The sequence below is a fragment of the Streptomyces sp. NPDC018964 genome (assembly GCF_044390325.1).
GTDB lineage: Bacteria > Actinomycetota > Actinomycetes > Streptomycetales > Streptomycetaceae > Streptomyces.
On the sequence record NZ_JBIRYZ010000001.1, the window covers coordinates 100,225 to 157,074 of the forward strand.

Below are 56,850 nucleotides of genomic sequence, written 5' to 3' on the forward strand. Positions count from 1 at the left end.
ACTGGTGGGGGGGTGGGGGGGGGGGGGGGTGGGGTGGGGGGGGGGGGGGGGGGGGGGGCACCCCGGGGGGGGGGGGGGGGCGCCCCCCCCCGGGGGGGGGGGGGGGTCCGGCCGGCCGGACCCCCGCCGAAAATCAGCTCGTGGGGAAGTCGTCCGGGGTGCTGATCCGGCTCTTGAGCAGCGCGCCGGACTCGGTCAGCACGCCGCTGCCGCTGTAGTCGGTGCCGGAGCAGGTGCCGGGCCGGAACGCCGCGCTGCCCTCGTCGGCGTCGGAGTAGGTCCAGTTCGCGTAGCTGATCTTCAGCTGGTCGAGCAGGTCCAGCCAGGCGATGCTGCTCGCCCGGTCCACCGCTCCGCCGCCGGTGGCGCTCACCGTGCCGAACTCGGAGACGAACAGCGGCAGTCGGGAGGCCGCCCGGCTCACCGTGGCACGGTAGGTGTCCTTGTGGCTCGCGGCGTAGAAGTGGAACGCGTACATGATGTTGGTGGCGTCGACGGGGTTCGCGACGACCTCGCTCTCGCTGGAGCCGTCCGAGACACCCAGCGAGGACCAGCCGCGGGTGCCGACGATGACGACGGCGTCCGGGTCGGCGGCCCGGATCACCGGGATGACCTGCTCGGCGTAGCTCTTGATGCCCGCCCAGCTCACGCCGTTGGGCTCGTTGGCGATCTCGTAGATCACGTTGTTCTTGCCGGCGTTGCGGGCGGCGACGGAGGCGAAGAACGTCTTCGCGCGGTCGAGGTTGAAGTTCGGGTCGCCCGGCGTGAGGGTGTGGAAGTCGATCACGGCGTACATGCCACGGGCCTCGGCCATGTCGACGAGGCCGTTCACGCGACGGGTGAAGCCCGCGGGGTCGGTCTCGTAACCGTCCTCCTGCACGTACATGGAGATGCGCAGCAGGTCCGACCGCCAGTCGTTCGCGAGTGCGTCCAGGGACGCGTCGGTGTAGCACTGGCTGAACCACTGGATGCCGTGGGTGCTCATGCCGCGCAGCTGGATGGGGCGGTCGTACTGGTTGCAGAGGTGGACGCCGCAGACGTGCAGCTGTCCGTTGATGTCCACGGGGGTGCCGTCGCCCGGGGTGGGCGGGGGTTCCTCGACGGAGCCCGTGCAGGCGACGCCGTTGAGCGTGAACGTCGCGGGCTCCGGGTTGGCGCCCGTGAAGGAGCCGGTGAATCCCAGGTCGGCGGTGGCGCCGGTGGCCAGTGTGCGGTTCCAGTCGGCAGCGGCGGCGGTGACCGTGGAGCCGGACTGCGACCAGGTGGCGTTCCAGCCCTGGACGAGCTTCTGACCGGCGTCCGGCAGGGTGAATCCGAGCGTCCATCCGGAGACGGGGTCGCCCAGGTTGGTGATCCTCACTCCGGCCTGGAAGCCGCCCTGCCACTGGCTGGCCACCGTGTAGTCGACCCGGCAGCCGGTGGCGGCCGCCGCCTGCGGACCGGACAGTGCCGTGAGGCCCAGGACCGTCGCACAGGTCGCCAGTAAGGCCAAAAAGCGTTTCACAGCGTTCCTCCTCGTGCGGTGCGAACTCGTGCGATGACTCGCGTCGCGCGAGCATGGCGTGGCGCAACGCGATGGGAGCGCTCCCAAAGCCCATCGGCCCGTGACCGTACACCGACAAACCGACGCGCGATAGCCATGTGACGGCCGAAGAATGCCGCGGCGCGGGTGACCGCCGCTCACAGGGAGGCGTCCGGCCCCGTCGACGCGAACGGTGGCGCACGTCACACCTCCCCCCTGTCACAGGGAGCGGACCTCCGGCATCTCGTGTTCGAACCAGCTCAACACCGCGAACGACCACAAGTGAGGACGAAACCATGGATACCCGATTCAACCTGTTCGAGAACGAGCTCGCCGCCAGGTTCGCCAAGCGGTTCGCCGGCGCGGCCCTGGTGATCCAGGACTCGCCGCTGCCGAAGTCCACGCAGGAGCTGGTGTCGCTGCGCGCCAGCCAGATCAACGGCTGCGGCCACTGCGTCGACATGCACGTCAAGGAGGCGGCGGCCGCCGGTGAGAGCGCGGTCCGGCTCCATCTGGTCGCCGCCTGGCGCGAGTCCACCGTGTTCACCGAGGCCGAGCGGGCGGCCCTGGCCCTCGCCGAGGAGGGCACCCGTCTCGCCGACGCCTCCGAGGGCGTCTCCGACGAGACCTGGGCCCGGGTGCGCAAGCACTACGACGACGACCAGACCGCCGCGCTGGTCACCCTGGTCGCCCTGATCAACGCGGCCAACCGGCTCGCGGTGATCACCCACCAGAAGGGCGGCTCGTACGAGGCGGGCATGTTCGCGGCGTCGGTCAAGGGCTGACCGGAGGACTGACCGGAGGACGCCTCGTGCCGGTCCGGGGCCGCGTGCCCCGGACCGGCCGGTGGTCCGCTGTCCGCCCTGCCGGGGGCCCGTCCGTCAGATCGGGAAGTGCGCGTGCCCCCTGACCTGCGCCGTGACCCAGCGGGTGTCGGTGAAGGCCTCGGCGCCGGCCTGGCCGCCGAAGCGGCCGTAGCCGGAGCTCTTCACGCCGCCGAAGGGGGCCTGCGGTTCGTCGGCGATGGACTGGTCGTTGACGTGGACGATGCCGGTGCGCAGCCGCCCGGCGACCGCCAGGCCCTCGGCCAGGTTCTCGGTGATGACGCCCGCGGTGAGCCCGTAGGGGGTGTCGTTGGCGAGCGCGACGGCCTCGTCGGTTCCGTCGACGACGTGGACCACGGTCGCCGGGCCGAAGATCTCGTCGTAGTAGATCTTCATGTCCTCGGTGACCCCGGTGAGGACGACCGGGCGGATCAGGGTGCCCGGTTCCTCGATCTCGCCGGTGCCCGCGACCAGTTCGGCGCCCTGGGAGACCGCGTCCGCGATCAGCGCCGAGACCCGGCGGGCGGCGGCCTCGTTCACGACCGGGCCGACGGCCGTCGCCGGGTCGCCCGGGTCGCCGCAGGGCAGGGCCCGGACGCGGGCGGCGAACTTGGCGGTGAACTCGTCGGCGACCGAGCGGTGGACGATGACCCGGTCCACGCACATGCAGATCTGGCCCGCGTTCATGAAGGAGCCGAAGACCGCGGCGTCCACCGCGTAGTCGACGTCCGCGTCCTCCAGTACCAGCAGGGGGTTCTTGCCGCCGAGTTCGAGGACGGCGGGCTTGAGGTGCCGGGCGGCCTGGACGCCGATGGTGCGGCCGGTCTCCGTGGAGCCGGTGAAGTTGACCATCCGTACCCGTGGGTCGGAGATCAGCGCGGAGACCACCTCGGCGGCGTCGGCGCGGTCGTTGGTGACGACGTTGAGCACGCCCGCGGGCAGTCCCGCCTCGTGCAGGACGTCGGAGATGAGCAGGCCGCAGGCGATCGGCGCGTCCTCGCTGGGCTTCATCACCACGGTGTTGCCCATCGCGATCGGCAGCGCCACCGCGCGGACACCGAGGATGACCGGCGCGTTCCACGGCGAGATCGCGGCGATCACCCCCTTGGGCACCCGCGTCTGCGTGGAGAGAACGCCGTCGGCGTCGGTGGCGAGGATGTGGCCGGTCGGGCGGCTGACCTCGGCCGCCGCCTCCAGCAGGATGCCGGCGGCCAGGTGGGCGTTGAAGCCCGCCCAGGGAGCGACGCCGCCGACCTCCGCGGCCATCAGCCGTACGACCTCCTCGGTGCGCTCGGTCATCAGGTGCGCGGCGCGCAGGAGGATCCGGCGGCGTTCGGCCGGCTTGGTCGCCGCCCACGCCTCGAACGCGGCGTCGGCGGCGTCCACGGCACGGCGTACGTCGTCCGGGGTGCCCGCGGCGATCTCCGCGCAGACGGCGCCGGTCCAGGGGTTGGTGTCGGACGTGGTGCGGCCGGAGGAGGCGGGGACCTCCTGGCCGTTGATGATCAGTCCTCGGGAGACGGACACGAGATGCTCCTGTACGGGGAATGTGGGGCTCAGGCCTGGGCGGGCGAGGGTGCGGGGCCGGCGGTCCGGCGGGTGCGCAGGGCGCGGTGGGCGAGGCCGACGAGAGCCGGGGCGGCCACCGGCGCGATCATGTAGTTCCAGAAGTGCTCGTACGTCCCGGAGAGCAGGGCCGGTCCGAAGGCGCGCGCCGGGTTGATGCTCGCGCCGGTCACGGTGCCCAGGGTCGCGACGACCACGCCCACTCCGGTGCCGATGACCGCCGGGATCAGCGCCCCCAGGGCGGGTCTGGTCATCACCAGCGCCACCGTGGCGAAGACCGCGGCGAGCGCGGCGCCCTCGATGAGGAACAGTTCGACCGTACCCGCCCCGGGTGCGGGGTGCACGGCCCCGTGTCCGACCCGGCGCGCGGCATCGCCCCACACCAGCCCGGCCAGTGCGGTACCGGCCGCGGATCCGGCGAGCTGCGCGGTGACGTACGGGAGGACGGCGCGGGAGGGGAAGAGGCCGCTCGACCACAGGAAGACGGTGACGCCGGGGTGCATGTGGCCCCCGGATCCGCGGCCGGACGGCGAGTACATCAGGCCCGCGATGAGCGCGGCGACCGCGACTCCCGCGACGGCGAACAGGGTGTCCGGGTCGCCGATCGCCAGCGGCGAGCCGGGGTGTGCCAGCCGGCGGATCAGGCTCACCACGGCGAAGAGAAGCACCGTGGTCAGCGCGAACTCGTACGCGCTGTGCCGGACGAGATCCGCGCGACTCCGGGCGGAAGTGCTCATGGGAGTCCTCATCAGGGGCGGGGTCAGTGGCGAGGCGGAGGCGGCCCGGCGGGACGCGTCCCGCACCACACCGGACTACCATTTTTTCGCTCAGTGAACTTACTTTCATTGACCGAGTGCGCTGAGTGTGGGCGATCGCCGAGACGGCTGTCAATGGCCGGTAGCGTTCTCCTTGAGACGAGTACGGCCGCACGCGCCGGGAAGCCGACATACGGGAGGAAGTGCCATGGCGCCGGGCGTTTCGAGGACGGCACCGCAGGCACCGGCGACCCCCGCGTCGGCCGACTCCCCCGCGGAAGCCGCCGGCCCTCTGGAGCGCGGGCTGGCCGTGCTGCGGATCGTCGCGGACGCCCCCCACTCCGTGCGCCCGAGCGATCTGGCCCGCGCGACCGGCCTGGCACGCTCCACCGTCGACCGGATCGCCGCGACCCTGACCCACCTCGGCCATCTGCGCGCCGTGGGACGCGACCTCGTGCCGGCCCCGCGCCTGATGGAGTTCGGCAACGCCTACCTGCACGCGAGCGGCCTGTCCCAGGCGCTGCGGCCGAGCCTCGACCGGCTGGCCCGCGCCCTCGACGAGTCGGTCTCGGCGATCGTCCTCGACGGCTGCGACGCACGCATCGTCGGCAAGGCCGTCCCGCCCGGCCGGATGATCCCCCTGGGTTTCCGCGTCGGCGACCTGCTGCCCGCCGAGCGCTGCGCGGCCGGTGCCGTACTCGCCGCCGGCTGGGGGCCCGACACGTACGAGGCGTGGCGGGCCCGCCGCGCCGCCGACCCCCTGGACGAGACCTTCCCGGCCGTCCCCGCGCGCCGCACCGCTCCCGCCTCCGAGCGGACGGAGGCCGACTTCGCCGCCTGGACCGCGGCGGCCGGCGCGGACGGCTGGGCACTGGACGACCAGTTGGTCGCCCCGGGCCTGGTCGCACTGGCGGTCCCGGTACGCGACCCCGGCGGCCGGCCCGTCTGCGCGATCAGCGTGCTCGCGCACACCAGCCGCCACAGCGGCGAGGAACTGCGCGCACACGCGCTGGCCGCGATGGAGGAGGAGGCCCGGCACATCGCGGACGCGTTGTACGGCGCCTCGCCGGAAGCCACGGCACCGCCCCCCGCCCCCGCCTACGCCGACGCCAAGCCGGAACTGGGACCGTCCTTCCTCCAGGCACTGGCCAGGGGCCTCGCCGTCCTGACCGCGCTCGGCCGGCAGCGCGGCGGCCTCACCCTCGCCGAGGCCGCCGAGGCCTCCGGCCTCTCGTACCCCAGCACCCGCCGCAACCTCCTGACGCTCCGCCAACTGGGTTACGTGGAACAGCTCGGCCGCCGCTTCCTGCCCTCCCCGCGCGTCCTGGAACTCGGCTACGCCCGGCTGTCCACCCTCACCCTCGCCGACATCGCCCAGCCCCATCTGACCGAACTGGCAGGGCAGGTACGGGAGTCGGCATCACTGGCGGTCCTCGACGGCACCGAGGTCCACTACGTGGCCCGCGCCGCCGCCCAGCAGATCACCAGCGCCCGGATCATGCCCGGCACACGACTGCCCGCGTACGCCACCTCCATGGGCCGGGTCCTCCTCGCGGACCTGCCCGAGGCGGACCGGCGGGAACGGATCGCCGCCTCGCACCCCCGGTCCCTGACCCCGCACACGCTCACCTCACCCGAGGCGCTCGCCGCCGCCCTGGACCGGGTCGCCGGTGAACAACACGCCCTGGTCGAGCAGGAGTTGGAGGTGGGACTGCGCTCCCTGGCCGTACCGGTCCGGGACCGGAGCGGACAGGCCGTCGCAGCCGTGAACATCGCCCTGCACGCCGGCCCCGAGCCGCCCGAGCACACCCGGGACACCCTCCTGCCCCCACTGCGCGCCTGCGCGGCCCGCATCGAGTCGGACCTGGCGGTCGCGTTCACCGACGGTCCCATACGGACGGGCTGACCGCTCCGCGCGGTCCGTCCTCACGCCGGCCGCAACGGCGCTGAATCCTTTTCCGCCTCGGCCGCCTCTTATCCGTGAACCGGCCGAGCGGGCCGACGGACACCAGGAGGAACGAAGCATGACGATCGCGATCATCGCAGTGGCCGGTGTACTGCTGGTCTGCGTGTGCGGCGTGACGTTGCTCAAGCGGAGGAACCGGAGCCGTGGCTGATCCACGCCGGTCACGACCGCAGATCACCGGACACGAGCAGGACACATGAGCCGGAGTTCCCCCTGGCCCGACGAGCGGCTGGTCAAGGCCGCCCAGGACGGCAGCATCAGCTCGCTGACCGCTGTGATCGTGGAGTCGCAGCCCCATGTGCGCAGGTTCGCGCTGTCACTGTGCGCCACACCGCAGGACGCCGAGGACGCGGCTCAGGAAGCACTGATCATCCTCTACCGGAAGATCGGCACGCTCCGCGCATCCGGCGCCCTGGCCTCCTGGATGTTCCGCATCGTGCGCAACGAATGCCTGCGGCACCTACGGCTGCTCACCTCCGCCTCCGTCGCCGAAGAGGCCGGCAGCGAGCCGGCGCCCTCCGCGGAGACCTCGGTGCTGCGGCGGCTGGACGCCGAGCGGATCGCCGTCGCGATCAGCGGTCTCCCCCGCGACCAGCGGCAGGTGCTGATCATGAGAGACGTCCAGGGGTATCCGGGCCGTCTCGTCGCGCAGTCGCTCGGCCTGAGCAACGCGGCCATGAAATCGAGGCTCCACCGGGCCCGGGCCGCTCTGCGGCAAGCCCTGACGGCCGATGAAGCAGCCGAAGGAGAGACACCACCATGAAGACCGTCGAGACCGGCGAACCCGTCCGCGCGGAGGCGGACTTCGCCAGCGCCTCCGTCCCCCAGCACCTGCTGCGCGGTGTTCTGGGCTTCGGCCTGATCATCGGCTCGATCGCCCTGGTGCCCTTCGCCGGCCCCGCCACCCTGCTGGCCGCACCCCTGGGCCTGGTCGCCCTCCGCGGCTGCCCGGCCTGCTGGATGATCGGCCTGGCGCAGACCGTCTCCCGCGGCCGTCTGGAACGCAACTGCACGGACGGCGTCTGCACCCTGACGAAGGCGGGCGGCACTGGTCCGCCCCGGGTCTGATGGAGTCGGGTTGCCGGAGAACTGATCCAGCGGCATCCGGAGGCCGCCGTACCCCGCAGCTGTCCGCCCGAGTTCCGCCGCCTGGTTCAGACCGGTCGCCCGTGCCGTGTCACAAACCCGTGCCGTGTCGCGGAGGTGATGACGGAGGAAACAACGGCGGTCATGACGAGGCTGCCGATCATGACCATCCCCACGCCGACCATGAAGAGGCCGCTGGCGTCGTCCGACCAGTCCAGGAAGGCGGCAGCGGTCAGGCCGGCCGTGGTACCGACCACCGCGCCCGCGCCGTGGTTCCGGAACGCCGCCCAGCACACCGGCACCAGCAGGGTCAATACCAGCCCGATCACCTGCCACGCCTCGTACGGACCGGTCGACGAGCCGTCGGGGTGCACGTCACGGTGTTGGTCCCAGCCCAGCCACACGGCCCACATCACCGACGCCGTCACGGCCGGCACGAGGGCCGACGCCAACCAGGGAAGCAGTTTCACAAGTCCTTGACGCATGCCCCGATCCTCCCGCCGCACGCCGCCGTCGGACAGCGCTCACGTACTCAGATCCGTCCGAGTACGTGAGCCGGGGAGACGGACCACCTGAAGTTCCCCCAAGTCCTGGTAGTTAGCGTTTCCGCTGGTCATGCAAGGGGGAGCTTCAGCCGATCGATTCGGATTCGCGCCGGACATTACGAGACAGGGCACGATGGCGGCGGAACACGCAGCCAGGACGTGAGGGTCTCACCGGTGACGCACGGTCATGCACCGAACAAGGTGCCCTGGCCGCTCGGTTGACGGTCCGCTCCCCGCCAGGGCGCCCGTGCGAGGACGAGGCCCCTCACCTCGTTGGCGCCCGCCTCACGCAGCAGTCGGGCGACGGCCTGCATCTGCTGACCGGTGGTGAACAGGTCGTCGAAGAGCAGGACGGTGTGGTCCCGTACCCGGTGCTCGATCCGGATGGCCTGGGCGTGCGCCCTCGCGGCGAGGCGCTTGGCCTCCCGGTTACTGCCGGCCGAGCGCTCGGTGTCGGTGGGTTTGACCAGTACCGGTGACGCGGGGAAGGGCCAGCGGCCTGCCGTGTCCTCGATGGCGGCGGCCTTCAGGATCTCCTCGACGTGCCGGATCGGAGTGCGGCCCGTCCACGTGGGGTTGCCGACGATCAGATCGACACCGGTCATCCGGTCCGGGCTGCGTTCCATCCAGCCGACGATCAGACGGCCGAAAATGGTGGCCCATCCCCAGGCCCCGTCGTACTTGAGACGCGCACCGCGTTCTCCAGGTCGCCCGAGAACATCGCGACGGCGTCGACTCGGCTGAATCCCCGCTCGTTCTCCGGCAGTTCACATAAGCCGTTGGAGCAGCGACGCCCCGCGCCGACCGCCTGACTGCACACCGCGCAGTGGGCCTCCGGGACTGGTTCGAGGGAGCGCGCCGCGCAGCCGGCGCATATGGAGGCGCTGCCGCCCAGGTAGTACGGGCACCGGCTACTCCGTGTTACTTGTTCGAAGGAAACAAGGGCATCCGCCCGTGGTGTGATGCCGTCGGTATGGGTCGCCTGACCCGACCTTTCGAATCGAACAATCAATAGCTTGTGTGTTCTATTTTGAGGGCATCCTACTGGCGGGCCGCCGTGCCCCACCAGACGCACTCGGCCCAGACCGTCTTGCCGCCCGGCTGGTACGGCTCGCAGCCCCAGGCATCCGCGAGCGTGGCGACGAGGAGCAGGCCCCGCCCGGACTCGTCACCCGCATCGACGTCCGGGGCCGCGGTCACGGGCAGGCGGTCGCCTCGCGCGTCGGCGACTTCGATCCGGAGGGTGGCGGACGTCAGGGCTAGGGCGAGGCGCGCGTTCCTGCCCCGCACCCGGCCGTGCCGGGCGGCGTTCGCGGTCAGCTCCGCGATGAGGAGGGACGCCGTGGCAGCACTGTCGTCGCCGGCATGGGCCCCCGGCCACTCCTGCTGTCCGGCGAGCCAGCGCTCGGCGGCACGGCGCGCGACGTGCGCACCGTGCGCCGTGGTGGGGAACAGGGTGTGGAAGTGACGTGCGACGACGTTCGGTTCACCGGGTGCGGTGACGGCTTCCTGGTTCACCTCACCCAGGGTGACCGAGTCGCCCTACCGTGGGGAGCACCGCGGACGGTACGCGGGGTGACCGTCCCGGTGCCGACGGTGTGGTGTACGGGCACGACGTGGCCGATTCACCCTCATCCCGTTGACGTCGGCAAGAGCGGTGTGGGGAGAGGACTGATGCCGGGTTCGAAGCGGTCGCGGATGTAGATTCGGGTGCGCTGTGGCGTGTAATCGTGCACATAAACACTGACACAATGCTTGTCGGACAAGCCATACATGTCAGAGATTTCCTGTTCCTCTGTAGCCTCGGAGGAGCCAGGACAGACGTAGCCGTAGCGCATGCCATCCTTGAGCGTCTCAGGTTCCGGGAGCCCGAAGTGCGCGAAGTCGTGGGGGGCGGCGTCGGTCTGTGCGGAGGTCGGTTCCAGCCACTTCTTCTCCGGCGAGTGCTGCTTCAGATAGGCCTCCGCCTCCGACCTGGTCAGGGTGAAGGTGAGGATGCCCGTGTCGAAGCGGGAGGTGACCTTGTAGGCGGCCTGCGGGGACCGGGCCGTGGCCGGGATGTCGAGGTCCAGCTGCTCGCTCATCCACTCCGGTGTGATCCCCTCGGCCCACCGCACGTCCGCCGCTTCCTCGCCCAGGCGGTCACCGGGTCCGGTGCCGTCCGGTGCGCTGAGGAGCCAGCCCGCCGTGACCACGGCGCCCGACAGGACCAGCACACCCGCTGCCACGCCGGCGACGAGCCACGGGCGGCGACCGCCGCCGCCCTCGACGCCGCTCGCGTCTTCCTCGGGTGCTTGGAAGGGATTCACGACGCTCACCGGCCATCCGCCCTTCCCGTCGGCATGCCGGTCGCACGGTCCTGTTGCTGTTCCCGGCCGGGGTTCAAGCGTCCGTCCCTGCTGTCGTCGGGACCCGGTAGCGGGTCGCCGTTGGGTTTCGAGGAGCCGAGGTCGTAGTGGTGGACGCTGCTACTGCCCGCCATGTCGAACTCCTGGGCGAAACCTACCCGGTGCAGCTTGGCCATCTGCCCGTCGGGGATCTCCAGCGGACCGATGTCGACACCCTTGCCCTCGTCCCAGTTGTACCGGTCCCAGACGTTCGCCTGGTAGTCGACCCCGATCCTGGGGTTGCCGTTCGCGTCCGGAACAGCGGTCACCACACCGGTGACGTTGGTGTTGGCGCCGCCCACCGCGTAGAACCAGTTGGAGTTGTCCTCCTGCGCGAAGTAGAAGCCCTCGGGATGCTTCACCTCGACCGGGAAGGCGACCGGTTTCCCACCGTTCTTCCTGAACTCATCGAGAGCCTGCCTGCGCCAGTCGTTCTGGTTCAGCCGAACCGTCTCGTCGACGTACGCCTTGAAGGAGGGGACGTCCGCCATCATCTTGTCGACAGGCAGGTTCATGGGGCTGCCGCTGTTCCCCAGGTAGTGGGCCATGTGGCGGGACGCGTCCGTCATGCCCTTCCAGTCGGCACCCTCCGTCAGCAGTTCCATCTTCTGCTTGGTGGTCCACTCGTCGAAGCCCGGCGACTCGGACCCGTGCTTCCCCGAGCCTGCGTCCGCCGCGATCTGCGGCATGGTGGGGCTCAGGATGCCCGCCGCCATCAGGTCGTCCTTCTGCGCCTGCCAGAGCCGTGCCCGTGCCTCGGGACTCAGGGACTCCCACAGGCGACGCAGCTCGGCCCGCTGCTCCGGGTTCGCGTCTCCGCCGAGCCCGGCCAGTTCCTTCGCGCGCGGCAACTGCTCCTCGTCGAGGGACGTGTACGTGGCGTGGCCCGCGTTGTGCGGGTCGCTGCCGTGACTCTTGCGCAGCGCGCGTACGGCCGCCGCGTCGACCTCGGCGGCGTGCTGGACGATCCCCGTGAGGGTGTCCGCGTACCACTGCATGCGGTCCTTGGCGCGCTGGTCGGGGCCTTCGGGGGTGCACATCGCCTCCGTGACGCGGACCGTCCCGTCCGGGCCGTCGAGGACGAGGAGCCCCGGGTCCGGCGGATTCCGGTCCGGGTCGCCCTTACGCGCATCGTCCGTGAGAACTCGCGCCCGCTCCTGACAGTAGGTCAGCTCGGCGTGGGCGTCGGTGAGGACGTTGGCGATGCTCTCGGCCTCCGCCTGCAGGTCCGTGAACTCCTTGGCCGTCTTGCGCACGAACTCCTTGGTCACACCGGCGTTGACGCCCTTCCAGCGGGCTCCGTCCGACTTCTTCGTCAGGCCGTCCCGCACGTCGGTCGCGAGGTCGGCCAGTTCGCCGGCCATCGTCACCCAGTCGGACGCGGCCGTCCCCAGCTTGGCGAGGTCCAGGGCCATGAGGTCCGAGTACGAGAAACCACCCATGGCACTTCCTACTTGAAGTAGTCGTTCAGCACCGAGACGGGCAACGTCCCCGTACGGCTGCGGACCTCGGCGGCTATCTTGGCGTCCTCCCGCGCATACAGCTTCTTGCTGTAGTCGAGGTGGTTGGAGATGTGCGCGCAGGCCTGCAGGACGTGCCTCACCTGCGAGGTCCAGACCTCGACGGTCGACTCCAGTTCCGAACCGAGCCCGAGATCGTGGCTCTTGAGCTCGGCGGCCGCCCGCATGGTGGACCCGGATCCGTTCTTGTCCGCGCCCACCCCGGCGATGTCCGCTCTCTTCTTCAGCTCGCCGTGGAGGACGAACGCCTCATGACCGACGGCCCCGAGATCGTCCTGGTACACCACGAGGTCCAGGTCGCCGGCGCCTCCCGGTCCGGTCTGGTTCAGCTGCATCCGGGCGGCCTGGCCCTCCGATGCCGCGGCCTTGGACCTCTCCCACTCTTCCCAGACCACTCCGCTCCCCCGTTCCTCGCCCCGCTGTGGCGGGCTCCACTGCAACCGCCAGCCGCCGCTCGCGCAAACTTACCAACTCCCTTCACCTGCTCGACGATTGGTTTTGCCTCGCTTCCGATCGGCCCTGTTGCGCCGTGAGCCGGCACCCGGCGGCATGGCGTGCGGTGCGCACGCCAGACACCGTGGTGGAGAGCAGGGTGCGGAAGCGAGCCACGAGCGCTGTGGGTTCACCAGGTGCGGTGACGGTTCCCTGGTTCACCCCACCAGGAGTGACGGAGTCGTCCTACCGTGGGGAGCACCGCGGGCGACACGGAGGGTGACTGCCCCGGTGCGGACGGTGCAGTGTACGGGTGTACGGGCGTGACGCGGCCGTGCCGCCGCCGGTTCGTTCTCGGTACAAGGAACAGGGTGGTGGTACGGGATGGCGGCACAGCCGGGTGCGGGGGTTCCCACAAGCGGCGATACGGACGGCACGGACGAGGTCGCGGACCTGTTCCGGGCTCTCGGCCGACAGATCAAGGTGGCCCGGGAGCGGGCGGGACTGAGTCAGAAGGAGCTGGGCGACCGGCTCGGGTACGGGGAGGAGACGATCTCCTCGGTCGAGCGGGCGCGGCGAACGCCTCAGCCGGAGCTGCTGGTCGCGGTGGACACGTTGCTGGAGTGCGGGGGCCTGCTGGCCTCCGCGGCGGAGGATGTGGAACGGGCGAAGACTCGGCGGAGGGTGCGGCACCCGGAGTGGTTCCGGGATTATGCGCGGTTGGAGCAGGAGGCGGTGGAACTGCACGACTACAGTTCGCTCGTCCTTCCGGGGCTCCTCCAGACGGAAGCTCACGCGAACGTGGTGTTCCGAACGCGTCAGCCCTTCCTGGACGAGGCAACCATCGAGCAGCGCGTGGCCGCACGGCTGGATCGCCAGCAGATCTTCGACCGCTGGCCTCCGCCGTTCACGACCTTCACCATCGAGGAATCCGTCTTGCGCCGCCCGCTCGGCGGGTGGGACGTTCATCGTGAACAACTGGAAGCCCTGCTGAGGTTCGGCAGGCTACGCAGTGTGGAGCTCCAGGTGCTGCCGATGGAGCGCAAGGAACACCCCAGCCTGGGCGGGCCGTTCATCCTGCTCACCCCGAAGGGCAAGCCACAGGTGGCATACCTGGAGGTCCAGCACATCAGCCGCCTGATCACAGACCCGGACGAGGTACGTATCCTTGCCGCACGCTACGGCAGCATCAGGGCACAGGCACTCACGCCAGAAGAATCACTGACCTTGATCAAAAAGATGCTGGGAGACCGATGAACACTGAACAGCCCGCACGGCTGGACTGGTTCAAGAGCAGCTACAGCAGCGGCGAAGGAGGGGCGTGCGTTGAAGTCGCCTCCGATATGACCGCCATACATGTACGGGACTCCAAGGAACGCGGCGGACCCCAGCTCGCGTTCGCGCGGAGCGCATGGTCCGGGTTCCTCGCGGATCTCGGACGCGGCCGGATCTGACGCGTGGCGCGGCCCCTCCCCGGACCCCGGGGAGGGTGACCGTGCCCGCCCAGGCGATGGGGCTCGCAGCCCCACGCATCCGCGAGCGTGGCAACGAGGAGCAGGCCTCGGCCGGTGGCTTTGTTCACGAGAACGGGTTCTGGTCCACTTTCCGTGGAGGCTCACGGATCGTGATGTCAGCGGTGTGTGGTGGGATGGCCGGACTCTGCCGTTGATCTACTGGGAGACCGTCGTGACGTCTTCGTACCCGTCCCTGACTCGTGCCTTGGCCGAGGCTTTGGTCGATGTCCTGTGGTTCATCGATGGCATTGAAGACGAGCAGATGGATCAGGACGACGCGGTCAAGGTCATGGAGGGCGTCGCCCACGTGGTCAGCACGCTGCCGAGTGATCAGCAGCAGGAGCTGATCACCCTGCTCGGGGAGATGGCAGCTGCCGAGACCAACCCCGCTCGCCGTGAGTTCCTGGAGGAGTTCCCGGAGGGCTTCGGGCTCATCGACGATCTGTCCTGAAGGGTCTCAGCTTGCCGTGCAAGGCCGGCACCAAACCGTGCCGCGGCGGTTGATCCTCCACCCAGACTCGTCACCGTGAACTCGACGATGTTGGATAGGCGGCATGGTGAGACGCGAGAAGGAGAAGAAGAAGAAGAAGAAGCGGCCCGCCTGGGACATTCCGAAGGGGATCTTCCTGTTTGCGACGCCGGAAGGCTGGCGCACCAGCGTCCTCACCGAAAGCGGAAATCTCTGCGGACGGCTGGACGTCCCGATCAACACCGACCCGCAAGACGCGCGGGCTGCGGCGGCGGTGATGGTGACGGAACTCGCGCGCGACTTCCACGACACCGAGGTGGAGGTGAGCTGGGAGCCGCCCCAGGAACCTTGGTCATGGACCGCTCAGGTCACCCTCGCCGCCGAAAGCGACTCACCTTCGCCGGACGCCGAAGACTGAACAGCAGGCTCAGAAGTGGAGCAGAACGCGCTTGCGGAGGAGTTCGAAGCTTGCTCGGCTGAACATCTGGCGCTTGAGCATCTTGATTCGGTTGACATGGCCTTCGACGACCCCGGAGTTCCACGGCTGCGAGAGTCCGGCAGTGACGGCGTCGAGGTCGCGCTCCAGATGCCGGGCGAATCGCTGGAGGCTGGGCAGGTCGGCCGCGGCTGCCGCTTCGGTCCAGGCCGGCAGTTGGTGGCCTTGCAGCTGGGTCAGCATGTGTGCGAAGGAGCGCACGTGCTCGGTGAGTGCGTCGAGTTCGGGACAGTTGGCCAGCACGGTCTTGAGCTGGAGCCGGTCACTCTCGGCCAGGGCGTCGGGGCGGGTGAGGATCCAGCGGGTGACGGCGCGGGCGGATGGCGGTCGGGGGCCGACCGGTTGGGGCTTGCCGCGTAGGTTCCGGCTGACGTAGGCGCGGACGTTGCCGTAGCCGTCCGGGTAGCCCTGTGTCTTGATCTCCTCCCACAGTTTCCAGGCGTTGGTGCAGCCCTCCTGCCATCGCTGGTCAAGGCAGGGCTTGTACACGTCCAGCTTGGTGGGACGACTTTGCCACTGGCCGGTGAACAGTTGCTCCGGCTCGGTGGCGCGGGAGAATCGGAGAACGGTGTTGAGGCCCATTCCGAGCTGCCGGGCGATGGACCGCTTGCTGTGACCGGCGGCCAGCAGGGCGTGGACGGTGGCGTGCTTGGCGCGGGTGCGTTCGGCGAACCGGTGGCCTGTTGGCCACGGCGAGGCCGCGGGTGACTCCGGCGCCTGGTCTGGTTCCTGCGGTGACTCAGGTGCGGGCCGCAGGCAAGCGCGGTGCCGGTAGACGCACTTCTCGGCGGCTTCGCCAAGGTTGTGCCAGAGGTGCCATCGGTCGGCGACCTGGAGGGCTTGAGGGGCGCCGCGGGTGGCGCCCTCGGCGTAGAAGAGGGCGCGGTCCCGGCAAATGATCTCGATCCCGGGTCGCTCGGACAGCCAGGCCGCGAGGGTGTCCGCCTCCCGGTCCGGCAGGAGGTCCACCGGTCGGCGTGTCTCGACGTCGACGAGGATGGTTCCGTAGATCCGACCCTTGCGCTGAGCGTATTCGTCGACGCCGAGCACGCGGGGCGTGGCGGCAGGCGGATCCGGCAGCGAGGTGATCAGCCTCAGCAGGGTGTTTCGGCTGACTCGAACCCCGAAGGCGTCCGACATTCGGGCGCCAGCCCGTCCCGCGAGCGCGAGACCGACCGAGACGAGCGTCGAGCGCAGCCGTTCCGTCCGGCGAGCGAATCGACGGGTGAGGCCGGGCACCTGCTCGGCAAACGTCTTACGCGGGCAGGAGCCCTCAGCGCAGACGAACCGGCGCACCCGCAACGACATGACGACGAGCTTGCCCGACGTGGGTAGATCTCGGGGAAAGCGCAGGTAAGAGCCGTGTATTCGACTCGACCAGCACCCACAGCCCGGACAGGCCGCCCGCCTGGCCGTGGACCGGGCCTCCACTCTTACGACAGCGTCAGTCACGTCGACCGACTCCACCGACATGTTCTCCACCGCCCCGAACAGCAGCTCTTCCAGCTGCGGCCGCACGTTGTTCACGGCGCAGAACTGTCGACGCCATCACCCTCTGGCAGGTCGATTTTCGGGCAATGTCACCCGCCGTCGAACGACGACCGATCGGCACGCTGCGTACGCGACCACAAGAAGTGGACCAGAGCCCGAGAACGGGCAGCAGATGTTCACCACTTCGGGAGGCGCCGCAGTACACCGGGATTCGAACACCGAGTGAGTCGCCTGCCGTGGTCCGAGGCGGCAGCCAGCACTTGATCGCGCTGCGTTGATCCTCCACGACAGTGGCTGGTGTCGTTCCCGCAGCGGAGTGCACGAAGTCACATCCGACGGTCGCCCCGGCCGGGCGACGGCTCCTCCCTCGTGCCGGAACGGTCGAACCGTGTCTCCCCGTCGTTCCCGGCCGGCGCCCTCGGCGACTTCGGCGGTGGCGGGCATGCCCCGTCCCCATGCCCCGGCCCGTTCACGGCCGGAGCGGTCTCAGTACGCCCAGACGTTGCAGCTCCGCGATGTGCTCCGCCGCTCGTCGTGGTGCTTCGCCGCCGTTCACCAGTACGCCCGCCTCGATGTTGCGGTGGGCCGCGGACTCGGTCAGGTTGGCGCTGCCCAGGAACAGGGTGCGGCGGTCGGCCACGGCGAGCTTGGCGTGCTGGCGTGAGGGAGGGCGTCCGTCGGGGTCGCGGGCCCAGTGCCACAGGTTCACCCCGGGGACGGAGCCGAACGCCTCGGCCGGCTCCCGTCCTTTGAGGAGTCCCTTCGCGCCGGCCAGTGTCTCGACCACGACGTGGATCCTCACGCCCCGTCCGGCGGCCGCCGTGAGCGCCCGGGTCAGCGCCGGGTACGGGCGGGCCGCGTAGGTCATGGCCAGCAGTTCGTCCCGGGCCTCGTCGATGACGTCGACCAGCACCTGGCCGGTCGCCCGCACCGGCACGCCCGGTGTCGCGGGGCCGCTCCACACGGTGCGGACCCGCACCCTGTCCCGGGCACTGAGCATGGCCGCGACATATCCCCGTACGTAGGCGGCCGCCTCGGCGAACGGGACCGCGTCGTTCTCCATCGCGTCGTACAGGTCCGCGACGGCCGCGTCGGCCCCCGGTGCGGTCAGTTCGGTCAGGGCACGCTCCTTGGCCCTCCGCCGCGCCAGCAGACCGACGAGGTCCTTGCTCCGGGACAGGCCGAGGACCGCCACGGCGGATTCCGCGGCGGCCTCGAACGCGCGCCGGCTCACGGCAGCAGGCCGGCCGGTGTCAGTACCTGCTCCTTGTCCCCGGAGAGCGGAACGAGGAAGCGGCGGTCGAGGAACCGGTTGCCGCGCTCGCACGTGGTCTCGGAGACGAAGAGGCAGACGTGGCAGGCCGCCCCGTGGAGGTAGTCGCCCGGGTCGTGGGGCAGGCGCTCCGAGCAGAGCGGGTCGGCCGAGCAGTGCCCGGCGTCGGCCAGGGCCCGGCGGACGATCCTGCCGAACTCGCGTTCCTCGGCGAGGGAGACCAGCCCGCCGAGGGTGCCCTCGGAGTCCGGGACGGCCGTGTAGATCAGGATGCCCGTCCTCGGGTTCTGCTCGTCGCCGGCGTAGATCCGCTCGGCCAGGGAGGCCGAGCTGTAGCCGCATTCGAGGGCGATGGTGCGGATCAGCAGGTGGGAGAGGGTGTGCAGGGCGATGTAGCGGGCGCCGGGCCAGCCGTGGAAGGGGTCGAAGTCGCTCGTCTTGCGGTCGGACCTCCGGTTGGCGCGGAACCGGCCGTAGGCCTCCCGGTGGGCCTCCATCTGCGGCGACTTCTCCATGCGCGCCACCCACTGCGCCATGAGGTCGTCCCGTACGCGCAGGAAGACGCCCTCCCCGCGGACCTCGCTGGCGGGCACCCAGTTCTGCGTGCCCCTCGACAGGTCCACGCGGGTGGCGATCTCCGGGGATTCGGGGTCGGGGGCGTCGAGCCGCGTGAAGCCGATGAGGGCGCGTGCCTCGCGGAGCCGCTCGACCTGGCGGACGTCCCCGAAGAGCTCGTCCAGCGGGGCCGGGACGGGGACCGGCCTGAGGGCGAAGTCGTCGCTGGGCGGGGGGACCGGGCCGGAGAGCGCCTCCCATTCGGGGCGGAACAGGTCGGCCTGGACGTCGGGGGCGGACGGAGCCGGCCCGTCCGTTCCCTGCTTGCGGGCCGTGAGTGCCGCGAAGACCGCGTCCGCGTCGTATTCCTTGAGGAACCCGAACTGGGGCAGGCGTGCCAGGAAGGTGAGTTCGCCGCGGTCCTCGACCTTCTCGAGTTCCGGCCAGTGGTCGTCGAGCAGTTTGTCGATGTCGCCGCCCTGTCCCTTGGGCAGGGCGAGCGCGCTGAGGGTGAGCGGGAACCACTGGTTGGAGGCTCCCGCGACCATCAGGACGGGGTCCCGGTCGCAGCCGTTCGCTTCGTAGGTGCCCAGGTGGGGGTGGCGGCCCCGGCAGTGGGGCAGGTGGCGCCGGCCGCGTTCGCCCATGGCTTCGCGGATGTTGCGCTTCGCGCCGCAGGCGACGCATTCGAGGGTGACGTTGGCGGCCTGGTTGCCCCCGTGGTCCTTCATGCGCAGCTTGGGCCGCGGCATCCTCGCGCAGGCCTGCCCGTGGTGGACGAACGGGGTGTACGGGAACTCGTCGAGGTGGCCGGCGGTGCAGACGAGGGTGAAGCGGGCCGCCACGGCGAGCGGCGGCTTGCCCCGCTTGCAGTCGTGGACGAACTTGGCCTCGTGCGGGGTGCGCGGGTTGGCGTTGAGGAAGGTGAACTCGTCGGAGTCGACCGCGGCCAGGACGTTGCAGGCCGTGCAGCGCAGCCATTGCGGGAACGGCGCGACGGGCACGCCGACTCCCTGCGCCGCCCAGCCCTTGGGGTCCGTGTCCCCGCCTTCCAGCCAGGGGGCCGCCCGCAGCTGCTCGATCTGTCCGCGCCCGTAGCGCTGCAGCGAGCGGTTGACGGCGGCGCGCAGCCGGGGCTCGTCGATGTCGTAGCCGGTGATGCCGTTGTAGCTCCAGGCGTCGAGGCCCCTGACGAGGACGGAGAAGTTCGGCAGGTCGACGAGCGAGCCGACGCCGGCGGTGAACATGAGGTGGCTGGGGCGGACGGCCCCGACCCGGCGGTTGCTCCTGGCGTTCATCGCTGTGCCTTCCTGGGCGTGTCCGCGGTGGTGGTCCCGTACTCGTCGCTGTCCACGGTGGTCGCGAGATCGGGGTCGGTCTCGGTCTCCGCCGCCCCGAAGTTCCAGTCCGGGCCTCCGCCCGAGGGGTTGTCGAGGAAGGCTTCGCCGCCGGGCAGCAGGAGGTTGATCTCGTTCTCCGTCTCGCGCATCGACATGCCGACGGTCAGTTCCGTCCACCGGGATCCGTCGGCCCGCCTCAGCAGCCCGTTGACGACGGTGGTCTTGTGCTTCTCCTTGCGGTAGCCGAGGGCCGAGCTGTTCTCGTCCCGTTTGCGGCGCCATTCGTCCTTCAGCCGGTCCAGCCGTTCGCTCAGGTACTGGCGGGGCAGTTCGCCGCCCACTCGTTCGGCGCGCTCCAGCAGTCTGCGTTCCACGTCCTTGGCGAGGGGGCCGTCCAGGTCGACGTGGTGGGCGTCCAGGTTACGCGAGGTGTCGTGGGCCGCCTGGCGCAGTGCCGCCACGTAGGTGGCGGCGACGCCCCGGTCGAGGGCGCGCCGGGTGAACGGGGTGACGGAGAGGGCCTCGACCTGCCGGTAGAAGGTGGCGTGGTAGTGCTCGAAGTCCTCGTAGTGGGCCAGGTCCCTGGGGCGTGACCAGTTGTAGAGGGTGACGACGAGGCCGGGCCGTGAGGCGTCACGGCCGACGCGCGAGGAGGCCTGGATGTACTCGGCGGTGTTCTTGGGCTGGCCGACGACCAGCATCAGGCCGAACCGTGAGACGTCGACGCCGACCTGGAGCATGGAGGTGGCGAGGACGACGTCCACGGCCTGCCGGGCGATCGGTGTCATGGCCGCGCGGGGTTCCCGCTTCTCCTTCGCCGCGACCGCGTACTCCCGCAGGAAGGCGCGTCGGCGCTGCGAGGTGTCCCGTTCGGGGTCGAACCCGGTCTCCAGGCGCTTGAGGGCGGCGCCGATGTCGGAGGAGGAGATGCGTGAGGTCAGTTCCTGGATGCCGAGCATGCCCGTCCGGCTCACGATCCGGTCGGCCAGGGTGGCCCGGCCCCTGCGGCTGCCGTTGGAGCGGACCCGGGTCGTGATGTCGTCGTCCATGTAGCGCCGCATGCCCGCGAGTTCGCGCGTCGCGTTGAAGTAGCCGACCAGGGTCATGTACGGGTCCGCCGGCGTGCCGTAGTCGTCGAAGAGCTGCTGCCCGGCGAGGAGGAGGATCTCGGCGACCCGGATCTCGGCGGCCTTGAGGCGGGTGCCGTGCGCGCACACGCCCAGGTAGCGCCGGCCGGGGGCGGTGCGGCTGAGTTCGACCTGCCGGGAGAAGAACGTGTCCCCGACGTCGAGGACCTGGGGCGGGAAGACCGCGACCTTGCGCCCGAAGACGCCGAGCACCTGGTCGGCGGCGCGTTTGGTGGTCGCCGTGGAGGCGACGATCTTGGGTCCGGTCTCGTGGCGCCGCCCCTGGGCGTCGGTGAAGCTCCAGGTGCACAGCTGGTCGACGGCGGACTCGAAGAGGCCGACGGTGGTGCCGAGGGCGCCGGAGATCAGGTGCAGCTCGTCCTGGATGATCAGGTCCGGGGGCCGCAGGCGCGTCACCGGCTGCGCGGTGACGCCGGGCAGGTCGCCCCGGGCGTTGTGGCGGCTCCCGCAGCCGGTCTTGGCGTCGAGGTCGTCGTGGCGGTAGCCGTGGCGCGGGCACAGCTCGGTGACCCTGCCGAACAGCAGGCCGGCGTACCCGTTCCAGGGCAGCTGGGCGAACTTGTCCACGGTGGCGATCAGCAGGGACGGGGCGAGCCGGTAGATCTCCTCGTCGACGGTGAGCACCGGGATGCCCTCGCCGGGTGATTCCCGCCGGGAGAAGGGGCAGCGGTCCTCCCCCTCTCCGCGCGGGCAGTAGAGCAGCACGCGGCGCCGCCCCTCGTCGTACTCCATGTGGGAGCGGGCCGTCAGTCCGCTTCCGCACCAGGGGCAGGTGAGGACCTGGAGGACGCGCGCGTGCTTGTCGCTCGCGCTCTCCTTGGCCTCGGCGATCTGTTCCTTGGCCTGGTCGAACCAGTTCGGGGAGACGGAGGTTCCCACCCACAGGCCGATGCGGAACGGGGTGGCGCCCCAGCGGACGTCCCGTGCGAACTCCTCGCGGCGCAGCACTTCGCAGGCGCTGACCAGGGCGGCCGCGCGCTGGAACTGCTGGGCGGTCAGCAGGCGCAGGGTGTAGCGCATGAGGACGCCGACGCCGGCCTCGCCGCTGTGCGCCTCCGCGCCCGTGCCGATCGTGCCCTGCAGGCGGCGCAGCGCGAAGGTGTAGGCGGCGAGGCCGAGGTAGGCCTCGGTCTTGCCGCCGCCGGTCGGGAAGAACAGCAGGTCGACGAGGGCTTCGCGGCCGGTGCCGCGGTGGGGGTGTCCGGGCCGGCTGAGGGAGTCGAGGTTGAGCAGGACGAAGGCGAGCTGGAAGGGGCGCCAGCTCGCTCCCTCCTTGCCCTTGGCGTGGACCTCGTCGTACGCCTCCCGGTAGGAGGCGCGGTCGTCCTCGCGTCCCGCGCGGGCCGCGGCGATGGCGGTGTTGCGGCGCTGGAGCGCCATGGCCCGGTTGGCGAACCGGAAGGCCTCCAGGGCGGTGTCGTCGGCCACGAGCCGGTCGATGCCCAGGGTGATCCGGTCGCAGATGTCCAGTGCCTGGTCGATGGCGGCGTCGGCGGAGGCGCGCAGGTCGTCGGGGAGCGAGCGGGCCTTGCGGCGCTGCTGGTCGAGCCAGGTGCCGTAGCCGTCGGCGAGCGGGGCCAGCGCGGCGCTGAGTTCGCTCCGGCGGGCGGGCACCGCGAGGGCCGCGAGTTCGTCCATGCCGAGTTCGAGGCCGCGGAGCAGGTCCTGCTCCTCCACGGTGGGTGCGGTGGTGGCCCGGACGTCGTAGTCGGGAAGCCAGGTGGTGGTGAGCCGGTGGGCGTTGCGTTCCCCGTCCCGCACCTGGGCGTGCACGGCGACGTTGCGGCCCTTGGCGTGGCTGAGGCTGTCCCGGTAGAGGAGCCGGAGCCGGCGTTCCTCGGCGTCCTCCGCGCCGTTGCCCCGGTGGGCGGGATCGAGCGGGTCGTCGACCGGGAGGAAGACCGCCGCCTGGTCGTCCGGGAAGGCGGTGACCTCGATCTCGGTCTGGAAGAGCCAGTGGGCGTCGCGGGCCTCGCGGCTGTCCTGCTGCCGGTTCACCAGGGCCAGTTCGACGACCCGGAGGTCCTCGGTCCCGCCGGAGTGCCTGCGCACCTGCACGTCGAGGACGGCCGCTCCCCCTTCGAGCGCGACGGTCCGGTCCGCCAGGTCCGTCACGTCGATGTCCACCGGGTGCTCGACGGGTTCGCGCGACCAGACCCTGCGGGTCGTGCCGCGGTCGGTGGCCTCCTCCGACTGGGTGTAGCGCCCCCAGCGGACGGTGACGGTGAGCGTGCCGACGGAGGCGGGAACGGTGAAGGACAACCCCATGGAGGAGGCCCAGATGTGGCCGGCGGCCTGCGGGGTCAGCCGGTCCTGCAGTTCGGTGTCGTCCCCCTCCTGTTCGTCGCCCGACTCCCCGTCCGCGCTCTGGGCGGCCGTGAGCGCGATCCGGTCGGCGGTGACGTCCTGGGGCCGCGGACCGAGCATGCCCACGAGGTACCGGTCGCGCGGCCCGGAGGAGGCGCTCGGCAGTGTCTCGGTCTCTCCGTCCCAGGGGCCCAGCAGATCACGGCGGATGTAGGTCACGAGTTCGTCGCGCACGTCGTACGAGTCCCCGGCGCGGAACGTCTGGGGTACTTCGTCGAGCGGGTGCGGGACGGCGGCCTGGGCGGGCTGGGCCGGCATGCGGTGGGTCCTTCCGGACGGTTCCGATGAGCACGAACGGTGGCAGGAGGGTGACTGCACCCGAAGAATAGACCGTTGACACAGTTCACACAACGAGCAGGGGACGCTCTGTCGCTCCGGCCGGCCGCGGTCTCTAGGCTGGCTCCGACCGCAGCCCGCCCGTCACCGAGGACGCCGATGCCCCGACTCGCTCTCTCCGACGACTTCGTCGCGGACCTCATCTCGCTGCAGCGACCGGTCCAGAAGGAGGTCGGCGACGCGATCCAGATGTTCCGCAGCATGACCGTCCCCCAGCTCCACGCGAGCAAGGGCATGCACTTGGAGAAGCTCGAGCGGGCACGCGACCCCCGGATCCGCACCATACGCGTCACCAAGTTCCACCGGGGTGTCCTCCTGGCCCCCGACGACGGCAGCGAGCTGTTCATGCTCCTGCGGGTCGCCCCGCACGACGAGGCGATCAACTGGGCCTGCAAGCGCGCCTACTCGGTCAACAGCGCCACCCGCGGGGTGGAGGTGCGCAACGTCGAGGCCCTCGAGCAGATGGAGACCTACTTCGAGACCAAGGCGGACACCACTCCCACCCGCCTCTTCCAGGAACACTCCGACACCGTGCTGCGCGACCTCGGCGTCGACGACCAGGTGCTGAAGCTGGCCCGCGTCTGCGTCACGGCCGACGACCTGGCCGTCATGGCACCGCCGATGATGCCCGCCGACCAGTACGAGGTGCTGTGGTTCCTGGCGCAGGGCGAGTCCCCCGAGGACGTCTGGGAGCAGCTGATCGCGCCGCGCGGACAGACCGTCCGCACGGCGGAGGAACGGCCCGCGGTCACCCTCACCGAGGCGATCCTCAACACCTCCGACCGCATCGTGGAGGTGACGGGCCCCGGCGAGCTGGAACGCATCCTCGCCGAGGACCTCACCCGCTGGCGGATCTTCCTCCACCCCGCTCAGCGCCGTTACGCCCACCACCCCGGTTTCAACGGCCCCGCCCAGATCACCGGCGGTCCCGGCACCGGCAAGACGGTGGTCGCCCTGCACCGCGTACGGCACCTGCTGCGCACCGGCCGGGAGGGCGAGCGGATCCTGCTGACCACCTTCACCAACGCCATGGCCGTCGCCCTGCGGGACAGTCTGGCGCTGCTGCTGGGTGACGCCGACGCCCCTCTGCTGGAGCGCGTCGACGTCACGACGGTGGACTCGCTCGCCGCGCGGGTCGTCCGGGAGGCGCGGGGCAGCTCGCCGAAGCCCCTGTCGGCCGCGGCGGAGAAGAGCGCCTGGACCCGTGCCGTGGCACGCGAGGAGCTGCCCTGGACGGAGCAGTTCCTGTCCCAGGAGTTCCGCAACGTCGTCCTGGCCCAGGGGCTGCGCACGCCGGAGGAGTACCTGCGCTGTGTGCGCCGCGGACGCGGCACCCAGGTGGGCCGGGTGCAACGGGCCCGGCTGTGGCGGGTGATGGAGCGGTTCACGGCGGACCTCGCCTCGCGCGACTCGGCCACGTACACGCAGCTGTGCGACCAGGCGGCGCGGATCCTGGCCGAGGGCCCGCCGCGTTACCGGCATGTCGTCGTGGACGAGGCGCAGGACCTGCATCCGGCCCAGTGGCGGGTGCTGCGCGCCTGCGTCGCCCCCGGGGCCGACGACATGTTCCTGGTCGGCGACCCGCACCAGCGCATCTACGACTCCCGGGTCTCGCTGCGCTCGCTGGGGATCGACGTCCGGGGGCGCGCCTCCCGGCTCCGTCTGAACTACCGCAGCACGGAGGAGATCCTGCGCTGGTCCGCGTCCCTGCTCGACGGTCAGCCGGTGGGCAGGCTCGGTGAGGACGACGACGAGGACGGCGGCCGGGACTCCCTGCGCGGTTACCGGTCCCAGCTGCACGGACGCGTTCCGGTGGCGCGCGGACACGGCAGCCAGGACGAGGAACTGCGGGCGCTGGTCGCGCAGGTGCGCACCTGGATCGAGCAGGACGGGGTCAAGCCATCGGAGGTGGCGGTGTGCGCCCGCTTCAACACCCTGGTCGACGCGGTCATCACCCGCCTGCGGCGGGAAGGCGTCCCGGCGGTCGCCGTCAAGGACAACCCGGGGCCGGACGTCTCCGGCGTCCGGGTGGCCACCATGCACGCGATGAAGGGACTGGAGTTCCGGTGCGTGGCCGTGGTGGGCGTGACGTCGAACGTGCTGCCGTTCGCCCCGCAGGTGACACCCGCCGAGGTGGATCCCGTCCAGCACCGGTCGGACCTGCTGGCCGAGCACTGCCTGCTGTTCGTGGCCTGCACCCGAGCGCGGGACGCGCTGGCGATCTCGTGGAGCGGCGAGCGCAGCCGCCTGCTGGATCCGGTGACCGGCTGAGACGCGCGACGGCCCCGGTGTCCCGGACCCCGCTCCGGGTCCGGGGCGCCGGGGCCGTCGTCGGCGGGAGGCTCCGCTCCCGCTGCCCGGCGCCCGGCGGGCGTCAGGCCCGGATCTCCCGGACGACGACCTCGTGGCTCTTTCCCCGGGAGGCGTCGTACGAGATCGTCCGCCCCGTCGGCTGCCACATCAGCGCGTGGCCCAGCGGTGACGACGGGGAGATGGTCTCCGCGTCGTCGGTGGGCAGTTCGGCGACGGTGTACAGGGTCGTGTCGTCGATCCGCCCGTCGAACTCGAGGACGAGCAGCGCGCCGGGGTGCACCGCCCTCGGCGTCCCCTCCTCCTGGCCGACCCGTACGGCGTCGAGGAAGGTCCGCAGGAAGCCGAGCCGCTTCGTGCGGCGCTCACGCTGGTCGGCCTGCGTCTTCCTGAGGAAGACGAGGTTCGCCGGGTCCACGTCCACGGGCATCTCGTCCGGGGAGTCGATGGCGGCCTGGAGCCCCTGCATCTCGCGCACCAGCCGCTGGAAGGCGGCGGCGGGGATCTCCCGGACGGGCAGGGAACTCCGCGGGGCCGGGTCCACCGGACCGGGCGCGGGTTCCGTGACCGCTTCCGCCGCGGGCACGGCCTCCGGGGCCGGCCGGGGCTCGCCCGGCTTCTCGGCGGTGAAGACCGCCTCCGCTTCCGTCACCACGCCGTGCCCGGCGCTCCGGCCGGGCGCGTGAGCGCCCTCCCCCGGCTCCCCCGCTCCGTCGTCGTCCGGCCCCTCGGCGGGCAGGCGCCGTGCGTCTTCCGCCCCGGCGGGAGAGATGGGCTCCTCCGGCTCGGCGAGGGCCGGCTCGGCGGAGGTCGGCCCTGCGGGGACTGGCTCGGCGGAGACCGACCCTGCGGAAGCCGACCCCGCAGAGACCGGCCCAGCGGGCACCTGCCCCACAGAGACCTGTCCAGCGGGCACCTGCCCAGCGGGGACCCGCTCGGCGGAGACCGACCCTGCGGAAGCCGACCCCGCGAAAACCTGCCCGGCGGGGACCTGCCCCGCGGGTACCGGCTCGATTCCCAGTCGTTCCAGCTCCGTCCAGAGCGGGGCGAGTGCCTGCTCGCGGTCGAGGTGGAAGCGGCTGCCGCGGATCCGGACGAAGGTCCAGTCGACGCGTTCCAGGTCCCGCTGGCGGGCGGCGGCGGTGGACGCGTCCTCGCCGTCGGCGAAGGCGTCACCGTCGCAGGCGACCGCGAGCCTGCGGGTGCCGCCCTCGACGACCAGGTCGATGGTGTGGCGGCCCACCCGGTAGCCGGGCCGCACCCGGTGACCCCGGGCCGTCAGCTCCAGGTACACCTGCTGCTGGAAGAGGCTGTCGAACGCCTCGTGGCGTACGTCGGGCAGCACCTCGCCCTCGACCGCGACGGTGTCCTCCTCCGCGGGCCGGGTGAGGTGGTCGAGCCACCGCCGGCGCAGGTCGTTCTCGTGGAACTGCTCGGGCCGGGCGCTGTGGAACACCCACACCTGGTCCTTGGCGCGGGAGGCGGCCACGTTGAGCCGCTGCTCGTACGTCTTGCCGTTGAAGCCGCCCGGCACGGTCCCGGCGGCGGTGGTGGCCGAGTTGACGCAGGAGACGAACATGACGTGCCGTTCGTCGCCCTGGAAGTCCTCGGCGTCGCCGACCCGGATCCGCCGCTCCTCGCGCTGCTCGTAGTCGAGGCGTTCGGCGAGCAGGTTCTCCAGTTCCGTCAGGTGTCCCTTGGCGCCGCGGAGGCTGATGACGCCCATGGTCTTCCCCTCGTACGCGGGGTCGGCGCAGCAGCGCACGACCGCGTCGACGAGGGCCCCGGCCTCGGCGGTGTTGACCAGCCGGTCGTTGCCTCCGAGGGCCTCCCCGCCCTCGACGTGCACGGTGCGGACCGGGGGCAGCCGGTCGGCGCCGTACTGCCGCAACGGCTGGAGCCGGCCGTTGTAGCAGAGGTCGTTGGAGAAGGAGATGATCTCCGGCATGCACCGGAAGTGCTCCTTGAGCATGAGCGTGCCGCGGCCGGCGGAGAGCGCCTCGGTGAGGTCGAAGAAGCTGGAGTCGGGGCCGAAGAGGCTGCGGACGTCCGGCTCCAGCGCGGTGAGCAGCCGGTCCCGCAGGTGGAAGTACTCGTCCTGCTTGAGGCCGACGTTGGAGGGGCTGACCTGCTTGCTGTCGCCGACGATCACCATCCGGTCGGCGAGCCAGCTCAGCAGCATGGCCTCGAGGCCGGACTGGCTGGCCTCGTCGACGATGACGACGTCGAACAGGCCGGGCCGGTCCATCGGCACGGTCTCCGCCACCTGGTGCAGCGGCATGATCCAGGCGGGTACCGCCGTCTGCGCCTTGCGCAGTGCGGCCTGGGCGTCGCGCCGGTAGCGGTGCTGGTACTTGCCCTTGATGCGGCGGGCGGCCTGCTGGTAGGCGCTGAGGGCGCGGGACTGGTCGCCGGTGAGCAGTCCGAGGCAGCGGTGCCAGGCGCGGGCGGCGGCGAGCCGGGCGAGCACGATGCGCGCCTCGTCGTCGGCCTCCGTCAGCCGCCGGCGCAGCGTGCGCTCGGCCTCGGGGTCGGTGAGCCGCTCCATCCTCTCGCGCCATGCCGACCAGGCCCAGGCCTCGGCGAGCAGCGGCAGCCGGTCGTCCCACGCGGTGTCCTGCGGGGTGCCGGTGACGCGCTCGGCGAGCGCGGGGAACGCCTCGCTCACGCGGGTGAGCGCGGCGTGCTGCTCGGCCCGCAGCCGGGCGGCCTCCCGCACCTCGGTGATCTCGTCGCTGAACTCCCGGTAGCCCCGCGGGTCGTGGGCCCGGACGGCGTCGAGGAGGCGGGCGACGGCGGGCGCCACGCCGGGCCGGTCGTTCCAGGAGCGCAGCAGCTCCTCGGCGGCGGTGACGGTCCTGCGCGACCGCTCGGCGGCACGCAGTGTGGTCGCCGCGCGCAGCAGGGCGCGTACGGCGTGCTCGACCGAGGTGTCGTGCCAGGTGGCGGCGGCGAGTTCGGGCGAGGTGGCGGCGGCGGTGAGCACGTCGGTGCGGGCGGCGGCGACGGTGAGCAGGGCCTGGAGCACGTCGGCGTCCTGCCGCAGCCGGGCCAGGCGCGGGCCGTGGCCCTGCCAGGCCCCGGCGGGGGTGCCCCACTCGGTCTCCACCTGGGCCAGGCGCAGTTCGAGCTGAACCCGGGCGACGACGACCGCCGCCGTGGCGGGGTCCTCGGGGGTCCGCCCGTCGACCCGCACGGCCTGCACGAACGCGCCGACGGCCTTGGCCAGCTTCGTGCGGGTGCCGAGCGGCCCGCGCAGCTTCTGCCCCTGTGTCAGCCCGTCGTACAGGGTGGTGGCCTGGCCGAGCGCGACGGCCGGGTCGTGCTGTTCCAGGCCGCTGACCATCGCGGTGCCCAGCGTGGCGAGCGAGGAGTCGAGCGCCGCGAGGGCGTCGGTGACGGCGGCGTGCCGGCTGCGTGCCTGCCAGTCCTGTCCCGCCGTCACCTCCTCCAGGAGCGGCCCGGCCCACGCGCCGGCGGCCGCGGCGAGGGACGCGGCCCTGGCGCGGGCGGCGGAGAAGGCGTCCAGGGCGGCCGTCAGACGCTGCTGTTCTTCCTCGCCCATCCCGCGTACGGCGGTGTCGTAGCGCAGGCTCAGCGGGTCCTGTCGTACCGCCTCGTGCGCCTCCTCGGCGGAGCGCACGACCGACACGGCTTCCTCGAAGTCGCCGGGTGCGGGCAGTTCGGAGGGTCCGGGCACCTCGGCCGCCAGGGCCTGGTGGTGCGGGGTGCAGGCGCGCGTGGTGTGCAGCAGCCTCAGCACGTCGTCGGCGGTGACGGAGGGCTGCTCCTGGGGAACAGGGCCGAGCCAGTCGTAGCGCTCCGCCTCGGCGGTGAGGCGTTCGGCGATCTCCTGGAGGCTGCCGGTGTAGTCGCCGATCTCCGCCGCGAAGCGGTGGGTCTCCTGTTCGCGCAGTACGGCGAGGTCGCGCAGCATGGTCTGCTGGGCCGTCCGGGCCGCGGCGAGCCGTGCCTGGAGCGTACGGATGTCCTTCTGCGAGGCCTTCGGGTCGTAACCGGCGTACTCGCCGAGGATCCTCCGCACGGACGCCTCGAGCTCCCGCTGGGCGGCCGCGCCGTCCTCGGTGCGGCTCACGCACAGGTCTCGGATGCTCTCGGGCAGCTTGTCCCGCAGGACGCGCAGGGCGCGCGGGGTGTGGCTGGTGATGAGGACCCGCTTGCCCTGGGCGAGCAGGTCCGTGACGAGGTTGGCGATGGTGTGCGTCTTGCCGGTGCCGGGCGGGCCCTGCACCACGACGAGCCGGTTGGCGCGCAGGCGCTCGGCGATGGTGCGCTGCTCCTCGTTGGCGGGCAGCGCGAAGTACATCTCGTCGGCGCCGGCCTGCGTACCGTCGTCCTCGGTCGCGGCGAGGTCGGCGGCGGTCAGCGCTCCGTCGCGGCCGGCGATGTAGCCGAGGAGTTCGGTGGGGGGTGTGCCGGCGTCGATCTGGCGGGCGATGGCCTTGAGGGCGTCCATCGTCGAGCGGCGGTTGCGTTCCCGCAGGACGAGCGCGGGGGTGAGTCCCACCTGGGGTACGTCGAGCGTGCGCGGCCGGGCGCGTTCCACGGTCGGCGTGTAGCCGCCGGCGCTGTGGGCCGCGTTGGTCCAGCTGCGCAGGGCGGTGTGCACGGCGTCGAGGTGTGCGGGGTCGGTGACGTCGGAGGCGCCGTCCAGTGTGTCGACGATCTGCTCGCGCACCGCGCCGGGCACGTGCTGGGCGCCTTCCAGCATGCCCTCTTCCAGTTCCAGCCCGGTGCCGGTCGGGTCGGGGGCGGCGGTGAGGGTGCCGGTGGCCGGGTCGAGGTGGAGGGTGGCGCGGTGGGTGACGAGGTGGCGTTCCACGCGCTGGCCGCTGGTCGTCTGCCAGGTGAGCCGGCCGAGCCCGAGGACGAGTTCGTAGGCCTCACCCAGGTTGGCGGCGTCCTCGTGCATCTTGTGCAGCCGGTCGTACAGCCTGACGACGGGGTCGATGGCCCGCCGCCGCTCCGCCCAGGCGAGCCATTCCTGTTCCCAGGCGGCGTACAGCTTCTCGATCTTCTCCCGCTTCGGGTGGTCGTCGAGCTCGTGGTACGTCTTGTCGAGGGGGATGCCCCGGGACCAGTCGGGGAACTCCGGCTCGATCCGGCGGCGCAGGTGCGGGGCGCGGGTCTGCTTGAAGTCGCGTATGCGGGTCTCGTCGACCCAGGGTGCGAGCAGGGGCTCGGGGTGCGGGGCGTCCTCGCGTTCGGGGCGGGCGAGGGTCAGCCAGGCCGGTTCCTCGGTGTCGAGGGCTCCGTCGAGCATCACGGCGACCTCGGGGGCGTCCGGCAGCTCCTCGAACCAGACGGTGCCGGCGGCGCCGTCGAGGGTGCGGACGGGGCGGGTCTTGGACTCCTCGGCCTCGGCGAGGAACCGGAAGATCTGACGGACCCGGGTGGCGTCGAGCTCGTCGGAGGACAGGTCCTGGGGGCGGGGTGCGGGCCCGGCCGGCGGCGTCACGAGGGGCGTGGTCAGGCGGGGGTCCGGCCCCGTGGGCTGTGACGGTACGGCTCCGAGCGCGGTACGGGCCGTTCCCCGGCCCCCGTCGTCGTCGGCGCCGGCGAACAGGGACGGCTGCTCTTCGCCGAACAGCGGGGCCTGGTCGGGAAGCAGTCCCGCCCGTGCGGGCGCGGGCGCGAGGGCCCCCGCCGTGGTGAAGGTGACGCTCTCGCGCTCGTGGTCGCGGGGGAACCGCACCTCGATGTCCAGCTCCGCGGCGGTTCCCGCCGGAATGCTGTAGGCCCAGGTCGCGGACATACGGCGGCCCTTGCTCAGGGTGCCTTCGAGCCGGTCGTCGAGCAGCTCGGTCCGGTAGTCCTGTACCTGCCGCGCCGTCTTGCCATAGGGCCCGCCGCGCACGAGCAGGGTGATGCCGTCGACGTCGATGGGGTGGGCCGTTCCGTTGCTCAGGTACAGCGTGCAGCGGACGAGGTCGTCGCCCTGGCGGTACCCGTGGGATTCCTCGGGATCGGCCGGCTCGTACGGCACGACGTCGTCCACGCGCACGTACAGCCCGTCGTCGTACCGGTAGTCGGATCCGACCGGCCACATCTCGCCGTCCAGGCCGTACTCACGCTGGCTCACGCGCCACCCCATTGCTGTCCGGAGCCACATGCGTGGCCGCTTGGTGTCCTTCCGCCCCGGCCCACCCGAGCACGCCTCCGCCTCCCAGCACGCCGCCTCAAGTGTGAACTGAGCACACGCGGCGAGGGTAGCAGTAGCCCGCCGACCCTCACCGCGAGCCATGAAACCGCACACAAACCACCGACACAAGTCGTTACACATGTTGACTCAGTTCACACTCGTGAGCCACTATGACTCGGCATCGTCCGCACAGCTCCAGGCAGACGCCACAGAAAGGCCACGCGCCATGCGTATGGAAGTGCTCCACGTCAGTCCGGAACTCGCGACGGAGTGGCTCACCCGCAACACCAGCAACCGCCCGCTCAGCAAGGCGGCGGTACAGCAGCTGGCGGGCCGGATCCAGCGCGGCGAGTGGCAGTTGACACACCAGGGCATCGCCTTCGACGAGGACGGTGTACTCATCGACGGCCAGCACCGCCTCGCGGCGATCGCCAAGGCGGGCATCACCGTCCCCCTGACCGTCACCCACGGCGTTCCGCGCACCGCGTTCACGGTGATGGACACGGGACGCAAGCGCACCGGCCGGGACGCGCTCGCCCTCGCCGGCGAGGCCAACGCCACACACCTGGCGGCGGCCCTGCGCGGCCTGCACCTCTACCTGAACGCGCCCAACTCGTCCTGGAGCGGCGGATCGTCGGTGACCAGCAACGACCAGCTCCTGACCATGCTCGATGGGCACCCCGGCATCCGTGACGCCCTTTCGTACGGCATCGCACTCAACCGCGCGTGCCGCATCACCGTCACGGCGGCGACCATCGGCTGGTACGTGACCAGCGAGGCGAGGCCCGACATCGATCAGGGCCCCTGGAAGGAGGGCATCGTGACCGGCGCACGCCTGGAGCCGGGCGATCCCCGCCTCACCCTGCGCAACACGATGCTCAATCTCGCCACGGGCACGTCGCACCGTCGCCGCGACGACTCACGCGAGCACCTGCTCTACTACCTCAAGGCCTGGAACGCGTGGGCCGAGGGCCGGTCGATCAAGCTGCTGCGCCGGTCCCCCAACGAGACGATGCCTCGGATCTCCAGGCAGGCGGCGGCAGTTCTCACGCACGAGGTGCCCCGGCAGCCATAAAGGCCACAACCTCACCACCATTGACTTAGTTCACTGTAGATTGAGCGACCGTCGTCACGGTGACTTGGATCATCGGACAGGCCGTCAGGCTGCCCCCAGCCGACAGGGAAAGGAAGCGCATGCGCGCGCAGGAGATCACCTTCCTCAAGCTCGCCCAGGGGGACAAGCAGTTTCAAATCCCGTTGTACCAGCGGACGTACAGCTGGGGCAGGGAGCAGCTGAAACGGCTCTGGGAGGACATCTGCGAGCTCGTCGACCAGCATCTGTCGGGTGAGGCCGGTGCCCCCACTTTTTGGGCTCCGTGGTGCTCGCTCCCGGCCAGATCCAGGCCGGGGGTGTGCAACGGTGGCTGGTCGTGGACGGTCAGCAACGGCTGACGACACTGATGCTGGCGTTCACCGCGCTGCGCGACCACCTCAAGGGAACGGGTGATCCGCGCGGTGTGGACAGGGTCCACCGGCAGATACTGGTGAACGAGTTCCACGAGGGCCTTGATCATTACCGGCTGCTCCCGACGCAGGCCGACCGCGAGGCGTACACGGCTTGCGTCCAGTCCCGGGCGGAAGCCGGTGGCAGCGACAACATCGGTGCCGCCTACGGTTCTTCCTCGGTGCGCTCGCCGAGGGGCAGGAGGCCACAGGCGACGACCGGTGGATCGCCACGGTGGAGACCGTCCTCAAGGACCTGCTGTCCATCGTGGAGATCACCGCGGAGCCGGGTGACAACGTCTACCGGATCTTCGAGTCGATCAACAACACAGGTGTCGGGCTGAGTCAGAGCGACCTGCTGCGCAACTACGTGTTCATGCTCCTGCCCAAGCGGGGCGAGCGGGTCTACCAGGAACTGTGGCTGCCCATGCAGCAGAGCCTCGGCCCCAAGAACCTCGAACTCCTCGTCTGGTTGAACCTGGTGGTGCGTGGCCACCACAAGACCAAGCAGAGCGAGATCTACCGGGAGCAGCAGAAGCGGTTGCAGCCGATGGCCGGTGACGAAGAGGCGTTGCAGCGCGAGATCGCACAACTGGCCGAACGTGCAGGCCGATTGCTGCGCATCATCCAACCGCACCGTGAGAGTTCATCTGTGCTCCGCGCCGTGCTGGAGCGCCTGGCAGCCTGGGGAGGCCAAACTCACTACCCGCTGGCGCTGCACTTGTTGGACCTGGTGGACACGCAGGCCACGACACCCGATGACGCTGCAGAGGCTCTTCTCTGCGTCGAGTCCTACCTGGTGCGTCGCGTGATCTGCCAGACACCGACCAACAACCTGAACCGCATCTTCATGGACGCGCCGAAGGAGTTGGAGACCGACCGTCCCGCCGCCGAGGCGGTCCGTCGGTTCCTGTCCGGCGGACGCCGCCGGTGGCCGAGCGACGAGGAGCTGCGCGAGGTGATCCGCAGCAAGCCGTTCTACTGGAGCGGCCGGCCTCCGCAGCGGAGTTACATCCTGCGCCGGTTGGAGGAAAGCTACGGTTCGAGCGAGCCGGTCGACTTCGTGAAGGCGTCCCTCAGCGTGGAGCACATCCTTCCGCAGCGTCCGACCTCAGCTTGGTTCGATCTGCTCGCCGATGAGACCGAGCCGGGCCAGACTCCGCAGGAGCTGCACGACCTGCTGGTCCACACGCTCGGCAATCTCACCCTCACCGGGGACAACGCCAAGTTGTCCAACAGCCCGTTCGAGCGCAAGCAGCAGATCCTCGACTCCAGCGCCCTGCACATGAACCAGGAGATCGCTGCGGAGAAGCACTGGGGCAAGGCCGAGATCCTGGCCCGTGCCGACCGTCTGACGGAGCGGGCGGTGGAGTTGTGGCCCGGCCCGATCTGCGGGGTCAAGCCGACGGGTGAGGAGTGGCCGGGCTGGGCCGAGCTGCGGGCCGCCCTGGTGGCGATGCCGAGCGGTACGTGGACGACGTACGGAGATGTCGCCGAGCTGATCGGCAGTCACCCGGTCCCCGTCGGCGCTTATCTGAGCTCCCATCCGACGGTGATGGGTGCGTACCGGGTTCTCACCGCGGACGGGAAGATCTCTCCGGCGTTCCGCTGGGTGGACGTCAGTGACCGGCCGTCGCCGCAGGAGCTGCTGATGGGTGAAGGGGTGGAGTTCGACCCGTCGGGCCGTGCCAACGCGTCGCAGCGCCTGACCGCCGCGGAGCTGGCCACCCTGCTCGGCAAGGACGTCGCACAGCAGACCTCGGACGATCCACTTCCCGAGCAGGAGGACCCGGCGGCGGCCGAGCGTTTCCGGGCGCAGTTGCAGGAGCACTGGCCGGACGCGTGCCCCGGCGTCATTGCGGCCCTGGACTTCTGGCGCCGGCAGGGCGGCCACGTCAACTACGGCTGGCACGAGGAGACCAGTTGCTTCCCGATGCTGGACGCCGGGACGAGCCGTAGCCCGAACCTGCTCTGGCCGGTGGCGATCTACCCCGTGAGCGGCACGGTCGAAGTGGTCTTCCAGTACCTGAAGTCCCGCACGCCCTTCGACGACACGGAACAGCGCCGGGAGCTGCTGAACCGCCTGAACAAGATCGACGGCATCGACCTGCCCGAGGCGAAACTGGAACTGCGCCCGTCCTTCCCGGTGAGCGTCTTCGCGAAGCACGGTGAAGAGATCCGCGGGGTGCTGGACTGGTTCGTGGGGGTGGCGGCGCTGGATCTGGCGCGGCGGGACTGAGGCCCTGCCGTTTCCACGCGTTGAGGCGCCGCCCTCTCACGGCGGGGGCGGCGCCGGCCTAGCGAAGTCTCTTCCGCACCACCTCAATCGTCTATTTGACGATAACAGAGGGGCGGTGCCAAGCTGAGAGCGCGTCAAGCGCCATAGACCGCCACCTGCTGGGGCGGACACCGCACCCCTTCCTCCCGTTCCGGCCGCCCCCGAACGGGATCCCGCCTGACGACCATCGCCGACCGGGCCTGCCCGTCGCGCGCCACCGAACGTCTGGAGTCATCCGTGGCCAACGCACGCATACCGAACCCCCGCCTCGACGCGCGCGGAGCCGACCGGGCCGCAGGGGTGCTGCTCGGCGCCGCGGTGGGCGACGCGTTGGGCGTGCCGTACGAGTTCCAGGCGACCCTGCGGGAGGACCAGCAGCCGCGGATGATCGGCGGTGGCCTGGGACCGTACGAGCCCGGCGAGTACTCCGACGACACCCAGATGCAGGTGTGTATCGCCGAGGTGGCGGCGACCGGAGCCGACCTGCGCAACGCCGACGCCCTCGACGCGATCGCGGCCAACTTCCAGCGATGGCTCGCCGGGGGCGCCAGCGACGTCGGAAACCAGACCCGAGCCGTCCTGTCGGCTGCGGGCCGCGCCTCCGGGACCGCCGGTGCGGCCATGCTGGGTGCCGCCCGCGATTACGCCGCCCAGTACCCCCAGAACGCCGGCAACGGGTCCCTGATGCGCACCGGGATCGTCGCCCTCGCCCATCTCGGGGACGCGGCCGCCATGGCCGATGCGGCCGTCGCGGTCAGCGCGCTCACCCACCCGGACCCCGACTGCGCCGACGCCTGCGTGCTGTGGTGCTCCGGAATCCGCACCGCCGTGCTGGAGGGGACCTTCGAGGGCGTACGGGCCGGCCTGGACCTGCTGCCGGCTGACCGCCGAGGGCTTTGGGCGGAGCGGCTGGACGAGGCGGAGGCCCACCCTCCGCACCACTTCTCCCCCAACGGCTGGGTCGTCTCCGCGCTCCAGGCCGCCTGGTCGGCGATCACCCGCACCCCTGTCCCCGAACTGGCCCCCGCCGAGCGGAGCTTCCCCGCCCAGCATCTGCGCCTCGCCCTGGAGGCGGCGGTCCGGGCCGGTAACGACACCGACACCGTCGCGGCGATCGCCGGCGCCCTGCTCGGCGCGCGCTGGGGCTGCTCCGGCATCCCGCTGCAGTGGCAGCAGGCCGCGCACGGCTGGCCCGGTCTCACCGGCGTCGACCTGGTGCGCCTGGCGGTGCGCACCGCCCGGGGCGGGCAGGACGACGGCGACGGCTGGCCCTCGGCGGCCCGCGTCCCCGTCCCGGCCGGCGCGCACCGCGGCTTCGCCGTGCCCCACCCGCACGACCCCGGGGTGGTGCTGGGCAACCTCGCCCTGCTCCAGGGGAGCGAGCCGGTCGCCGTCGACGCGGTGGTGTCGCTGTGCCGCATGGGCACGGCCCCGGTGCTGCCCGGCGCCGACGCCGACATCGAGCACGTCCGCGTCTGGCTCGTGGACAGCGACGGCGACAACTCCAACCTGCACTACGTCGTGGACCAGGCCGCCCGCGAGGTACTGCGGCTGCGCGGCGCGGGCAAGCGGGTCCTGCTCCACTGCGCCGCCGGCCAGAGCCGCACCCCGGCCGTCGCCGCCGTGTACAGCCACCTGGCCACCGGCGCGGACGCCGGGACCGCGCTGAAGGAACTGCGCGAGGTGCTGGTGGGCGGCTGGCAGCTTTCGGCGCACGTCGAACTGCTGGACGCCGTGCACGCGTTGGCCGGTCCGGCGGCGACCGCCCGCACCTCGCCGGTGAGCCGTTCCGAGGAGGACGACGAAGCGCTGCCCGAACGTGACCGCGCCTCGGAGCCGGAGTGGCAGACCGAGTTCCTGAGGAAGAAGTGGGCGGCTTCGCGGGTGCGCGGGCTGCTGCTCGGTCTGGCGGTGGGTGACACCCTGGGCACGGCCCGGGGCAAGCTGCCCGCCGACGTCTCGCTGCGGGCCGGGGTGAGCACCCAGTTGGCCTGTTTCACGGCCGAGGGAACCATCCGCGCGTTCGTGCGGGGTAACCACAAGGGCATCTGCTCGCCCTCGGGCGTGGTGTGGCACGCGTACTGCCGTTGGGCCGCTCTGCAGGGCATAGAGGTGGACCGGATGCGGCGCCGCTGGACCTCAGGCAGCGGCGAAGTGTGGCCCGACGGCTGGCTCGCCCAGGTGCCGGTGCTCGCGCAGCGGCGGGGTTCGGCGCCCGCGACCGTCACCGCCTTGTCCGGAAGTGAGCCGGGCGCCGTGGGCAAGCCCACGGCGAGCCGCGGGTGCCATGCCCTCACCCGCACTCTCCCTGTCGCTGTGGCCGTGGCCGGGCAGGAATCGCACCACTGGGTCAATGAGGCTCGCACCATGGCCGCCCTCACCCACGGCGACCCCGCCGCCCAGTCCGCCGCCGCCCACGCGACCGTGCTGGCCGCTCACTGCCTCACCAGCGGCGCTCAGCCGCAGGTGCGGCGTGCCCTGAAGCTGGGCATCCGCTCCCTCCGGGACGTCATGACCGGCGGTGAACTTGAACAGCTCACCAGGGCACTCGAGGGGGCCGACACTCATCCCGCCGACGCGAGCTTCCTCGCCGGCCTCGCGCCGGACGCCACCGCGCCCTCGGCCTTGCTGGGCGGTGTGTACGTCGCCGCGTCCTTCCCGGAGCGGAACCAGGTGAGCGACGCGCTGCGCTTCGCCGCCGGGGCGCCGGACGGTGACTCGGTGGCCTGCGTGACCGGCGCCCTGCTCGGAGCGGCGCACGGCGCGGAGGCGCTGCCCGTCGATCTGGTGAGCCGGCACGAACTGGCCTGGGTGCTCGACGCCTTGGCCCGCGACCTCATCACCCAGATCACCGACTCCCCCGGCGGCAGCGAGTACACCGCCGGCTGGGACCCGCACTGGTGGGACCGCTACCCCGGCTGGTGACACGCATCGGCGCGGGACGCATGGGGACCGTCCATGCCGGGGTCGGCTCCGACGGGACGCGCGTCGCGGTGAAAAGGATGTCACGCGGAGAACGGCGGCTCACGACCACAGGGGCGTGAGCCGCCACCCCGCGCACGCCGAGGTCACGTGACGCGCCGTTCCGGGAGCGGGTGCGGTCAAGGCCGGACGACGGAACCCCCGATAGTGGCCTCCTGGGTGCCGTTGGCGGTCGCCGTCCGCCGGTGGTCGGCCCGCGCCGCCGCGGAGCGGGGCAGTGCGGACGCGAGGAGGGTCCCGCGCAGGGCCGGCGCGCGCAGGGCGAGGGTCACCAGGGCGTAGCCCGCGAGGCCGCCGAGCGTGTTGGCGAGGAGGTCGTTGACGTCCACGGAGCGACCGTTGTTCAGGACGATGTACGACAGCATCTGGGCTGCTTCCACGGACAGGCTGGCCGCCGCCGTCATCAGGGTGGCCCGCGACGCCGAGGTGGCGTTCCGGAACAGCAGGGGCAGCAGGAAGCCGGCCGGCACCATCATGATGACGTTGGGGACCATGGTGATGTCCGCGGTGAGCAGCGGGACGAAGTTGATCTGGCCGATCCAGGGAGCCTGGTTGGCGTACTCGCCCCATGTCACGTTCAGCGGGAAGACCGTCAGGGACAGCACGGCGGCGGCGTAGACGGCGGCGGCCAGCCGCAGCAAACCCTGGCGCCCGTCCCACACTCCGCGCCTCACCCGGACGACGGTGACGGCCGTGAACAGGACGAGCGCGGGGCCGAGAACGGGTGCGGAGTCCACCTGGAAGCGAATGTCCATGAGGGCTGATCCTTCGGTCGGGTCGAGCGGTGCTGACGTGCTTCAGCTTCCTTGCGGGCCGGGCCCGGCGGATCTCCCGAAAGACCCATTCCCCGGTGGACGGCTACGACTTTCGGCAGAGGGGGCCCGGTGCCGCGCGCGGCTAGGGTTCTCACCATGCTCAGACCACTGCGCACGCCGGCCGCCGTCCGGTTCGCCGCCGGCGCCCTGCTGCTCTGCCTCCTCGGAGCGGCCCTGCTGATCGACGTCGACACCGGCACCCTCGAAAGCCAGGGCACCGGAATCACGCTGCTCCTGTCGACGGCCGCGGCGGCGGCCGTCGTCTTCCCTGCCGTGGGGACCAAGCCGTCCCCCGCGGTGCTGGCGTGGGCGGCGTGCGGCGCGGCCCTGGTGTCACTGGCCTGCTCGGTCCGGCTGCGCGTGGCGGCGAGCGGGGGTCCGGTCCTGGACCAGGCCTCCGACGCCTACACCCTGTTCGAGCCGGCCGCCCTGATGGTGCTGCTGCACGTGACGGCGCGGCGGGGTTCCCCGGCCGGCACCGCCGTCGCCCTGCCGCTGCTGATGGCCGCCGTCGTCCTGCGTCCGCTGGTGATCGAGGTGGACGAGGGCAGCAGCGTCGTCGCGCTCGTCCTGACGCTGGTGGCCGGCGGCGCCCTGGCCTCCGGCCTCACCGTCCGTCTGGTCTCCGTCTCCCGTCGGCAGCACGAGGAGCGGATCAGGCTCGAACAGCGCCTGGGTTTCGCCCGTGACCTGCACGACTTCGTCGCCCACCACATATCGGGCATCGTGCTCCAGGCGCAGGGCGCCCGTGCCGTCGCGGCCCGGAAGCCCCAGGCGGTGGGCGACGCCCTGGAACTGATCGAGACCACCGGGGCGGAGGCGCTGACCGCCATGCGCAGGATGGTCGGCGCCCTGCGCGAGGACGCCGTCCCGGACACCCGGGCACCGGGCACGGACGCCGTCCGCGCCCTCGTCGCCGGCTGCCGGCTGCCCGGGGCCCGGGTCGGCCTCACCGAGACCGGCCCGGCCGGCAGCCTCCCCGCGGACGCCGCCCACCTCGTGGAACGCGTGGTCATGGAGGCGCTGACGAACATCCGCAAGCACGCCCCCGATTGCACCACCGCACACGTGCACCTGGACGTCTCCCGCCGCCGGGTGACCGCGCGGATCACCGACGACGGACGCCTCCGTCCGTCCGGCGGCACCGGCTACGGGCTGCGCGGTCTGCGCGAGGTCGCCGTCGCCGCCGGGGGCACGCTGACCGCGGGTCCCGGTCCCGAGGCCGGCTGGCACGTCGTACTCGAACTCCCCCTTCCCCTGCGGCAGGTGCTCCGATGACCATCCGTGTCCTTCTCGCGGACGACCAGGCGATCGTCCGCACCGGGATGGCCATGATCCTGTCGGCCGAGGACGACATCGAGGTCGTCGCCCAGGCCGCCGACGGGGTCGCCGCGATCCAGCAGGCCGGCCTGCACCGTCCCGACGTGGTCCTCATGGACATCCGCATGCCGCGGCTGAACGGCATCGAGGCGCTGCGGCACCTGCACCGTCCCGGGGCCGCGCACACCCCGAAGGTCGTCATGGTGACGACCTTCAACGACGACGAGTACGTCCACCAGGCCCTGCACCACGGCGCCTGCGGCTTCCTCCTCAAGGACGCGGGGCCCCGCCTGCTGGCCGAGGCCGTCCGCTCCGCCGCCTCCGGCGAAGCCCTCATCAGCCCCGCCATCACCGTCCGCCTGCTCCGGCGGTTCACCCGCCCCGCCGCCGCTGCCGACCCTGTCCGCCCCTCGCCCCTGTCCGAGCGCGAGACCGAGGTCACCGCCCTCGTCTCCCGCGGGCACACCAACGCGGAGATCGCCGCCGCCCTGCACATCAGCGCGGGCACGGTGAAGACGCACCTCACCAACATCCAGGGCAAACTCGGCGCCCGCAACCGGGTCGAGATAGCGGCCTGGGCGTGGGAATCAGGACTCGCCCGCTGACCGGGCCTGCGCGGCGGCCCCACGACCGGGACGGGCCGGGCAGGAGTGTCTTCGCCCTGGGGCGTCAGCGACCGAGCCGCACGGACGGCCCGCGTCCGAGGCGCCCGCGCACCGAATCCCGGCCCGGGGTTCGGGGTTCGAGGGGTGGAAGCCTCAGGCGCCCGGGTGCGCCCGTGAAGGAGCCGGCGCGCGGTCAGCAGTTCTCGCCGAACTTGACGGCGCTGATCGTCACCGGCTGTCCGTCGAGCTCCGCCCCGGCCGCCGGATCGGTCGAGCAGACCTGCCAGTTCGACTCCATGAGCACCATCCGGTCCTGGCCGGAGACGTCGTCGACCGTGATGCTGGTGGAGCTGTCGAGCGCCTGGCGGGCGACCTTGACGGACTTGCCCGCGAAGTCCGGCATGGTGGAGCCGGCTTCCTCGGGTTCGCCCTGGTCGCCGCTCGCGGGACAACTCTCTTCCAGTTTGACGGTGCTGAAGTCGACCTTCGTGTCCGTCGCGTGCGCGCCGGGCGCCGGGGTCTGGGCACAGACTTTCCAGTTCCGGTCGAGGAGCTGGTTGCGGCCCCGGCCGAGCGCGTCGTGGGACGTGAGGAGGTAGAAGCCGGCGGCCTGCGCCTCGTCCTGGGCGCTCTGCAGCCCCTTGCCGGTCATGTCCGGCAGCGTCGCGGTGGATCCGGATCCGGCCGAGGACTCCCCGGCCTCCTCCTCCTCTCCTGCGCCGGTGGCCGACGTCTCCGGAGCCGACGGGGCGGTGGACGCGGCGTCGCCCGTGCCGGTGTCGACGGTCGGGCCGCAGGCGGCAAGGGCTGCGAGCAGCAGCGCCGCGGCTGCGGAGACACGGATGATGCGCATGGTGAACCCCAAAGGTGTGGCAGATGGGAGTGGCCCGTCGTGCGGACACGAGCGGAGCAACGGGCTCAGCTCGATGGCACCGGCCGGGCCAGTATGCAGCTCGTGCACTCAGTTCACAACTCTGTGCTAGAAATTTGACGTGCACCCCTGCCCTTCAGCGCGCGGGGCGCTTACGCTCTGAGCCGGCTCGGAGCCGGACACCGGGGTGGGGGAGAGGGCGATGAAGAAGGACACGCCGGAGTACGGGCGGGCGCTGGACGCCGTGGTCGACATCCTGCGGGAGCGGGCACACGCGGGGGCGGCACCGCTGACGTACGGCGATCTCAGCGAGGAGTTGGCTCGGCGGGGCCACCATGTCCCCGCCTTCGAGGGCCCCATGCCCTACCTGCTCGAGGACGCCTCCGTCCGGGAGAGCCCGGACGGCACGCTGCCGTTGCTCTCCGCGCTGGTGGTCCTGCGGGAGACCGCTCGGCCGTCCGGCGGCTTCTTCAAACTGGCCCGGCGCGCGCCGTACAAGCGGCCGGGGGACGACACGGAGCTGTGGATCGAGGAGATCGACCGGCTCGCGCGTCACTTCTCCGTTCGCTGAACGGCTTGTCGACAGGGGCGGGACAGACCGCCGCAGTCCCGTACGAAGGAACAATCTGTGAGTGAGAACGGCTCCGGCGGAAGAGTCCAGCCGGCCCGTCCCGGCGACCCCTCCCGCATAGGTCCGTACCGGATCGTCGGCCGCCTCGGGGCCGGAGGCATGGGAACCGTCCACGCCGGTGTCGGCTCCGACGGAACGCGCGTCGCGGTAAAGGTGGTTCATCCGGAGCAGGCCCAGGAGCCGGAGTTCAGGGCCCGCTTCAGGCGTGAGGTGGAGCTGTCCTCCCGCGTCACCGGCCCGTACCTGGTCCCGCTCCTCACCGCCGACCCGGACGCGGAGACCCCGTGGCTGGCCACCGCGTACATCCCCGGCCTGACGCTGCACCAGCACCTGCTCGCCCACGGACCGCTCACCGGAGGCGGCCTGTACGCGCTCGCGGCGGCCACCGCGCAGGCGCTGGAGGCCATCCACACCGCGGGTGTGGTGCACCGCGACGTGAAGCCGCAGAACGTCATCCTCACGCCCGGCGGCCCGCGCGTCCTGGACTTCGGGATCGCCCACGCAGCCGACGGGACCAGTGTCACCCGCACCGGTGTCATGACCGGCACCCCCGGCTGGATCAGCCCCGAGCACTACCGCACGGGAACCACCGGCCCCGAGAGCGACCTGTTCGCCTGGGGAGCGCTCCTGGCCTACGCGGCCACCGGAAGGCTGCCCTTCGGCACCGGCGCACCGGATGTGGTCGCGTTCCGCGTGATGTCCGGGGAACCGGACCTGGACGGCGTCCCCGTGCCGCTGCGTCGGATCGCGGAGAAGGCGCTGGCCAAGGAACCGGACGCACGCCCGTCGGCCTCCGAGGCCGCCCGGGCGTGCGCGGAACTGCTGGCCTCCCAGGTCACCCAGGTGCTGTCCGCCGACGCGGTGCCGGAGACGGCCGTGGACATGGTCACGACCCTCTGGGACGTACCGGCCGAGGCCGATCCGGCCTGGCACGTGCCCCCGGAGCGGCATCGGTCGAAGCGACGGCTGGCGGGCGCCGTGGTCCTCGTCGCCGCCGTCGTCGGCGGCCTGGCCGGAGGGGCGGCCGCCCTGATGCCCGGCGACGCCGACAACAGCGGACGGACCTCCTCCGCCACTCCCCCGGCGTCGTCCCTCTCCTCGACCGGGTCCGCGCGGCCGTCCGCGAACACCGCGAAGGACGACACGGCGGAAGGAGGACAGCAGGCCGCGGGCGAGGACTCGGCGAATGCGGAGAGCTGGGGGCAGGCGCGTACGGCTCGGGGCGAGGGCGAGCACGACGTGGCGCGCGTGGCGCTGCACGACATGGGCGTCCTCTCCCGGGACCTCGAACCGATCGAACTCTCCCTGGGAGCGGTGAGGTTCCACGAGTCACGCGGGGAGGTCTACTTCTCGTATCGACTGGACTCCGAGGACGAGCACGGGATCGTGTACGCGGAGACGGAGATCGCCAGGTCCATGTGCGCGACACTGAGGGACGTCGTACCCCGCCTCCACCCCGAGCTGCCCTACCGCACATACGTCACGGTGCGGGAGGAGAAAGGCCATGACCCGCAGGTGACGTGGCAGGAGGACTTCGCCGCCGACACGCAGTGCCGGTCGGCCTTCGAGGACGGCACCGACGCGGCCTACGGCACCGGACAGGACTGGGAGCCGGACGAGAACGGACTCGGGTCGGCGATGATCCCCAGCACCGACGACACCGAGATCCGGGTCGCGGACCGCGCCGCCACGAAGATCATCGAGCGGACCAACGCGATGCGCGAAACGCTCGGCACCGACCAGGTACTCGGCAACGAGGAGATCAAAGTGGGCTTCGATCCCGCGAACTCCGCCATGTACGTCTGGTCGGACTACCTGATGTGGAACCAGGGACAGATCGAGACCTGGGCGGACACGGCCGCGGGCGAGGCGTGCCGGGCCCTGGCGAACCAGCGGCAGACCTCGGGCGACGGCTGGCCGTACACCCGCTACGCCGTGGCGGAGATCGGCGGGTCGGGCTACCTGATGATCCGCTGGGGCACGGTCACCTCGCAGACCGACTGTCCCGCCTGAGCCGCACCCTCGGGACACGCTCCGCCTACGTCCGTGTGTCCTCGTCGGCGACCGTGTCCCAGGCCGGTAGCGGCACGGGACCTGGCACGCGCACACTGACAACAAGGACACCCTTAGACGTTGTTTCACTTGGTGAGTCGGCGGTGGGCGATGAGGGCTGCGGCTATGCCGACGAAGGCGAGGAAGTGCTCGGCCTTGCGTTCGTAGCGGCGGTGCAGGCGGCGGCAGCCGGCCAGCCAGGAGACCGTTCTTTCGACGACCCAGCGGTGTCGGCCCAGTCGGGTGGACGACTCGATGCCCTTGCGGGCGATGCGGTGGCGGATGCGACGCTCGCGAAGCCATTTCCGCAGGTGGTCGTATTCGTAGCCCTTGTCGGCGTGGAGCTTGGCAGGACGCCGGCGGCGCGGTCCGCGGCGGGAGCGGATGGGCGGGATCCCGCGCACGAGCGGCTGCAGGCCGAGGCTGTCGTGCATGTTCGCGCCGGAGATGCCCAGCGACAGCGGCACGCCGTTCCGGTCGGTGATGAGGTGGATTTTCGATCCGCTCTTGCCACGGTCGGTCGGATTCGGTCCGGTCAGAGGCCCCCTTTTGCCGCCCGGACGCTGACCGAATCGATCGCGCACCGCGACCAGTCCAGCTCGCCCCGCGCACCGAGTTCGTCGAGGACGACCCGGTGGAGCCTGGCCCACACCCTGGCCCGGCTCCACTGGGCGAAGCGCCGGTAGACGGTGGGCCAGGCCGGCCCGAACACCGGCGACAGCTGCCGCCAGGTGCAGCCCGAGGTGGCCACGAAGATGATCGCTGCCAGGCATTCGCGGTCACCGGCCCTCCGTTTGCCGCCGCCCTGCGGACGTATGACCTCCGTCGGCGGGACCACCCGCCGAAACAGCGTCCACAACTCGTCCGGCACCAACCGCTCAACCAGATCTGTCATGCACCGCTCAACGAACGATCACGCCATCAGAAACGGCGTCTAAACACCCTTGTGCCCGGCCTTTCCTTCTTCGGCTTCCCCGGACGGCGTACCACGGGCTGCGTCGGCGCGAGGGAGAGCCGTGGCCGCACGGCACGTGAGGGGACCGCGTACACGGCGAACGCCCGCTCCGTCTCCACGACGGTCCACTCCGCGATACGCGTCGAGGTGCTCAAGTACAGGACGCCGAGGCGGGGCAGCACCTGGGACAGGTACGGCAGCGGCTTCCCGTTCTCCCGGAGGAGCGCGGAGAGGACCGGCGCGTGTTCCCGCAGCGGACTGTCGACTTCGACCAGGGGGGGGCCGCCGTTCGGCCATGGAGTAATTCTCCAGTTCAGGGCCGACCGTGCGGGCCAGCTCCTCCCAGGTGAGCGTGCGCTGCAGCCGTGCGTGACGGGCCAGCGTGTCACGCACGGCGGTCAGCAGCGCGTCCTTGGTGTGCGGGGCACGGCCCGCCGTGGAGCCGAAGACGGAAGCGTTCACCTCGGCACGGGCGGGCTCGGGCTTCCGCCTCGGCTGCGATTCCTCCGGCCGGCCGGCCCGCGCTGCGGGCACCGCCGGGTCCGAGGTGTCGGGAGTCGTCCGCAAGCCGGTCCGCCGGGCGGCCCGCGCGTCGAGCCGCTCGTACCGCTTGAACTCGACGGCCCAGCCCGCGGCGCCCTGAACTGGCCCGACGCGCGCCGTACAAGCGGCCGGGTGACGACACGGAGTTGTGGGTCAAGGAGATCGACCGGCTCGCGCGTCACTTCTCCGCTCGCTGAACGGCTTGTCCACAGGAGCGGGGCAGACCACCGCGGTCCCGTACTGTGGACGGCCACGTAATTCCCCAGGAGCTGGACAGAGTGTCCGGGGCGTCCGTCCTGTGGCTGACGGAAACTGTTCGACGAACCGGGCCGGGCGGGGCCATGATGCGCACTCGTGACAGAAACGAAGCAGTTCGTGATCCGGGCCGCGGCCCGCAACAACGCCGAGTGGTGCGCCTCGATGAGCCGATCGCACGGTTTGGCGGGCGAGTTCGGGTCGCAGGCTTGGGCCGTCCCGTCCCGGCCGCCGCTGTACTACCCCGACGCGGTGACGCTGGTGCCGGGGACCGATGCCGCCGCGCTGGTGGACCGGATCGATACCGCCGCTCCCGGAGCCTGCGTCAAGGACAGCTTCGCCGACCTCGATCTGACGGGGGCCGGCTTCAAGGTGTTGTTCGACGCGCAGTGGATCCACCGCCCGGCGAGCGCGCCGACCACCTCACCGGATCTCGCCTGGGACGTGGTCAGCAGCCCGGACACGCTGCGGGCCTGGGCCCTTGCCTGGGATGGCGGGGACGGCAACGCGGACCTCTTCCGGCCCGAATTGCTTGATGACCCGGCCACGTCCGTGCTCGTCGGACGCTCCGCTGACGGCCTGGTGGCCGCTGGGGCGGTGGCGAGCCGCAACGACCATGTGGTCGGAATCTCCAATGTCTTCGCGGTGGAGGGCGGCGCTGACCGTGCCTGGCCGGTGGTGCTGGATGCGGTGCACCGGCTGTTCCCGACCCTGCCCGTGGTCGGCTATGAGCACGGCGCGGACCTGGATGCCGCCGTCCGCCATGGCTTCGAGGCGGTCGGTCCCCTGCGGGTCTGGCTGCACGGCCAGTAGTGCTTCGTCGGGTTCTGGGGCTGTCCGCGGCTTCTTCGAGGGCTGGGCAGGGGTTGTCCGCAGGTGGTGCAGGTACCGGTCCAGCACCTCAGCAGGTCCTGAAGAACGTCGAGGACCTGGTAGAGGGTCAGGCCGGCATCAGGGCTTCTGGGTCGAGCCGTCGGCGCGGAATGATGTCAAATCCGGAACCGGTCGTTGACGGTGCGTAGCGAATCGGTCTCCGGAGCCCCACTCTCTGGTCAATGGACCGCTACGGCGTCCGGGTGGGGGGTGGCGACGGTCGGTGGGCGGGGGCGCCAGGGCGCCGCCGCGTCGGTGCGCTCGCGACGTCGCGTCAAGGGCGGCCGACGACGAGGGGCGTGACCCGTATCCGAACACGGCCGAGAAGGCGGAGGTCGAGAGCGACTTCGGCGCCGCGGCCGCCCGTTCGGCGGGCGCTCCCCGCCGAAGTCGGCACGGCGGTCATGAGCATCGCCGCCCACAACGACGTCGTACCGGCGGCCGACGCCCCCTCGCCACGGCCCGCGGACCCGCTCGGCTCCTTCCTGCACGGGCTGCTCACCATGGACGGCCTCTTCGTCTCCGGTGGCCTGCGGGTCACGGGCACCGCCTCCGGCGTCACCTTGCTGCCGGGCTGCTGCAACGGCCTGGAGGAACGCGGCGACTGGTTCGACGTCCTCGACGGGAACGGCTGGGCCTCCTTCGGCCACGACCCGTCCCCGCTCGCCGAACGGCACGGCGACGTCGCCCGCCTGACCGTGGACGCCGACCGGGACGACAGTCCCGTGATCGAACTCACCACCGCCGACCTGAGACTCCTGCTCACCGGAGCGGAACGCGACCTGACCGAGTTCCTGGCCCTGACTGCCGCATGGGCCGCCCGGCAACTGCCGGACCACGCAGTCCCGGTGACGTCCGCCCTCGCCCGCGCCCTGCTCCTCCCCGCCCCCGGACGGCCGCCGTCGACGACGGCCAGGGTCCCGGACGGACAGGGGATGCCCCCGGCCTGAGGCCCTCTTCCGGGGAGCGGAGTCCACGGCCGCCCGTCGGACCATGATCGTACGGACCGAATCCGCTCACCGCGGGCGTTCTTCCGTCAGCGGAATCCTCACATGGGGAGGACAGGTGGTCCGTCGAGCGTCAGGTCCGCCCAGACGGTCTTCGTGTACGTGTCCCGCACCTCGCAGCCCCACCGTTCGGCGTACGCCGCGACGAGCAGCAGTCCACGCCCCGACGGGGCGTCGGGCGCCGCCGGTTCGGCCGCCGGGTCGCGGGGGCGGTCCTTCGGACGGGTGTCGGTCACCTCGACGCGGACGACGCCGTGCTCGGGCAGCGGCAGGAGTGTCAGCCGGAAGTCCCGTCCGGGGGTGCGGCCGTGGGTGACGGCGTTGGCCGCCAGCTCGGCCGTGACGAGGGCGACGGCCTGTGACGTCTCGGAGTCGTACGGGACGCCCCAGGCCGCGAGCTGCTGCACGGCGAGCCGGCGGGCGAGACGGGCGCCGCGTCCGGTGCTGCTGAGGCGGACGGTGAACTGCGGGACGCGGGTGGGCGGTTCGGTGGAGGCGTTCGGCGACTTCATGGAGTAACCGTCCCGTCACGCATACGGCCTGACGAGGTCGGACCTCCGTACCCGGCCACGCGGTACGACCGCCGTACGGATTCGTACGGCAGGTGTACGGGCCGGCACCCGTGGCCGGGACGGCTCGCCGCTCGTTGCCGTCACGACGGGCCATGGCACAGAACTGGGGCGCGATGAGCAGGATGACCCAGCTCACGATCTGCGTCAGGCAGAGGCCGGGCAGGGCGGCGCGGGGCCGCGACCGGTCCCCTGTTCCGGTCGCGGCCCCGTGCCTGGGAGTGCCCGGGCTGGTCACGAACCGCAGCAGCCGCCCGCCGCGGCCTGCTCGGGAGCCGCCCCGACCGCTGCGGGAGCGGCGAGCTGGATGAGCTGCGGCGCGGGCGCGCAGCAGCCGCCACCATCAGCCTCAGCGGCGTCCGGCCCATCGAACAGGCCGGCGCCGCCGCAGACTCCGGTCTCGGGCAGGGTGAGCTCGACGCGGTCGGCGGACTCGAGGTCGCCGGCGATCGCGGCGGCGACAGAGCGGACCTGCTCGTAGCCGGTCATCGCCAGGAACGTCGGGGCGCGGCCGTAGGACTTCATCCCGACCAGGTACACGCCCTGCTCGGGGTGGGAGAGCTCGCGGTGGCCGTGGGGGTAGACGGTGCCGCAGGAGTGCTGGTTGGGGTCGATCAGCGGCGCCAGCGCGACGGGCGCCTGGAGACGCTCGTCGAGACCCAGGCGCAGCTCGTCGAGGAAGGACAGATCCGGGCGGAAGCCGGTCAGGACGATGACCTCGTCGACCGGGTCCAGGCGGCGTCCGTCCTCGCCGGCCAGGATCAGGCGGCCGTCGCTGTCGCGCTCGATCGCCTCGGTGCGGAAGCCGGTGACCGCGTCCGCGTGGCCTTCGTCGACGGCGGCCTTCGCCGCGAGGCCCAGGGCGCCGCGGGCGGGGAGCTGGTCGGCGGTGCCGCCGCCGAAGGTGGAGCCGGAGATGCCCCGGCGCAGGATCCACACGCCCTTCGTGCCCGAGCCGTCGCCGGACTTGGCGAGGTCGGCGAGGTAGGCGAGGGCGGTGAAGGCGGAGGCGCCGGAGCCGATGACGGCGGTGCGCTTGCCTGCGTACCGGGCGCGGACGGCGGGGTCCTTCAGGTCCGGTACGCGGTAGGTGATCCGGCCTGCGGCGGCCTTCTCGCCGAGCGCGGGCAGACCGCTGCCGCCGGCAGGAGACGGCGTGGTCCAGGTGCCGGAGGCGTCGATGACCGCGCGGGCGAGCAGCCGTTCCTCGCGGCCGTCGGTGCAGGTGACGTGGACGACGAAGGACTGCTGCTCGCGGTCGGCGTCGACGATGCGGTCCCGTCCGGCCCGGGAGACACCGGTGACGGTGGCGCCGGTGCGGACGCGGTTGCCGAGAACGTCGGCGAGCGGCTGCAGGTAGAGGTCGGCCCAGTCGCCGCCGGAGGGGTAGGTCGCCGGGTCGGGCCGTGTCCAGCCGGTGGGAGCCAGCAGCTTCTCGGCGGCCGGGTCGACGACCTCGCCCCAGGTGGAGAACAGCCGCACGTGCGACCACTCGCGCACCGCCGCGCCGGCGGCCGGGCCGGCTTCGAGGACCAGCGGCTCGATGCCGCGCTCGAGGAGGTGGGCGGCAGCGGCCAGACCGACGGGTCCGGCGCCGATCACGATGACGGGCAGCTCGGTGATGGCGGGCGCGTTCACGGCGACTCCTTGCGTATTTCGACATCCGTCGATGACTTGCGCGACCCAGCATGGCACCTGCATCGACAGACGTCAACATAGACATTCATCGAAATCAGGGGGTTCGTTCATGGAGCACGTCGACGTCGCGGTGATCGGGGGCGGGCAGTCCGGCCTTGTCGCCGCCTGCGCCTTGCCGCGCGAGGGCCTTCGGCCGGTGGTGCTGGAGGCGTCCGGGACCGCGGCCGGATCCCGGCCTCGGTACTACGACAGCCTCACCCTGTTCTCCCCGGCCCGTTACAGCTCCCTGCCCGGGATGCCGTTCCCCGGCGGTCCGGACCGCCACCCGCACCGGGACGAGGTCGCCGCCTGCCTCACCAGCCATGCCGCCCGCCCGGAGGCGGACATCCGCACCGGGTCACCGGCGTCCAGCGCGGCGACGCCGGCTCCGCCCGCCACGTTGCCGCGCACCTACGGGGTCGGCGACCCTCGCCCCCTTGGTTCGACATGTGTCAACATAGACGCATGTCGAATGCGAAGGTGTTGCCGCTGCTCGAGCCCGCCGACGATCAGGGCGTGGCGCCGTGCTGCCCGCCGCTGACCGAGCGGCCGATGACCGCCGAGGAGGCCGAGACCGCGGCGCGGATGTTCAAGGCGCTGGGCGACCCGGTCCGCCTGCGTCTCTTCTCGGCCGTGGCCTCCCACGAGGGCGGCGAGGCGTGCGTGTGCGACATCTCCGACGTCGGCGTTTCCCAGCCCACGGTGTCCCACCACCTGAAGAAGCTCAAGGAGGCCGGGCTGCTCACTTCCGAGCGGCGCGGCACCTGGGTCTACTACCGGGTCGAGCCGTCCGTGCTGGCGGCGATGGGCAAGCTGCTGACCCTGCCGGCCGCGGCCTGACCGGGCCAGGACCAGGGCCAGGGGGAACGTCGTGGGAAGCGGATCCGTGAGCGCGGTGATCGTGCCACTGGCGCCGGACCACGCCGAGCAGGTGCCGGCCATCCACCAGGCGGGGATCGACGAGGGCGACGCCACCTTCGGGACCGCCGCGCCGGCCTGGCAGGCGTTCGATGCGGCGAAGCTGCCCGAGCACCGCTTCGCCGCCCTCGACGAGGACGGGGCGGTGCAGGTGGTGGCCGGCGGCGAGCCCTGCCTGGCCGCCGCCGACCACCACCACGTCCGTCTGCCGCGTCACGGGGCCGTCGTCACCGCGCCCGGCGCGAACTTCCGTCGCCATGCGAGCGCCACATGGACCAGGCCGATCAGCACCGGCACTTCGATGAGCGGGCCGACGACCCCGGACAGGGCCTGGCCTGAGGTGACACCGAAGGTGGCGACGGCGACCGCGATGGCCAGCTCGAAGTTGTTGCCCGCCGCCGTGAACGCGAGGGTCGCCGTGCGGTCGTAGGCGAGGCCGAGGCCCTTGCCGAGCAGGAACGTGCCGAAGAACATGACCGCGAAGTACACCAGCAGCGGCAGCGCGATGCGGATGACGTCGACCGGCTGGGAGGTGATCGTCTTTCCCTGCAGGGCGAAGAGGATGACGATCGTGAAGAGCAGGCCGTACAGCGCCCAGGGGCCGATCTTCGGCAGGAACTTCCGCTCGTAGTCGGCGCGGCCCAGCTTCTGCTCGCCGATGCGGCGGGTGAGGAAGCCGGCCAGCAGCGGGATGCCGAGGAAGACGACGACGTTCAGGGCGATGTGCCAGACCGAGACGTCCAGGCCCTGTCCGTCGCCGAGGTTCATCCACCGGGGCAGCAGGTCGAGGTAGAACCAGCCCAGCAGGCCGAACGCGAGGACCTGGAAGACGCTGTTGAGGGCGACCAGGACGGCGGCGGCCTCGCGGTCGCCGCAGGCGAGGTCGTTCCAGATGATGACCATGGCGATGCAGCGGGCCAGGCCGACGACGATCAGGCCGGTGCGGTACTCGGGCAGGTCCGGCAGGAAGATCCACGCCAGCGCGAACATGACCGCGGGGCCGACGATCCAGTTGATGACCAGCGAGGACACCATCAGCTTCTTGTCGCCGGTGACGCGGTCGAGCTTGTCGTAGCGGACCTTCGCCAGGACCGGGTACATCATCACGAGCAGGCCGAGCGCGATCGGCAGGGAGATCCCGCCGATCTCGATCTTCGCGAGCGCGTCGTTCATCCCCGGGATCAGGCGCCCCAGGCCCAAGCCGACGGCCATGGCGAGCAGGATCCACACCGCGAGGTAACGGTCGAGGGTGGAGAGCTTCTTGACGATCGAGTCGTCCGCACCGCCAGTCGGAGCGGGGGCGGTGGTGGTCCCGGTGGAGGTCACGGGCAGGCCCTCTTGTTCTCGGCGGCGGTGCGGGCGGAGGCGGCGAGTGCGGCGAACTGCTCGGACAGGCCGGCCAGGACCTCGGGCCTGAGCTTGTAGTAGGTGAAGCGACCGCACGGCTCGGTCTCCACGATCCCGGCCTCGCGCAGCACCTTCATGTGGTTGGACAAGTTGGTCTGCTTGGCCCCGGTCTCCTCGACCAGGTGCGTCGTGCAGAGCGTCTCGCGCGCGAGCAGGGTCACGATCTTCAGGCGGAGCGGATCGCCCAGCACCCGGATCACATCAGGATCGACTGAAGTCAGCATGCGCTGATACTGTCACATCATCGCTCGCTGATACCAGCGGGGGCTGAAGTCATCGGCGGCGGGGTTCCGCCATGCGACGAGAGAGAACGATCACCATGGCCGACAAGCCGTCCGTCCTGTTCGTCTGCGTCCACAACGCCGGACGCTCCCAGATGGCCGCCGCGTGGCTGACCCACCTGGCCGGGGACCGTGTCGAGGTCCGCTCCGCCGGCTCCGACCCGGGCGACCAGGTCAACCCGGCGGCCGTGGAGGCCATGGCCGAAGTGGGCGTCGACATCTCCCAGGAGACGCCGAAGATCCTCACCGTCGACGCGGTCCGCGAGTCGGATGTCTGCATCACCATGGGCTGCGGCGACACCTGCCCCGTCTTCCCCGGCAAGCGCTACCTGGACTGGAAGTTGGAGGACCCGGCCGGCCAGGGTGTCGAGGCCGTCCGCCCGATCCGCGACGAGATCAAAACCCTGGTGGAGGGCCTGATCGCCGAGATCGCCCCGGCGATGCCGGAGGCGACGGCGTGAGCGAGATACGCGAGGTCGTCATCATCGGCCCGGTCCCGCCGGATACACCGCCGCGCTCCGCACCGCCCGCGCCCAGCTGAAGCCCTGCTGTTCGGCAGCTCGATCCTCGTCGGCGGGTAGCTGACGACCACGACCGAGGTCGAGAACCCTCCCGGCTTCCCCGGGGGCGTCGACGGGCCGATCCCGATGGAGAACATGCGGGCCCGGGCCGAGAGGTTCGGCGCCGAGATGATCGACGACGACATCGTCGGGGTGGACCTCACCGGCGACGTCAAGCTGCTCACCGACTCCGCCGGCACCGTCCACCGCGCGAGGACGGTGACCACCGCCACCGGCTCCGGCCACCGCGAGCTCGGCCCGCCGAAGGAGGAAGAGCTGTCCGGCCGGGGCGGCGGGCGAGACGGGCAGGACGACCCAGCGGGAGTGCGGGACCACCGGCCGGCACGGGCCGGACGAGGAACGTCGGATGTGCGGCACACGGCTCGTGGTTCTGCCGGCCGGCGGCAACCTCGACGACGCCACCCGGCTCGCGCCCTGCTGGATGCCGTCGCGCCCGCCCATGGCAGCAAGCGCCGTCGCCGGGGGAGCGGAGACGGGGCGCGGTCTTGCGGTTGGGTCAGCGCGGCTCCGTCGGGCGGGCGCCTCGGAGGAACTGTGTCACCGCGGTGCCCACGAGTCCTTCGAGCCGTCCCGGCTCGATCATGCCGCTGTTGAGCAGGGACGTGATCCCCAGGACGGTGGCGTAGATGACGAGTCCGACGTCCGCCGGATCGCCCTCCTCCAACTCGCCCCGCGCCTGGCCTTCTTCGATCAGGTCGCTGATCTGCCCGAACGCGGCCGCGGCGGCCTCGGCGACCGCGGTCGCCCCCGGGCGGTGCTTGCTGGAGTTCATCAGCCCGGTCAGCGCGGCGTTCTCGGTCGCGAACCGGACGTAGGCCGACGCGAACGCGTGCAGGCGAGCGGGCAGGTCGTCCTCGTCGTCGATCTCGTCCACCGCGGCCCGCAGCCTCGCGCCCAGGCGGACGAAGCCCGACTCGGCGAGGGCGTCCAGCAGCGCGCGGCGGTCCGCGAAGTGCCGGCGGGGCGCCGCGTGACTCACGCCGATGTCCCGTGCCAAGTCCCGCAGGGAGAGTTGCTCGACCCCGTGCGCCCTCAGACTGCGCTCCGCCGCGTCGAGTAGCTCCGTGCGGAGATTCCCGTGGTGGTAGGGCCGCTGCTCGGTGGTGTCAGGCATGGGGTCAGCCTACTCACCACAATGTTTCCATTGACAACAATGTTTCCAGTGACTACTTTCGTGGCACCCACTCCCCCTGCCTCCCGAAAGGACCCGCACCTGTGATCCGTCCGCGGAAAGACCCACGGAAGAATCCTCGTGAGCCGGGCGAACTCGCCGTCGTCTCCGGTGCCTCGTCGGGCATCGGGGCCGCGACGGCGCAGGCCCTCGCCGCGATGGGCCACCACGTCCTCGCCGGGGTACGCACCGACGGCGAGGCCGACGCCGTCCGGGCCGACGGCATCGAACCGGTCACCTTGGACATCACCGTCCCGGAACACGTCCGGGCTCTGGCCCGGCGGATCGCCGACGACCCTGAACGACGCGCCCTGCGTGTCCTGGTCAACAACGCGGGGATCGAGATCAACGCCCCCGTCGAGGTGCTCCCCCTCGCCTTGTGGCGCGAGCAGTTCGAGGTGAACCTCTTCGGGCACATCGCCGTCATCCAGGCGCTCCTGCCCTTCCTGCGACGGAGCCGGGGCAGGATCGTCAACATCAGTTCCGTGGGCGGAGTGGCCGCGCTGCCCGTCTTCGGGGCGTACGCGGGAACCAAGTTCGCCCTCGAGGCGGCCAGCGACTCCCTGCGCCGCGAGGTCTCGGCGCACGGCGTGCAGGTGGTCGTCGTCCAGCCCGGCGGCGTCCGGACCGAGATGGCCGCCCGCAGCGGTGCCGTCTCCCTCGAACTCGCCGCCGGGATGAGCGCCGAGCACCAGCGTCTCTACGGCGGCCTCATCGACGCGACGGTGTCGTCGAACGCAGCCTTCCTCGAACGCGCCGTACCGGCGGCGAAGGCGGGGAACAAGATCGCCAGGGTGGCGACCACGCCCCGTCCGCGCGCCCGGTACACCCTCGGCACGGACGCCGCCTTCGTCATTCCCCTCGCCCGTTTCCTGCCGGCCCGGCTGATGGACGGCGTCCTCGCGATGAGCCACCGGTCCCGAACCCCGAAACCCGCGCCCACGCCCACTCCCTAGTCCGCAGGGAGTCCTTCAGGACCACGCTCGCCGACCGCATCGAACTGATCGAGCCGATGGGCCGCTACGCCGGCATGGCCGACCTCAAGGACTTCACCCGCCTCCCCTCCCCGTCCACAGCGACCCGGTGACCCTCGGCTTCTCCTCGGTCGTCGGCCTGCCGCCCATGACCGTGCCGCTCGACGAGTACGTCCAGGCGCCGGGCCGGGCCTTCGCCCCCTTCTCCGCCACCCACCACACCGTCACGGGTCACGTCGTCGAGTTCGACGGCGACCGCGCGGCCCTCCCTGCGCACGTCCGCGCCGAACACCGGGGGCCGGAGGAGCGGGCAGGCGGCGGGCCGGACCGGTGGCTGGTCGTCGGCTTCTACGACAACGAGGCCGTCCGGACACCGCACGGCTGGCGTCTCAGCAGCGTCAGGCTCACCGCCACGCACCAGGAGAACGCCCACCTGCCAGGGCCTGCCCCCGTCACATGAGCACGCCGGCCGGCCTTCGGCAGCAGCGGCCCGATCCGCTCCCCCAGCTCATCCGGC

Annotated in this window: 44 protein-coding genes and 2 pseudogenes; 24 read left to right on the forward strand and 22 right to left on the reverse strand. The window is 71.5% G+C overall.

Annotated features, from left to right (window positions below):
- Positions 1–133: 133 nt before the first annotated feature.
- On the reverse strand, positions 134–1,504 hold the full coding sequence (locus ACH5AO_RS00405; RefSeq protein ID WP_398920225.1) for a cellulase family glycosylhydrolase: 1,371 nt from the start codon (positions 1,502–1,504) through the stop codon (positions 134–136).
- Positions 1,505–1,818: 314 nt separating this feature from the next.
- On the opposite strand from ACH5AO_RS00405, the gene ACH5AO_RS00410 reads away from it, so the two are divergent.
- Positions 1,819–2,307, forward strand: coding sequence for a carboxymuconolactone decarboxylase family protein (locus tag ACH5AO_RS00410; RefSeq protein WP_398920227.1), 489 nt, complete (start codon positions 1,819–1,821; stop codon positions 2,305–2,307).
- A gap of 96 nt (positions 2,308–2,403) precedes the next feature.
- Here ACH5AO_RS00410 and ACH5AO_RS00415 read toward each other — a convergent pair whose 3' ends face one another.
- Complete coding sequence (locus ACH5AO_RS00415; protein WP_398920229.1) at positions 2,404–3,873, reverse strand: aldehyde dehydrogenase family protein; 1,470 nt, start codon at positions 3,871–3,873, stop codon at positions 2,404–2,406.
- Positions 3,874–3,902: 29 nt separating this feature from the next.
- The gene (locus ACH5AO_RS00420; RefSeq protein ID WP_398920230.1) at positions 3,903–4,649 is read right to left on the reverse strand and encodes an aquaporin; all 747 of its coding nucleotides are present in this window, start codon (positions 4,647–4,649) and stop codon (positions 3,903–3,905) included.
- Positions 4,650–4,875: 226 nt separating this feature from the next.
- Between ACH5AO_RS00420 and ACH5AO_RS00425 the strand changes: the two genes are divergently transcribed.
- The 3 genes from ACH5AO_RS00425 (at position 4,876) to ACH5AO_RS00435 (ending at position 7,701) form a co-directional block, all read left to right on the forward strand.
- Positions 4,876–6,573, forward strand: a complete 1,698-nt coding sequence (locus ACH5AO_RS00425; protein WP_398920232.1) for an IclR family transcriptional regulator C-terminal domain-containing protein — start codon at positions 4,876–4,878, stop codon at positions 6,571–6,573.
- Positions 6,574–6,829: 256 nt separating this feature from the next.
- Positions 6,830–7,396, forward strand: coding sequence for an RNA polymerase sigma factor (locus ACH5AO_RS00430; RefSeq protein WP_398920234.1), 567 nt, complete (start codon positions 6,830–6,832; stop codon positions 7,394–7,396).
- Positions 7,393–7,701 (forward strand): hypothetical protein, encoded by a 309-nt coding sequence (locus ACH5AO_RS00435; RefSeq protein WP_398920236.1) that lies wholly within the window; start codon positions 7,393–7,395, stop codon positions 7,699–7,701. Before ACH5AO_RS00430 ends, ACH5AO_RS00435 begins: the two co-directional genes overlap by 4 nt.
- 86 nt (positions 7,702–7,787) lie before the next feature.
- Here the strand turns inward: ACH5AO_RS00435 and ACH5AO_RS00440 are convergent, their stop codons facing one another.
- From ACH5AO_RS00440 to ACH5AO_RS00465, 6 genes are all read right to left on the reverse strand, one after another.
- Entirely contained in the window at positions 7,788–8,204 is a 417-nt protein-coding gene (locus ACH5AO_RS00440; RefSeq protein ID WP_398920237.1) for a hypothetical protein, read from the reverse strand.
- Positions 8,205–8,449: 245 nt separating this feature from the next.
- Positions 8,450–8,890: a ComF family protein gene (locus ACH5AO_RS00445; RefSeq protein WP_398920239.1), complete on the reverse strand. Its 441-nt coding sequence runs from the start codon at positions 8,888–8,890 to the stop codon at positions 8,450–8,452.
- Between the two features lie 415 nt (positions 8,891–9,305).
- Positions 9,306–9,782, reverse strand: a complete 477-nt coding sequence (locus ACH5AO_RS00450; RefSeq protein ID WP_398920240.1) for an ATP-binding protein — start codon at positions 9,780–9,782, stop codon at positions 9,306–9,308.
- Positions 9,783–9,895: 113 nt separating this feature from the next.
- Positions 9,896–10,582, reverse strand: a complete 687-nt coding sequence (locus ACH5AO_RS00455; RefSeq protein WP_398920242.1) for a hypothetical protein — start codon at positions 10,580–10,582, stop codon at positions 9,896–9,898.
- A complete protein-coding gene (locus ACH5AO_RS00460; RefSeq protein WP_398920244.1) occupies positions 10,579–12,093 on the reverse strand; it encodes a hypothetical protein in 1,515 nt (504 codons plus the stop codon). Before ACH5AO_RS00460 ends, ACH5AO_RS00455 begins: the two co-directional genes overlap by 4 nt.
- Positions 12,094–12,101: 8 nt before the next feature.
- Positions 12,102–12,566 carry a hypothetical protein gene (locus tag ACH5AO_RS00465; RefSeq protein ID WP_398920246.1) on the reverse strand — a complete coding sequence of 155 codons (465 nt, stop codon included), beginning with the start codon at positions 12,564–12,566 and terminating at the stop codon, positions 12,102–12,104.
- A 421-nt stretch (positions 12,567–12,987) separates the two neighbouring features.
- Here ACH5AO_RS00465 and ACH5AO_RS00470 point away from each other — a divergent pair, with 421 nt between their 5' ends.
- The 4 genes from ACH5AO_RS00470 (at position 12,988) to ACH5AO_RS00485 (ending at position 15,004) form a co-directional block, all read left to right on the forward strand.
- Entirely contained in the window at positions 12,988–13,860 is an 873-nt protein-coding gene (locus tag ACH5AO_RS00470; protein WP_398920248.1) for a Scr1 family TA system antitoxin-like transcriptional regulator, read from the forward strand.
- Entirely contained in the window at positions 13,857–14,057 is a 201-nt protein-coding gene (locus ACH5AO_RS00475; RefSeq protein WP_398920249.1) for a DUF397 domain-containing protein, read from the forward strand. The genes ACH5AO_RS00470 and ACH5AO_RS00475 overlap by 4 nt, the downstream gene beginning before the upstream one ends.
- A gap of 322 nt (positions 14,058–14,379) precedes the next feature.
- Positions 14,380–14,568, forward strand: a complete 189-nt coding sequence (locus ACH5AO_RS00480; protein WP_355566395.1) for a hypothetical protein — start codon at positions 14,380–14,382, stop codon at positions 14,566–14,568.
- 103 nt (positions 14,569–14,671) lie between these two features.
- A complete protein-coding gene (locus tag ACH5AO_RS00485; protein WP_398920252.1) occupies positions 14,672–15,004 on the forward strand; it encodes a hypothetical protein in 333 nt (110 codons plus the stop codon).
- Between the two features lie 9 nt (positions 15,005–15,013).
- On the opposite strand, the gene ACH5AO_RS00490 is transcribed toward ACH5AO_RS00485, so the two are convergent.
- From ACH5AO_RS00490 to drmA, 4 genes are all read right to left on the reverse strand, one after another.
- The gene (locus tag ACH5AO_RS00490) at positions 15,014–16,609 is read right to left on the reverse strand and encodes an ISL3 family transposase (RefSeq protein ID WP_398920254.1); all 1,596 of its coding nucleotides are present in this window, start codon (positions 16,607–16,609) and stop codon (positions 15,014–15,016) included.
- A 433-nt stretch (positions 16,610–17,042) separates the two neighbouring features.
- Positions 17,043–17,807, reverse strand: a complete 765-nt coding sequence (drmC, locus tag ACH5AO_RS00495; RefSeq protein WP_398920256.1) for a DISARM system phospholipase D-like protein DrmC — start codon at positions 17,805–17,807, stop codon at positions 17,043–17,045.
- Positions 17,804–19,699: a DrmB family protein gene (drmB, locus tag ACH5AO_RS00500; RefSeq protein ID WP_398920257.1), complete on the reverse strand. Its 1,896-nt coding sequence runs from the start codon at positions 19,697–19,699 to the stop codon at positions 17,804–17,806. Before drmB ends, drmC begins: the two co-directional genes overlap by 4 nt.
- Positions 19,696–23,514, reverse strand: coding sequence for a DISARM system helicase DrmA (gene drmA / locus ACH5AO_RS00505; RefSeq protein WP_398920259.1), 3,819 nt, complete (start codon positions 23,512–23,514; stop codon positions 19,696–19,698). Before drmA ends, drmB begins: the two co-directional genes overlap by 4 nt.
- Positions 23,515–23,691: 177 nt before the next feature.
- Between drmA and ACH5AO_RS00510 the strand changes: the two genes are divergently transcribed.
- Positions 23,692–25,863, forward strand: a complete 2,172-nt coding sequence (locus ACH5AO_RS00510) for a UvrD-helicase domain-containing protein (RefSeq protein ID WP_398920261.1) — start codon at positions 23,692–23,694, stop codon at positions 25,861–25,863.
- Between the two features lie 103 nt (positions 25,864–25,966).
- Here the strand turns inward: ACH5AO_RS00510 and ACH5AO_RS00515 are convergent, their stop codons facing one another.
- Positions 25,967–32,005 (reverse strand): AAA domain-containing protein, encoded by a 6,039-nt coding sequence (locus ACH5AO_RS00515; RefSeq protein ID WP_398920263.1) that lies wholly within the window; start codon positions 32,003–32,005, stop codon positions 25,967–25,969.
- 286 nt (positions 32,006–32,291) lie between these two features.
- Here ACH5AO_RS00515 and ACH5AO_RS00520 point away from each other — a divergent pair, with 286 nt between their 5' ends.
- The 3 genes and pseudogenes from ACH5AO_RS00520 (at position 32,292) to ACH5AO_RS00530 (ending at position 38,771) form a co-directional block, all read left to right on the forward strand.
- Positions 32,292–33,140 carry a hypothetical protein gene (locus ACH5AO_RS00520; RefSeq protein WP_398920265.1) on the forward strand — a complete coding sequence of 283 codons (849 nt, stop codon included), beginning with the start codon at positions 32,292–32,294 and terminating at the stop codon, positions 33,138–33,140.
- A 119-nt stretch (positions 33,141–33,259) separates the two neighbouring features.
- Positions 33,260–35,807, forward strand: a pseudogene (locus tag ACH5AO_RS00525) (DUF262 domain-containing protein).
- Between the two features lie 276 nt (positions 35,808–36,083).
- The gene (locus tag ACH5AO_RS00530) at positions 36,084–38,771 is read left to right on the forward strand and encodes an ADP-ribosylglycohydrolase family protein (protein ID WP_398920267.1); all 2,688 of its coding nucleotides are present in this window, start codon (positions 36,084–36,086) and stop codon (positions 38,769–38,771) included.
- A 176-nt stretch (positions 38,772–38,947) separates the two neighbouring features.
- Here the strand turns inward: ACH5AO_RS00530 and ACH5AO_RS00535 are convergent, their stop codons facing one another.
- On the reverse strand, positions 38,948–39,583 hold the full coding sequence (locus ACH5AO_RS00535) for a VanZ family protein (protein WP_398920269.1): 636 nt from the start codon (positions 39,581–39,583) through the stop codon (positions 38,948–38,950).
- 156 nt (positions 39,584–39,739) lie between these two features.
- Here ACH5AO_RS00535 and ACH5AO_RS00540 point away from each other — a divergent pair, with 156 nt between their 5' ends.
- Together ACH5AO_RS00540 and ACH5AO_RS00545 are read left to right on the forward strand one after the other, a co-directional pair.
- Positions 39,740–40,921, forward strand: coding sequence for a sensor histidine kinase (locus ACH5AO_RS00540; protein WP_398920271.1), 1,182 nt, complete (start codon positions 39,740–39,742; stop codon positions 40,919–40,921).
- Positions 40,918–41,568 carry a response regulator gene (locus ACH5AO_RS00545; protein WP_398920273.1) on the forward strand — a complete coding sequence of 217 codons (651 nt, stop codon included), beginning with the start codon at positions 40,918–40,920 and terminating at the stop codon, positions 41,566–41,568. Before ACH5AO_RS00540 ends, ACH5AO_RS00545 begins: the two co-directional genes overlap by 4 nt.
- Before the next feature lie 193 nt (positions 41,569–41,761).
- Here the strand turns inward: ACH5AO_RS00545 and ACH5AO_RS00550 are convergent, their stop codons facing one another.
- On the reverse strand, positions 41,762–42,421 hold the full coding sequence (locus tag ACH5AO_RS00550) for a hypothetical protein (RefSeq protein WP_398920275.1): 660 nt from the start codon (positions 42,419–42,421) through the stop codon (positions 41,762–41,764).
- Positions 42,422–42,641: 220 nt separating this feature from the next.
- On the opposite strand from ACH5AO_RS00550, the gene ACH5AO_RS00555 reads away from it, so the two are divergent.
- Both ACH5AO_RS00555 and ACH5AO_RS00560 read left to right on the forward strand, forming a co-directional pair.
- On the forward strand, positions 42,642–43,010 hold the full coding sequence (locus tag ACH5AO_RS00555) for a hypothetical protein (protein WP_398920277.1): 369 nt from the start codon (positions 42,642–42,644) through the stop codon (positions 43,008–43,010).
- A 57-nt stretch (positions 43,011–43,067) separates the two neighbouring features.
- Positions 43,068–45,083 (forward strand): serine/threonine-protein kinase, encoded by a 2,016-nt coding sequence (locus ACH5AO_RS00560; RefSeq protein ID WP_398920278.1) that lies wholly within the window; start codon positions 43,068–43,070, stop codon positions 45,081–45,083.
- A 125-nt stretch (positions 45,084–45,208) separates the two neighbouring features.
- Here ACH5AO_RS00560 and ACH5AO_RS00565 read toward each other — a convergent pair.
- Positions 45,209–46,017, reverse strand: a protein-coding gene (locus tag ACH5AO_RS00565) for an IS5 family transposase (RefSeq protein WP_398920280.1) whose coding sequence is annotated in 2 segments (ribosomal slippage) — positions 45,209–45,675 and positions 45,675–46,017 — 810 coding nt in all. Because the reading frame shifts where the segments join, the coding sequence is not laid out codon by codon here.
- 957 nt (positions 46,018–46,974) lie between these two features.
- Between ACH5AO_RS00565 and ACH5AO_RS00570 the strand changes: the two genes are divergently transcribed.
- Together ACH5AO_RS00570 and ACH5AO_RS00575 are read left to right on the forward strand one after the other, a co-directional pair.
- The gene (locus ACH5AO_RS00570; RefSeq protein WP_398920283.1) at positions 46,975–47,688 is read left to right on the forward strand and encodes a hypothetical protein; all 714 of its coding nucleotides are present in this window, start codon (positions 46,975–46,977) and stop codon (positions 47,686–47,688) included.
- Positions 47,689–48,152: 464 nt separating this feature from the next.
- Complete coding sequence (locus ACH5AO_RS00575) at positions 48,153–48,698, forward strand: hypothetical protein (RefSeq protein WP_398920286.1); 546 nt, start codon at positions 48,153–48,155, stop codon at positions 48,696–48,698.
- A gap of 98 nt (positions 48,699–48,796) precedes the next feature.
- Here the strand turns inward: ACH5AO_RS00575 and ACH5AO_RS00580 are convergent, their stop codons facing one another.
- Together ACH5AO_RS00580 and ACH5AO_RS00585 are read right to left on the reverse strand one after the other, a co-directional pair.
- On the reverse strand, positions 48,797–49,267 hold the full coding sequence (locus ACH5AO_RS00580) for an ATP-binding protein (RefSeq protein WP_398920288.1): 471 nt from the start codon (positions 49,265–49,267) through the stop codon (positions 48,797–48,799).
- A 291-nt stretch (positions 49,268–49,558) separates the two neighbouring features.
- Positions 49,559–50,962 (reverse strand): FAD-dependent oxidoreductase, encoded by a 1,404-nt coding sequence (locus tag ACH5AO_RS00585; protein ID WP_398920290.1) that lies wholly within the window; start codon positions 50,960–50,962, stop codon positions 49,559–49,561.
- 109 nt (positions 50,963–51,071) lie between these two features.
- Here ACH5AO_RS00585 and ACH5AO_RS00590 point away from each other — a divergent pair, with 109 nt between their 5' ends.
- Both ACH5AO_RS00590 and ACH5AO_RS00595 read left to right on the forward strand, forming a co-directional pair.
- Complete coding sequence (locus ACH5AO_RS00590) at positions 51,072–51,542, forward strand: NAD(P)-binding protein (protein ID WP_398920292.1); 471 nt, start codon at positions 51,072–51,074, stop codon at positions 51,540–51,542.
- Complete coding sequence (locus ACH5AO_RS00595) at positions 51,467–51,841, forward strand: ArsR/SmtB family transcription factor (RefSeq protein WP_398920294.1); 375 nt, start codon at positions 51,467–51,469, stop codon at positions 51,839–51,841. Before ACH5AO_RS00590 ends, ACH5AO_RS00595 begins: the two co-directional genes overlap by 76 nt.
- A 291-nt stretch (positions 51,842–52,132) precedes the next feature.
- On the opposite strand, the gene arsB is transcribed toward ACH5AO_RS00595, so the two are convergent.
- Positions 52,133–53,245, reverse strand: a complete 1,113-nt coding sequence (arsB, locus tag ACH5AO_RS00600) for an ACR3 family arsenite efflux transporter (protein ID WP_398920296.1) — start codon at positions 53,243–53,245, stop codon at positions 52,133–52,135.
- Entirely contained in the window at positions 53,242–53,550 is a 309-nt protein-coding gene (locus ACH5AO_RS00605; RefSeq protein WP_398920297.1) for an ArsR/SmtB family transcription factor, read from the reverse strand. The genes arsB and ACH5AO_RS00605 overlap by 4 nt, the downstream gene beginning before the upstream one ends.
- Before the next feature lie 95 nt (positions 53,551–53,645).
- Here ACH5AO_RS00605 and ACH5AO_RS00610 point away from each other — a divergent pair, with 95 nt between their 5' ends.
- Both ACH5AO_RS00610 and ACH5AO_RS00615 read left to right on the forward strand, forming a co-directional pair.
- Positions 53,646–54,068 carry an arsenate reductase ArsC gene (locus ACH5AO_RS00610; protein ID WP_398921060.1) on the forward strand — a complete coding sequence of 141 codons (423 nt, stop codon included), beginning with the start codon at positions 53,646–53,648 and terminating at the stop codon, positions 54,066–54,068.
- Positions 54,065–54,458, forward strand: a pseudogene (locus ACH5AO_RS00615) (NAD(P)/FAD-dependent oxidoreductase); the annotation flags it as partial. The gene ACH5AO_RS00610 and the pseudogene ACH5AO_RS00615, both read left to right, overlap by 4 nt.
- 226 nt (positions 54,459–54,684) lie before the next feature.
- Here ACH5AO_RS00615 and ACH5AO_RS00620 read toward each other — a convergent pair.
- Positions 54,685–55,302, reverse strand: coding sequence for a TetR/AcrR family transcriptional regulator (locus ACH5AO_RS00620; RefSeq protein ID WP_398920299.1), 618 nt, complete (start codon positions 55,300–55,302; stop codon positions 54,685–54,687).
- A 101-nt stretch (positions 55,303–55,403) separates the two neighbouring features.
- Between ACH5AO_RS00620 and ACH5AO_RS00625 the strand changes: the two genes are divergently transcribed.
- Both ACH5AO_RS00625 and ACH5AO_RS00630 read left to right on the forward strand, forming a co-directional pair.
- Entirely contained in the window at positions 55,404–56,315 is a 912-nt protein-coding gene (locus ACH5AO_RS00625; protein ID WP_398920301.1) for an SDR family NAD(P)-dependent oxidoreductase, read from the forward strand.
- Between the two features lie 127 nt (positions 56,316–56,442).
- Positions 56,443–56,793 (forward strand): nuclear transport factor 2 family protein, encoded by a 351-nt coding sequence (locus ACH5AO_RS00630; RefSeq protein ID WP_398920303.1) that lies wholly within the window; start codon positions 56,443–56,445, stop codon positions 56,791–56,793.
- Positions 56,794–56,850: the final 57 nt, after the last annotated feature.

Bases quoted from the DNA above. Each gene is read 5' to 3' on its own strand.
- ACH5AO_RS00410 (WP_398920227.1), top strand. From the start codon at position 1,819: ATGGATACCCGATTCAACCTGTTCGAGAACGAGCTCGCCGCCAGGTTC.
- ACH5AO_RS00420 (WP_398920230.1), bottom strand. From the start codon at position 4,649: ATGAGCACTTCCGCCCGGAGTCGCGCGGATCTCGTCCGGCACAGCGCG.
- ACH5AO_RS00425 (WP_398920232.1), top strand. From the start codon at position 4,876: ATGGCGCCGGGCGTTTCGAGGACGGCACCGCAGGCACCGGCGACCCCC.
- ACH5AO_RS00430 (WP_398920234.1), top strand. From the start codon at position 6,830: ATGAGCCGGAGTTCCCCCTGGCCCGACGAGCGGCTGGTCAAGGCCGCC.
- ACH5AO_RS00435 (WP_398920236.1), top strand. From the start codon at position 7,393: ATGAAGACCGTCGAGACCGGCGAACCCGTCCGCGCGGAGGCGGACTTC.
- ACH5AO_RS00440 (WP_398920237.1), bottom strand. From the start codon at position 8,204: ATGCGTCAAGGACTTGTGAAACTGCTTCCCTGGTTGGCGTCGGCCCTC.
- ACH5AO_RS00445 (WP_398920239.1), bottom strand. From the start codon at position 8,890: ATGGAACGCAGCCCGGACCGGATGACCGGTGTCGATCTGATCGTCGGC.
- ACH5AO_RS00460 (WP_398920244.1), bottom strand. From the start codon at position 12,093: ATGGGTGGTTTCTCGTACTCGGACCTCATGGCCCTGGACCTCGCCAAG.
- ACH5AO_RS00470 (WP_398920248.1), top strand. From the start codon at position 12,988: ATGGCGGCACAGCCGGGTGCGGGGGTTCCCACAAGCGGCGATACGGAC.
- ACH5AO_RS00475 (WP_398920249.1), top strand. From the start codon at position 13,857: ATGAACACTGAACAGCCCGCACGGCTGGACTGGTTCAAGAGCAGCTAC.
- ACH5AO_RS00480 (WP_355566395.1), top strand. From the start codon at position 14,380: ATGGATCAGGACGACGCGGTCAAGGTCATGGAGGGCGTCGCCCACGTG.
- ACH5AO_RS00485 (WP_398920252.1), top strand. From the start codon at position 14,672: ATGGTGAGACGCGAGAAGGAGAAGAAGAAGAAGAAGAAGCGGCCCGCC.
- drmB (WP_398920257.1), bottom strand. From the start codon at position 19,699: ATGAACGCCAGGAGCAACCGCCGGGTCGGGGCCGTCCGCCCCAGCCAC.
- drmA (WP_398920259.1), bottom strand. From the start codon at position 23,514: ATGCCGGCCCAGCCCGCCCAGGCCGCCGTCCCGCACCCGCTCGACGAA.
- ACH5AO_RS00510 (WP_398920261.1), top strand. From the start codon at position 23,692: ATGCCCCGACTCGCTCTCTCCGACGACTTCGTCGCGGACCTCATCTCG.
- ACH5AO_RS00520 (WP_398920265.1), top strand. From the start codon at position 32,292: ATGCGTATGGAAGTGCTCCACGTCAGTCCGGAACTCGCGACGGAGTGG.
- ACH5AO_RS00535 (WP_398920269.1), bottom strand. From the start codon at position 39,583: ATGGACATTCGCTTCCAGGTGGACTCCGCACCCGTTCTCGGCCCCGCG.
- ACH5AO_RS00540 (WP_398920271.1), top strand. From the start codon at position 39,740: ATGCTCAGACCACTGCGCACGCCGGCCGCCGTCCGGTTCGCCGCCGGC.
- ACH5AO_RS00545 (WP_398920273.1), top strand. From the start codon at position 40,918: ATGACCATCCGTGTCCTTCTCGCGGACGACCAGGCGATCGTCCGCACC.
- ACH5AO_RS00550 (WP_398920275.1), bottom strand. From the start codon at position 42,421: ATGCGCATCATCCGTGTCTCCGCAGCCGCGGCGCTGCTGCTCGCAGCC.
- ACH5AO_RS00555 (WP_398920277.1), top strand. From the start codon at position 42,642: ATGAAGAAGGACACGCCGGAGTACGGGCGGGCGCTGGACGCCGTGGTC.
- ACH5AO_RS00575 (WP_398920286.1), top strand. From the start codon at position 48,153: ATGAGCATCGCCGCCCACAACGACGTCGTACCGGCGGCCGACGCCCCC.
- ACH5AO_RS00580 (WP_398920288.1), bottom strand. From the start codon at position 49,267: ATGAAGTCGCCGAACGCCTCCACCGAACCGCCCACCCGCGTCCCGCAG.
- ACH5AO_RS00590 (WP_398920292.1), top strand. From the start codon at position 51,072: ATGGAGCACGTCGACGTCGCGGTGATCGGGGGCGGGCAGTCCGGCCTT.
- ACH5AO_RS00595 (WP_398920294.1), top strand. From the start codon at position 51,467: ATGTCGAATGCGAAGGTGTTGCCGCTGCTCGAGCCCGCCGACGATCAG.
- ACH5AO_RS00605 (WP_398920297.1), bottom strand. From the start codon at position 53,550: ATGCTGACTTCAGTCGATCCTGATGTGATCCGGGTGCTGGGCGATCCG.
- ACH5AO_RS00610 (WP_398921060.1), top strand. From the start codon at position 53,646: ATGGCCGACAAGCCGTCCGTCCTGTTCGTCTGCGTCCACAACGCCGGA.
- ACH5AO_RS00620 (WP_398920299.1), bottom strand. From the start codon at position 55,302: ATGCCTGACACCACCGAGCAGCGGCCCTACCACCACGGGAATCTCCGC.